General features: G+C 45.4%; 47 protein-coding genes and 1 other annotated feature (2 of these 48 cut by a window edge). Of the genes, 29 read left to right on the forward strand and 18 right to left on the reverse strand.

Going from position 1 to position 57,671, the window contains the following annotated elements:
* Together asnS and LYZ37_RS08685 are read left to right on the forward strand one after the other, a co-directional pair.
* On the forward strand, positions 1–1,097 hold the 3' portion of the coding sequence (gene asnS / locus LYZ37_RS08680; protein ID WP_272785192.1) for an asparagine--tRNA ligase. The gene continues 304 nt to the left of window position 1, outside the view; 1,097 of the gene's 1,401 nt are visible here — the last part of the coding sequence; the start codon falls outside the window, past its left edge; it ends in the stop codon at positions 1,095–1,097.
* A 129-nt stretch (positions 1,098–1,226) separates the two neighbouring features.
* Entirely contained in the window at positions 1,227–1,418 is a 192-nt protein-coding gene (locus tag LYZ37_RS08685; protein WP_272785193.1) for a hypothetical protein, read from the forward strand.
* A gap of 46 nt (positions 1,419–1,464) precedes the next feature.
* On the opposite strand, the gene LYZ37_RS08690 is transcribed toward LYZ37_RS08685, so the two are convergent.
* Both LYZ37_RS08690 and LYZ37_RS08695 read right to left on the reverse strand, forming a co-directional pair.
* Positions 1,465–1,674 carry a hypothetical protein gene (locus LYZ37_RS08690; RefSeq protein WP_272785194.1) on the reverse strand — a complete coding sequence of 70 codons (210 nt, stop codon included), beginning with the start codon at positions 1,672–1,674 and terminating at the stop codon, positions 1,465–1,467.
* An 82-nt stretch (positions 1,675–1,756) separates the two neighbouring features.
* Positions 1,757–3,145: an aminotransferase-like domain-containing protein gene (locus LYZ37_RS08695; RefSeq protein ID WP_272785195.1), complete on the reverse strand. Its 1,389-nt coding sequence runs from the start codon at positions 3,143–3,145 to the stop codon at positions 1,757–1,759.
* A gap of 187 nt (positions 3,146–3,332) precedes the next feature.
* Between LYZ37_RS08695 and LYZ37_RS08700 the strand changes: the two genes are divergently transcribed.
* The 3 genes from LYZ37_RS08700 to LYZ37_RS08710 all read left to right on the forward strand — a co-directional run bounded on the left by LYZ37_RS08700 (position 3,333) and on the right by LYZ37_RS08710 (position 6,739).
* Entirely contained in the window at positions 3,333–3,632 is a 300-nt protein-coding gene (locus LYZ37_RS08700; protein ID WP_272785196.1) for a hypothetical protein, read from the forward strand.
* A 208-nt stretch (positions 3,633–3,840) separates the two neighbouring features.
* A complete protein-coding gene (locus tag LYZ37_RS08705; protein WP_272785197.1) occupies positions 3,841–5,331 on the forward strand; it encodes an HD-GYP domain-containing protein in 1,491 nt (496 codons plus the stop codon).
* A gap of 217 nt (positions 5,332–5,548) precedes the next feature.
* Positions 5,549–6,739 (forward strand): amino acid aminotransferase, encoded by a 1,191-nt coding sequence (locus LYZ37_RS08710; RefSeq protein WP_239855686.1) that lies wholly within the window; start codon positions 5,549–5,551, stop codon positions 6,737–6,739.
* A gap of 59 nt (positions 6,740–6,798) precedes the next feature.
* On the opposite strand, the gene LYZ37_RS08715 is transcribed toward LYZ37_RS08710, so the two are convergent.
* The 3 genes from LYZ37_RS08715 to LYZ37_RS08725 all read right to left on the reverse strand — a co-directional run bounded on the left by LYZ37_RS08715 (position 6,799) and on the right by LYZ37_RS08725 (position 10,684).
* Complete coding sequence (locus LYZ37_RS08715; RefSeq protein WP_272785198.1) at positions 6,799–7,452, reverse strand: outer membrane beta-barrel protein; 654 nt, start codon at positions 7,450–7,452, stop codon at positions 6,799–6,801.
* 290 nt (positions 7,453–7,742) lie between these two features.
* Positions 7,743–8,123 carry a transporter gene (locus LYZ37_RS08720; RefSeq protein WP_272785199.1) on the reverse strand — a complete coding sequence of 127 codons (381 nt, stop codon included), beginning with the start codon at positions 8,121–8,123 and terminating at the stop codon, positions 7,743–7,745.
* Between the two features lie 215 nt (positions 8,124–8,338).
* On the reverse strand, positions 8,339–10,684 hold the full coding sequence (locus LYZ37_RS08725) for a helicase-related protein (RefSeq protein WP_272785200.1): 2,346 nt from the start codon (positions 10,682–10,684) through the stop codon (positions 8,339–8,341).
* Between the two features lie 156 nt (positions 10,685–10,840).
* Here LYZ37_RS08725 and LYZ37_RS08730 point away from each other — a divergent pair, with 156 nt between their 5' ends.
* The 3 genes from LYZ37_RS08730 (at position 10,841) to LYZ37_RS08740 (ending at position 13,743) form a co-directional block, all read left to right on the forward strand.
* Complete coding sequence (locus LYZ37_RS08730; protein WP_171321390.1) at positions 10,841–12,529, forward strand: NAD-dependent malic enzyme; 1,689 nt, start codon at positions 10,841–10,843, stop codon at positions 12,527–12,529.
* Positions 12,530–12,667: 138 nt separating this feature from the next.
* Entirely contained in the window at positions 12,668–12,988 is a 321-nt protein-coding gene (locus LYZ37_RS08735; protein ID WP_272787155.1) for a DUF3392 domain-containing protein, read from the forward strand.
* Complete coding sequence (locus tag LYZ37_RS08740) at positions 12,961–13,743, forward strand: SanA/YdcF family protein (protein ID WP_272785201.1); 783 nt, start codon at positions 12,961–12,963, stop codon at positions 13,741–13,743. The genes LYZ37_RS08735 and LYZ37_RS08740 overlap by 28 nt, the downstream gene beginning before the upstream one ends.
* On the opposite strand, the gene LYZ37_RS08745 is transcribed toward LYZ37_RS08740, so the two are convergent.
* Positions 13,724–15,004, reverse strand: a complete 1,281-nt coding sequence (locus tag LYZ37_RS08745) for a GGDEF domain-containing protein (protein WP_272787156.1) — start codon at positions 15,002–15,004, stop codon at positions 13,724–13,726. The genes LYZ37_RS08740 and LYZ37_RS08745 overlap by 20 nt on opposite strands.
* A gap of 307 nt (positions 15,005–15,311) precedes the next feature.
* Between LYZ37_RS08745 and LYZ37_RS08750 the strand changes: the two genes are divergently transcribed.
* Positions 15,312–16,136, forward strand: a complete 825-nt coding sequence (locus LYZ37_RS08750) for a DUF2797 domain-containing protein (RefSeq protein ID WP_272785202.1) — start codon at positions 15,312–15,314, stop codon at positions 16,134–16,136.
* Between the two features lie 44 nt (positions 16,137–16,180).
* Here LYZ37_RS08750 and LYZ37_RS08755 read toward each other — a convergent pair whose 3' ends face one another.
* Complete coding sequence (locus tag LYZ37_RS08755) at positions 16,181–17,416, reverse strand: cysteine desulfurase-like protein (RefSeq protein WP_272785203.1); 1,236 nt, start codon at positions 17,414–17,416, stop codon at positions 16,181–16,183.
* Positions 17,400–18,056 carry a 2OG-Fe dioxygenase family protein gene (locus LYZ37_RS08760; RefSeq protein WP_174329880.1) on the reverse strand — a complete coding sequence of 219 codons (657 nt, stop codon included), beginning with the start codon at positions 18,054–18,056 and terminating at the stop codon, positions 17,400–17,402. The genes LYZ37_RS08755 and LYZ37_RS08760 overlap by 17 nt, the downstream gene beginning before the upstream one ends.
* Before the next feature lie 402 nt (positions 18,057–18,458).
* On the opposite strand from LYZ37_RS08760, the gene trxB reads away from it, so the two are divergent.
* From trxB to LYZ37_RS08780, 4 genes are all read left to right on the forward strand, one after another.
* A complete protein-coding gene (gene trxB, locus LYZ37_RS08765) occupies positions 18,459–19,421 on the forward strand; it encodes a thioredoxin-disulfide reductase (protein ID WP_004749027.1) in 963 nt (320 codons plus the stop codon).
* A gap of 112 nt (positions 19,422–19,533) precedes the next feature.
* On the forward strand, positions 19,534–21,321 hold the full coding sequence (cydD, locus tag LYZ37_RS08770) for a heme ABC transporter permease/ATP-binding protein CydD (RefSeq protein ID WP_272785204.1): 1,788 nt from the start codon (positions 19,534–19,536) through the stop codon (positions 21,319–21,321).
* Positions 21,314–23,035, forward strand: a complete 1,722-nt coding sequence (cydC, locus tag LYZ37_RS08775; RefSeq protein ID WP_272785205.1) for a heme ABC transporter ATP-binding protein/permease CydC — start codon at positions 21,314–21,316, stop codon at positions 23,033–23,035. The genes cydD and cydC overlap by 8 nt, the downstream gene beginning before the upstream one ends.
* A gap of 90 nt (positions 23,036–23,125) precedes the next feature.
* Positions 23,126–23,326: a DUF1289 domain-containing protein gene (locus LYZ37_RS08780; protein ID WP_272785206.1), complete on the forward strand. Its 201-nt coding sequence runs from the start codon at positions 23,126–23,128 to the stop codon at positions 23,324–23,326.
* A gap of 60 nt (positions 23,327–23,386) precedes the next feature.
* Here LYZ37_RS08780 and rluB read toward each other — a convergent pair whose 3' ends face one another.
* From rluB to rnm, 3 genes are all read right to left on the reverse strand, one after another.
* The gene (rluB, locus tag LYZ37_RS08785; RefSeq protein ID WP_004749286.1) at positions 23,387–24,325 is read right to left on the reverse strand and encodes a 23S rRNA pseudouridine(2605) synthase RluB; all 939 of its coding nucleotides are present in this window, start codon (positions 24,323–24,325) and stop codon (positions 23,387–23,389) included.
* Positions 24,326–24,431: 106 nt separating this feature from the next.
* A complete protein-coding gene (locus LYZ37_RS08790; protein ID WP_004743552.1) occupies positions 24,432–25,052 on the reverse strand; it encodes an L-threonylcarbamoyladenylate synthase in 621 nt (206 codons plus the stop codon).
* Between the two features lie 36 nt (positions 25,053–25,088).
* Positions 25,089–25,955, reverse strand: coding sequence for an RNase RNM (gene rnm, locus LYZ37_RS08795; RefSeq protein ID WP_272785207.1), 867 nt, complete (start codon positions 25,953–25,955; stop codon positions 25,089–25,091).
* An 82-nt stretch (positions 25,956–26,037) separates the two neighbouring features.
* On the opposite strand from rnm, the gene LYZ37_RS08800 reads away from it, so the two are divergent.
* From LYZ37_RS08800 to LYZ37_RS08835, 8 genes are all read left to right on the forward strand, one after another.
* A complete protein-coding gene (locus LYZ37_RS08800; protein ID WP_004743554.1) occupies positions 26,038–26,163 on the forward strand; it encodes a hypothetical protein in 126 nt (41 codons plus the stop codon).
* Positions 26,110–26,213, forward strand: a sequence feature (Trp leader region). Its footprint overlaps the gene before it by 54 nt.
* Positions 26,214–26,341: 128 nt before the next feature.
* The gene (locus LYZ37_RS08805; protein WP_272785208.1) at positions 26,342–27,904 is read left to right on the forward strand and encodes an anthranilate synthase component 1; all 1,563 of its coding nucleotides are present in this window, start codon (positions 26,342–26,344) and stop codon (positions 27,902–27,904) included.
* Positions 27,905–27,911: 7 nt separating this feature from the next.
* Positions 27,912–28,502: an aminodeoxychorismate/anthranilate synthase component II gene (locus LYZ37_RS08810; RefSeq protein WP_272785209.1), complete on the forward strand. Its 591-nt coding sequence runs from the start codon at positions 27,912–27,914 to the stop codon at positions 28,500–28,502.
* 11 nt (positions 28,503–28,513) lie between these two features.
* Entirely contained in the window at positions 28,514–29,512 is a 999-nt protein-coding gene (trpD, locus tag LYZ37_RS08815; RefSeq protein ID WP_272785210.1) for an anthranilate phosphoribosyltransferase, read from the forward strand.
* A 25-nt stretch (positions 29,513–29,537) separates the two neighbouring features.
* Complete coding sequence (trpCF, locus tag LYZ37_RS08820) at positions 29,538–30,965, forward strand: bifunctional indole-3-glycerol-phosphate synthase TrpC/phosphoribosylanthranilate isomerase TrpF (protein WP_272785211.1); 1,428 nt, start codon at positions 29,538–29,540, stop codon at positions 30,963–30,965.
* 50 nt (positions 30,966–31,015) lie between these two features.
* On the forward strand, positions 31,016–32,206 hold the full coding sequence (gene trpB, locus LYZ37_RS08825) for a tryptophan synthase subunit beta (protein WP_272785212.1): 1,191 nt from the start codon (positions 31,016–31,018) through the stop codon (positions 32,204–32,206).
* Positions 32,206–33,012, forward strand: a complete 807-nt coding sequence (gene trpA / locus LYZ37_RS08830) for a tryptophan synthase subunit alpha (protein WP_272785213.1) — start codon at positions 32,206–32,208, stop codon at positions 33,010–33,012. Before trpB ends, trpA begins: the two co-directional genes overlap by 1 nt.
* Positions 33,013–33,305: 293 nt before the next feature.
* Entirely contained in the window at positions 33,306–34,607 is a 1,302-nt protein-coding gene (locus LYZ37_RS08835; protein WP_420794615.1) for a dicarboxylate/amino acid:cation symporter, read from the forward strand.
* Positions 34,608–34,671: 64 nt separating this feature from the next.
* Here LYZ37_RS08835 and LYZ37_RS08840 read toward each other — a convergent pair whose 3' ends face one another.
* The 5 genes from LYZ37_RS08840 to LYZ37_RS08860 all read right to left on the reverse strand — a co-directional run bounded on the left by LYZ37_RS08840 (position 34,672) and on the right by LYZ37_RS08860 (position 44,459).
* Positions 34,672–36,315, reverse strand: coding sequence for a methyl-accepting chemotaxis protein (locus LYZ37_RS08840; RefSeq protein WP_272785215.1), 1,644 nt, complete (start codon positions 36,313–36,315; stop codon positions 34,672–34,674).
* A 162-nt stretch (positions 36,316–36,477) separates the two neighbouring features.
* Complete coding sequence (locus tag LYZ37_RS08845) at positions 36,478–38,280, reverse strand: ABC transporter ATP-binding protein/permease (RefSeq protein WP_272785216.1); 1,803 nt, start codon at positions 38,278–38,280, stop codon at positions 36,478–36,480.
* 157 nt (positions 38,281–38,437) lie between these two features.
* Positions 38,438–38,929: a porin family protein gene (locus LYZ37_RS08850; RefSeq protein WP_272785217.1), complete on the reverse strand. Its 492-nt coding sequence runs from the start codon at positions 38,927–38,929 to the stop codon at positions 38,438–38,440.
* A gap of 102 nt (positions 38,930–39,031) precedes the next feature.
* Positions 39,032–42,868: an ATP-dependent RNA helicase HrpA gene (hrpA, locus tag LYZ37_RS08855; RefSeq protein ID WP_272787157.1), complete on the reverse strand. Its 3,837-nt coding sequence runs from the start codon at positions 42,866–42,868 to the stop codon at positions 39,032–39,034.
* 265 nt (positions 42,869–43,133) lie between these two features.
* Entirely contained in the window at positions 43,134–44,459 is a 1,326-nt protein-coding gene (locus LYZ37_RS08860) for a MipA/OmpV family protein (RefSeq protein WP_420794616.1), read from the reverse strand.
* Between the two features lie 118 nt (positions 44,460–44,577).
* On the opposite strand from LYZ37_RS08860, the gene LYZ37_RS08865 reads away from it, so the two are divergent.
* The 4 genes from LYZ37_RS08865 to LYZ37_RS08880 all read left to right on the forward strand — a co-directional run bounded on the left by LYZ37_RS08865 (position 44,578) and on the right by LYZ37_RS08880 (position 48,976).
* A complete protein-coding gene (locus LYZ37_RS08865; RefSeq protein WP_272785218.1) occupies positions 44,578–44,943 on the forward strand; it encodes a hypothetical protein in 366 nt (121 codons plus the stop codon).
* Positions 44,944–44,946: 3 nt separating this feature from the next.
* Entirely contained in the window at positions 44,947–46,848 is a 1,902-nt protein-coding gene (locus tag LYZ37_RS08870) for an alkaline phosphatase family protein (protein WP_272785219.1), read from the forward strand.
* 77 nt (positions 46,849–46,925) lie between these two features.
* Positions 46,926–47,393: a tellurite resistance TerB family protein gene (locus LYZ37_RS08875; protein ID WP_272785220.1), complete on the forward strand. Its 468-nt coding sequence runs from the start codon at positions 46,926–46,928 to the stop codon at positions 47,391–47,393.
* Between the two features lie 134 nt (positions 47,394–47,527).
* Positions 47,528–48,976, forward strand: coding sequence for an AGE family epimerase/isomerase (locus tag LYZ37_RS08880; protein WP_272785221.1), 1,449 nt, complete (start codon positions 47,528–47,530; stop codon positions 48,974–48,976).
* A gap of 50 nt (positions 48,977–49,026) precedes the next feature.
* On the opposite strand, the gene LYZ37_RS08885 is transcribed toward LYZ37_RS08880, so the two are convergent.
* Entirely contained in the window at positions 49,027–49,557 is a 531-nt protein-coding gene (locus tag LYZ37_RS08885) for a 3'-5' exonuclease (RefSeq protein WP_272785222.1), read from the reverse strand.
* An 88-nt stretch (positions 49,558–49,645) separates the two neighbouring features.
* Entirely contained in the window at positions 49,646–51,175 is a 1,530-nt protein-coding gene (locus LYZ37_RS08890; protein ID WP_272785223.1) for a sensor domain-containing diguanylate cyclase, read from the reverse strand.
* A 322-nt stretch (positions 51,176–51,497) separates the two neighbouring features.
* Between LYZ37_RS08890 and LYZ37_RS08895 the strand changes: the two genes are divergently transcribed.
* The 4 genes from LYZ37_RS08895 to trhO all read left to right on the forward strand — a co-directional run.
* A complete protein-coding gene (locus LYZ37_RS08895) occupies positions 51,498–52,130 on the forward strand; it encodes a DUF2760 domain-containing protein (protein WP_171321343.1) in 633 nt (210 codons plus the stop codon).
* Complete coding sequence (locus tag LYZ37_RS08900) at positions 52,130–54,061, forward strand: Hsp70 family protein (protein WP_272785224.1); 1,932 nt, start codon at positions 52,130–52,132, stop codon at positions 54,059–54,061. The genes LYZ37_RS08895 and LYZ37_RS08900 overlap by 1 nt, the downstream gene beginning before the upstream one ends.
* Before the next feature lie 57 nt (positions 54,062–54,118).
* Positions 54,119–56,926 (forward strand): Hsp70 family protein, encoded by a 2,808-nt coding sequence (locus LYZ37_RS08905; protein ID WP_272785225.1) that lies wholly within the window; start codon positions 54,119–54,121, stop codon positions 56,924–56,926.
* 188 nt (positions 56,927–57,114) lie between these two features.
* Positions 57,115–57,671, forward strand: partial view of an oxygen-dependent tRNA uridine(34) hydroxylase TrhO gene (gene trhO / locus LYZ37_RS08910; protein WP_272785226.1) — the 5' portion only. It continues 421 nt past the right edge of the window; the window shows 557 of its 978 coding nt (coding positions 1–557); its start codon is at positions 57,115–57,117; the stop codon falls past the right edge of the window.

The following is a 57,671-nucleotide window of genomic DNA, read 5'->3' on the forward strand; positions in this document are numbered from 1 at the left end:
GGGTTGAAGACGCAGAAACTTACCCAATGGCAAAAACACGTCACTCTATCGAATACTTACGTGAAGTAGCACACCTACGTCCACGTACGAACGTAATCGGTGCTGTTGCACGTGTTCGTAACTGCTTGTCTCAAGCGATTCACCGCTTCTACCACGAGCAAGGCTACTTCTGGGTATCTGCGCCGCTAATCACTGCTTCTGATGCGGAAGGTGCTGGTGAAATGTTCCGCGTATCTACGCTCGACATGGAAAACCTGCCTCGCACTGAAAAAGGCGACGTAGATTTCAATGAAGATTTCTTCGGTAAAGAGACTTTCCTAACGGTATCTGGTCAGCTAAACGCGGAAGCATACGCTTGTGCCCTAAGCAAAGTGTACACGTTCGGCCCTACTTTCCGTGCTGAAAACTCAAACACGAGCCGCCACCTAGCGGAATTCTGGATGGTTGAGCCTGAAGTTGCGTTCGCAGAACTAGACGACGTGGCTAAACTGGCTGAAGACATGCTGAAGTTCGTGTTCAAAGCAGTGCTTGCAGAGTGTCGTGATGACCTTGAGTTCTTTGCTCAACGCATCGACAAAGAAGCGATCACTCGTCTAGAGCAGTTCGTTTCTTCTGACTTCGCGCAAGTTGACTACACTGACGCAATCCAGATCCTTCTTGATTCAGGTCGTGAGTTCGAATTCCCAGTTGAATGGGGTATCGATATGTCTTCTGAGCACGAGCGTTTCCTTGCTGAAGAACACTTCAAAGCGCCTGTAATCGTTAAGAACTACCCGAAAGACATCAAAGCATTCTACATGCGTGCTAACGATGACGGTAAAACAGTTGCTGCAATGGATGTACTAGCACCAGGCATCGGTGAAATCATCGGTGGTTCTCAACGTGAAGAGCGTCTAGACATCCTAGATGCACGTATGCGTGAAGTGGGTATCGACCCTGAGCACATGAGCTGGTACCGCGACCTACGTCGTTACGGCACAGTGCCACACGCAGGCTTCGGTCTAGGCTTTGAGCGTCTAGTCTCTTACGTAACTGGTATGGGCAACGTTCGTGACGTGATCCCATTCCCACGTACTCCTCGCTCTGCGAACTTCTAAATCGAAGTTAACAACAGCAAAAGCCTCCGAAATCGGAGGCTTTTTTGTATCTATCAAATACGCAAATCCTCCCTGCTTGGATCATAATTAATACTGTGACGCAGTATGATCACGGTGAGGAAGATTGTTATGAGAGTATTCAGACTCGATGACTTGTCTTATAACGGAAGACACGAACATTCAATGGATTGGGATCATCCCTCTGGAAGCCAACCTTATTATTGGCACCCTGACTGGCTACAGAATGCCGAGGACCTAATGGGAATCTATCCTAGCGACTCAGATCCTTCTGTTAGCCATCCGGACAATGTCAGCAGCTAACTGCCAAAAAGAGGGCTAACCATTTTTGGGTTAGCCCTTTCACAACTCACTCTATGCTATCGGTTTTGGCTGCGTATCGAACTCCATATAAACAGATGGCAAACATAACAAATGGTATGGCTGCTGCCGTATATTCAGTCCACGCTAAAGTGGCAAAAGACTTCGCCAAAATTAGGTGACCAAACACCAGTAGACTCGCGCAAATTATCGCGACAAACACCAAACGGTACTCATGTTTATAACGTCGTTTTTCCATAACTAACCCCTCGCAATAGCAATGGGTTTATTTCACCACAGTTTGCTTCATGCCTAACGGTACAGTTGAGCCGAAAAACGCCCTAGCAGTTAACTAACTGCCCTATTTTTATGAGCGCGTTCTTAACCTGATCAGTCAGTTCGAAGGAGATGTTGATACGCATACAATTCTGAAATTGATTGTTGGCGGCAAACAGATTGCCATAGGCGATTGAGATGTCGGATTCCTTCAGCTCTTGGTAGATAAGATAAGTATCAATCATCGACTCAAACTCAAGCCAGAGAAAATACCCCCCTTCGGGCTTCTGCACGTAAACAACACCCGGTAAACACCTATCTATCAAGCTAAGATATTCTTTTTGCCTAGCATGCAATTGCTTACGAAGTTTTCGTAAGTGATTGTCATAACTTTCGAATTGAAGGTAATGAGCAACGCCTTGTTGAATAGGTGAACTTGCCGATAACGTCGAGGTGAGTTGTTGCTTCTGTAACCTGTCACTTAGAGTTCTATTAACCACCCAGCCTATTCGGTAGCCGGGACAAAGTGACTTAGACAGAGAACCGCACAACAACACTTGGTCTTGGTCATCCCAATATTTGAGCGGGTACGGTTTACGCTCCTCGAAATGCAACTCTGCATAGACATCGTCTTCAATCAGGTAGACACCGTATTGGTTTGCCAACTCAACCACTGTTTGTTTGGACGCATCGCTTAATGAGGCACCCGTCGGGTTTTGATAATTCGCCATTAACCAACAGGCTTTCACATCGTTTTGGCTAAATGCCTGTTCAAGCTGAGGTAGGTCTATCCCAGTTGAAGGATTGACGGGCACTTGAATTACATTGAGCTTCAACCGCTCTACAGCTTGCAAAGCGCCATAGAAGGTCGGCGTTTCAATCACAACCGTATCGCCCGGCTCACAGACAACCTGCAAGCTAAGATTCAGCGCCTCCATGGCTCCGGAAGTCAGCACGATATCTTCATGGGACACCGCAACACCATGAGTTATGTAGCGCTGAGCAATCATTCTCCTTAACGCTTCATTACCCGGTGGTAAATTTTGTATCACACTTTCTGCTGGGACTTTTCTACCCGCACTGGCTAAATGGCGGTTGAGAGATTGAAGAGGAAACAAATCCGGTGTGGGAAAGGCGGAGCCAAATGCGACCGCGGCTTGATTATTACTTTTTAGAAACTCGTAGAGCTCGTCATTGTATTCACTCCGAACAGTGGGCTGGGATCTTTCTCGTTGACCATTTTCTATGGCTGACGTAACAAAATAGCCAGACTGCGGTTTCGCCTTGATCCACCCTTCTGATTCAAGCAGTTGATACGCTTGTAACACTGTTGCCGAACTGACCGCAAAGCTTTTGCTTGCTGCACGAAGCGACGGGATCTTTTCCCCGGAACGCCACGTGTTATCGATTATCTGTTGCTTTAATTTTTCTGCTAATTGCTGGTAGCGATTCATAGTTCCCTCATCATTGCCCAGCAAAGATACCATAGTCAGAAGAATCATGGGCTTACAAGCTTCTCACTCTAAGGCTTTGTTTTTAGCGAACCCTGTTTGTAGAGTTTAATCACATTAAATATTAAAAACTCTGTTACATTTATCAGGTAATAGTGATCCAAACAACCTTACATAAGGGATGATAATAATGAAAAAATACGATTCGTCACATATCGAGTACAAAGGCGAAAGCAACGGTGTACATAGTTGGACAACACCTTCTGGCCAACCGTATTACTGGCACCCTGATTGGCTACACATTGCGGAAGATGCTACTGGCTCACACCCAAAGCAAGACATTGAAGTAACAGACGGTGAACAACCGACTGAGAAGCACGCTGCGAAAGCGATTCTCTCCTACCTGAACAAGTGGGCAGCAGAAAAACTCGGCAAAAATCCGGACATCGAAACAAACGCCATCGAATCTCAGATGAACCTTAAAAAGTAAAATTCAGCGCGCACCTTCTCGGGTGCGTGCTTGCTTCTTACCTGCTCTCATCCTAAACCTAGTACTAAAGTTGCAAAAATGTATCAATAGACGAAACAAATCGATAGAATGCTCGGTCATTTATTTGGTAGGCAAATCTATCACTCCGTTTTCATATTTGCCTACAGGCTAGTTTTCGTCATATTGATAATGATATAAAGGCTTTGACATGGTTAACTCACATTACAATGCGTCTTTGACCCTAAAGCTGTATGCACTTGCAGCTGTGGTTTTCGGTCTTTATGGTGGTCGCGTCTGTCCGATGTTGGAAACTCTAACATCTACCGAGCTCTTCACGCATGTGGCAGTTACATTTGGTGCTGTTTATCTGTTACGCCATTTTGTCCTTCAGCAACACACGCTTGTTCAAGAACAAAAGCACGCACAGTTAGATACCACGCTCATGTTTTTTGGCAGCTTGATACTTGCCACCTTCTATAACGTCTATTACGACTTTCCTCTCGACAGCAATCTTAAAGTTCTGTTTGGTATGAGCTTGTTCGGTTTCTTTACCGGCTTATTGCTGCAACTAGATTCTAAAATCAAATGTTTCGACAGCTTAAACAGCGCGGAGCGTTACCAATTTGAACTCAGTGGTGAACGACAATCTATGGTTAAACAGATGATTTTTCTCATTAGCTTGTTGTTATTCACATTGACTTCAATGCTCGCCATGGTTGCCGTAAAAGACATCTTTTGGCTTGAGCATAATCCCGAGCGAATATTAGATGGCACTGGCAAGATCAGCGTCATAAAAGAGTTTATTTATATTGCCATTGTGCTTGGTGCTTATGTCATTGCTATCATGGTTCAATGGAGCAAGTTAATGCGAAAAGTGTTGAGTGCTCAAGAATGCTCACTCATCGAAGTCGCTAGCGGCAACATATCTAAACGAGTTCCTATTTTCGAACACGATGAGTTAGGCTCAATGGCTTCACTGACCAACCAAATGCTTGATAGCTTAGAGTCGTCGCAAGATGAAGTAAAAACTACGCGCGACGTCGCCATTGTCAGCCTATCAGCACTCGCTGAATCACGCGACAATGAAACGGGTGCCCATATTCTTCGTACACAAGAGTATGTCCGAGCGCTGGCAAAACATCTGTCTCAGTTCGAGGAACATAAACCTTTACTGAATGAAAATTATATCGAGCTACTCTACAAATCCGCTCCACTGCATGATGTAGGTAAAGTCGGTATCCCTGACAATATCCTTCTCAAGCCGGGTAAACTCACTGATGAAGAGTTTGAAATAATGAAGCGTCATCCCGAAATCGGAGCCAAAGCCCTCTCAATGGCGGAAGGACAGCTTGGTAGCAACTCATTCCTACAGCTCGCTAAAGAGATCTCCTTAACTCACCATGAGAAATGGAACGGTAGTGGTTACCCTAACGGGCTTAAAGGGGAAGAAATACCGCTTTCAGGGCGATTGATGGCACTAGCGGATGTTTATGATGCACTCATTTCTGAACGTGTATACAAAAAAGCGTTTAGCCATGAGAAAGCAAAGTCTATTATTCTCGAAGGCAACGAAGTCCACTTTGACCCGCAAATTGTTGAAGCATTCCTCGCTATTGAAGACGAGTTTGTCGCCATTGCTCATAAATATCGAGAGCTAGAAGCTAAGGAAAACGAGCTAGAGCAATTGATGCACGCATAGTCAGTACTAGACCTCTTCATTTTTCTGCATTTAAAGTCCCTTTACTTCGAAAATAGAGGGACTTTTCATATTAAAAACTTGGCTTAAACGAAATCCTCACCAAATTACGACGCTTTTTTAAATTTTCTTCACTTTCGCTGTTGTTTCACTCTACGTAGAAAGGTATAAATAACCGAGTTACTTATACCTATCCCTTCGATAAACATGGATGACCATTATGTTTGAAAAAGTAGTCGCTGCTCCCGCAGACCCTATTCTTGGCCTAACTGAAGAATTTAAGAAAGATGCTCGTGCTGAAAAGATTAACCTTGGCGTGGGTATCTACAAAAATGAACAAGGTGAAACCCCTGTTCTAGCAACCGTTAAAAAAGCGGAAGCGGCACTTATTGAAACAGAAAAGACCAAGTCTTACCTAACTATCGAAGGTACTGCTGAGTACGCTTTAGCAGTTCAAAAACTTCTTTTTGGCAATGACGCTGAAATCGTTGCTAACAAGCGTGGTAAAACGGCGCAAGCTCCTGGTGGTACTGGTGCACTTCGCGTCGCTGGTGAGTTTATTAAACGCCAACTGGGTGAAGTAAAGATTTGGATCAGTAACCCAACTTGGGCTAACCACAACGGTGTGTTTGCCGCAGCAGGTATCGAGACTGCGCAGTACAGCTACTACAATGCTGAAACTAAAGACAAAGATTTCGCTTCTATGGTTGCCGATCTAGAGCAAGCATCTGAAGGCGATGTCGTTCTTCTTCACGGCTGCTGCCATAACCCAACAGGTATCGACCCAACAGCAGAAGAGTGGGAAACACTGGCTAAACTTGTTGCAGACAAAAAACTTCTTCCACTTTTCGACTTTGCTTACCAAGGTTTTGCTAAAGGCGTTGAAGAAGATGCAGCGGGTCTTCGTATCTTTGCTCAGTACAACAAAGAGATTCTAGTCGCGAGCTCTTTCTCAAAGAACTTCGGCCTATACAACGAGCGCGTAGGTGCATTCACACTTGTCGCAGAGTCAGAAGAAGTGGCAACGACAGCCTTCTCGCAAGTTAAAGCAATCATTCGCTCAATCTACTCTAACCCACCAGCACACGGCAGCGCAGTCGTAACTCACATCCTGAACAATGCCGATCTACGTGCAGAGTGGGAAGCTGAAGTGAAAGAGATGCGTGATCGTATTCAGGAAATGCGTGAACTGTTCGTGGCAACACTTAAAGAACAAGGCGTTGATGCTGACTTTAGCTTTATCGAACGTCAAAATGGCATGTTCTCATTCTCTGGCCTGACTAAAGAGCAAGTTACTCGTCTTAAAGAGGAATTCGCAATTTACATCGTAGGTTCTGGTCGCATCAGCGTAGCGGGTATGACGAAAGCTAACATGCTTCCACTTTGTAAAGGTATTGCAGCGGTTCTATAACAGCTTACTTTCAAATACGAAAAAGCCAGCTATATAGCTGGCTTTTTACTTCTATTGATTTAGAAAAGGTATCTGAGAGATATGCCTCCCTCATTGGTGGTTGCACTACCTTTGATTCTTGCGGTTTCAAAGTCGCCGTCACGATGGGTATAAAAAGCACCTACCGTAAATCGCTCTGCGAATTTATAGTCAGCTCTTACGTTAAACAGCGTTTCTTCTAGCAAGTCTGTGTAGTTAAACTCACCTCGTCCTGCCAACTCCCATTTCTCAGTCAGCGCATACTTAAGCTCTAAACTCGCACCAATCGAAGGTTTGCTATCGCTAAACAACTTTTCTTCGGTACTATCAAGAGTTTGTTTTGCCCACAAATAGCCTACTTTCGCTGTCGCGATAACATCTAGCTTTTCCATAACAGGGTAACGATAAGCAACGCCTGGTAACAAAGTATAGAGCTCTGTTGTAACATCTTTCGGATGTATAAACCTTGCAGAGTAGTCGAGCGTAAATAGAATGTTATCGCTCCATACATAGTTACCACCCACCGCTAGAGCAGTCGCATTGTTATCACTGCCCAAACTTTCATTTAGCGACCCGGAGCTTAAATCTGCGTAGAGGAAATCATAGTTTAGTTCGTTTATTTTATTGGGTTCTGCGGCATGCACCGAGCTAGCAAAGAGTAAAGGGGCTAATATCCAACGGTACTTCAATTCCATTATGACCTCTTAAGTCCATATACTACACAAGTTAACGGCGGCAAACTTTCCTATATCAAGGTAAGATTAGCAGCCAATTTTCCCTACCAGAATCCGCGTCAGATACTGGGTATGTGATTTATATTGATAAGAAAATATAGAACAAGTAACCGTCAAGTTACTGAATAAATTGTGAGAATTATGATCTTGTACGAGTTCATTTGCTCATATAGCGAAAAAGATCTCATGTGAGATCTTTTTCAAATACTATCAGGCATCAGTATGAGTGGTGGTTTGGTAAAAAGATGACCCTATTGCAGTTTGATAAATAGCTCGTCTTGAGACAAGGGTTTTATGTCCGCTTTCGATTTAGCTTTCAGTCGTTCTAGTAGTTCTACATCCAATTCATAAGGCATAACGAGCTTGAGTTCTTCCACCCCTTCACTCTTTGCCAACTGAAGCAGCGTAGCAATATTTGATTCATCACTACGATTCGCCGATAGCGACTTCATAGCTTGATCCCACAATCGATCTTCAACCGATAGCGTATCTTTTATCGTATTCTTCCAAGCAAGGCTGAATATCGGAGCAAATGTGCTCATCGCTTCCAAGAAAGTCCATTTCTTACTACAGGAAGCGCCGAGAAAAGAAGTATAGTCGAATACAACACTTGTCTTGCCTAGATGTTCCATATCATCCCCCGTAATATCGGCAACACAGTGTACTCAATATCCTAGATCAAACTGGTTATAGCAATAGGATATAAAACAATAGTCTTTTATACCCTAATTCTGTTTTAAAAAGCTATATAAAAACCAATGCGGTAACAAAATGTGTACAATAAAATGATATAAGGAACCGGTTGCTTAATATTTTGGATACCAAATAATATCTTGTTCCCTAAACACTATTTTATATCAACAATCTTGCTCGCTTTTTTGTACTGAATTCTCCAGCCCTTCCAGTTCGGTAACTCCCAACGTTTTGGATACCCTTTACGCAGTCCATCGCGGTGTATGACATAAACCAGCTTTTTCCTAGCGTGGTATTCAACATCGAGATTAAGATCACCCAATGCGAGTTCAAAAGGATACGCACTGGCGAAGTCCTCGTACTCCCAATAAGGTATTCCTTCAAAGACAAAATCATCGGCGCTAAACAGCTCAAGCTCACTGACATCATCCAATTCAAGTAAGGTAAGCTGCTCTGTAAACCAACTTTCAAAGTTTAGCTCATCAAGGTTAGCATCCGATGTCCCAAGCCCTAGCGCGAGATACAGTTTCCAGTGCTCAATTTGTTTGTGACGAATTTCTGCAAACCCAGGTAGAAATTGGTTGGCAATGACGGCTTCCAGCATAGGCTGGATGGCAAGTTCTCCTTGAGCCATTTCATGTCGAGTAGCAATAACTCTTCCCGCATAGTTCAATCTCATCTCGACCATTGGCTGTTCATCGACCGTTATCACCTCTCCCTGTTGCCACTCACCTAAACCAATCTCACTAAGCGCGTTAAGTGCAATAGGCATAGTAAAGGTGGCTAAATTGAGGGTTTGCTTCACGCCTCTCCCCGGCAAGCTATGAGTATCGAGGACAAGCGCAGCTTCATTCTTAGATGGAAAACGACTCTCTCGACCCAAAATAACTTCCATCTCACCGTTGGCCATGGCTTCTTTTCGCTTCAATCTGCGTACAAAAACGAGTTCAGGATGTAAGCGAGCAATTGCCTCAACCAGTTCTTGATTTGAATAACGCGAAGCTACACTGAGTTGAGGTAATTCAAACACTTCTCGCATTTGAGCTGAAAGTGCTCTTGCTTCTTTTACAACATCAGCGTCTAACTTGATCCCAGAGAACTGCTCTCCCCTAAGGATTCCGATAGCAAGTTGACCATCACAGCCCCATGGCTCTTCTTTCTCTAACTTTTCTCTTTCTTCTTCGTTGCTAGACAAGCGATACAAGTTGGCTGGCGTCGCCAATACAGAAGTTAGATCAACCATCGCCTCTTGCAGAGCTTTAGAAGGCATTCGAGTGACTAAGTCGGCGTATAAAGCGTCAATAGGTAAAGGGTAAATCCGCTGACCATGTTCCGTAGCCGTACCAACATCATTGACTGCCCCCATCGCAGTGAGTATTTCATTCGCTTGGTTGAGGGAGCGCTCAGGCAATAACTCCAAGAAATTTAGCTGCGCTAACGCCTTACCACAACTTGCAGACGCGAGCATGGCTTCGGTTAGTGACTCTCGGTGCATCTCCGGCGGCGTCACTTCTGTCAATGCAGCATGTTCACCATATAAACGAATACAGATACCATCCATAACTCGCCCTGCACGCCCACTACGCTGCTTAGCACTTGCTTTGGAAATGTGCTTTAAACTTAGAGCGGTTCGCCCATTACGCTGTTCTGTTCTTCGTTCTAGTCCTGAATCAATAACCGCTACTATGTTGGGAATAGTCAGTGACGTCTCCGCGACATTGGTCGCTAACACCACTTTTTTATAGGCTTGAGTATTAAGTGCGACTTCTCGCTGCTCATCGGTAACCGAGGCATGAAGCGGAACAGTAACTAAGCCTTCAATTCCCGCCAGCTTACTCTGACATTGACTGATCTCTTTTCTACCCGGAAGAAACACCAAAATATCCCCGTCAACATCGCTGAGCGCCAACACTTCTTGCTTTACTTTTTCATCAAGGCTTCTCGCATCAGGAAGCTGCCTTGAGTCGCCTGCTCGATACCCTATTGAGACATCGAAGTTACGCCCCTCGGCATACATACGCTTCGCGCCGATGTAATTGGCCAGCTTTTCACCCTCAATGGTGGCGGATGTGACGACTAATCTGTGCGTCTGGCTATCTTTAAGCAAAGCGACCAACAAATCGGTATCCCAGCGGCGCTCATGAAACTCATCGACGATTACCGTATCAAAGCCCTCAAGCTTATTCTCCGAAAACCAACGTAACGCGACTCCGGGCGTCACAAAGACGACTTGCGTGTTTTCATCAAAGCGGCTTTCCAACTTAATCGCGTACCCAACTGACTGTCCCAATGGTTGGTTACTTTGCTCAGAGAGAAACTGAGCCAATGAGGTACAAGCGATGCGTCGTGGCTCGATCACCAGAACCCTGCCTTGCTGCGCCGCCCAAATGGGTAAACGCGTCGACTTACCCGATCCTGTCTCTGCTTCTACGATGAGATGATGAGCGGAAAGCTGGGATAAAAATTCGGTTTTCAGGGTATCTATCGGTAGGCTAGTCATGATTTACGCGTGGGTAGTGCTAAAGCATGAAATTATATACGCAATCTTTGCCAGAATGCAGGAATATTCAGTTTACAATACGACAACGAATCCCTATCATTTTTATGTTCCTGTTCCCAAAGGTCTGTTGACCCTAACACCCTACTAAGGCATGTGATGAATAACGATAAACGCCCTCTATATATCCAATATGCAGGCCCTGCGCTTCTCAGTACTCCTCTTCTTAACAAAGGCAGTGCTTTCTCAGCTGAGGAAAGAAGCTCATTCAACCTTGAAGGTCTGCTACCAGAAAACACTGAAACTATTCAGGAACAAGTGGAACGCGCTTACCAACAATATCGTAACTTCGAAAGCGATATGGATAAGCACATCTACCTACGCAACATCCAAGACACAAATGAAACACTTTTCTACCGCCTTGTTCAGAACCACATCTCTGAGATGATGCCAATCATCTATACGCCGACCGTTGGTGCAGCATGTGAAAACTTCTCGAACATCTACCGACGTGGCCGTGGCCTTTTTGTTTCTTACGCTAACCGCGATCGCATTGATGACATTTTGAATAATGCTTCAAGTCACAACGTCAAGGTTATCGTAGTGACAGACGGTGAACGTATTCTTGGTTTAGGCGACCAAGGTATCGGTGGCATGGGTATTCCAATCGGTAAACTAGCGCTTTACACCGCTTGTGGTGGTATTAGCCCAGCTTACACGCTACCAATCGTACTTGATGTGGGTACGAATAACCCGCAACGTCTTGCTGACCCAATGTACATGGGCTGGCGCCACCCTCGTATTACTGGCGCAGAGTACGATGCATTCTTAGAAGAATTCATGCAGGCTGTTCAACGCCGTTGGCCTGATGCACTGATTCAGTTTGAGGACTTCGCACAGAAAAACGCAATGCCGCTACTAGAGCGTTACAAAGATCGTTTCTGCTGTTTCAATGATGACATTCAAGGCACAGCTGCTGTCACTGTTGGCTCACTACTTGCGGCTTGTCAGGCTGCAGGAAGTAAGCTTTCTGAACAGCGTGTCACCTTCTTAGGTGCGGGCTCTGCGGGTTGTGGTATTGCAGAAGCCATCATTGCTCAAATGGTTTCAGAAGGCATTAGCGATGCGCAAGCTCGTTCGCAAGTCTTCATGGTTGACCGTTGGGGTCTATTGCAAGAAGGCATGCCTAACCTACTCGACTTCCAACAACGTTTGGTGCAGAAGCATTCAAACACAGCAGATTGGGAAGCAGAAGGTAATGGCTACTCACTTCTTGATGTCATGCGCAATGCTAAACCAACGGTTCTTGTTGGCGTATCTGGTGCACCGGGTCTGTTTAGCGAAGACGTGATTAAAGAGATGCACAAACACTGCGCTCGTCCAATCGTATTCCCGCTATCTAACCCAACAAGCCGTGTGGAAGCGACACCTAACGACATTATTCGTTGGACTAACGGTGAAGCACTGGTTGCGACAGGTAGTCCATTCGATCCTGTGGTACATGACGGTAAGACCTACCCTATCGCGCAATGTAACAACAGTTACATCTTCCCTGGTATCGGTTTAGGTGTATTGGCGGTTCAAGCTAAACGCGTGACTGACGAGATGCTTATGGAATCAAGCCGTGCACTGGCAACCTGTTCTCCACTAGCGATTAATGGTCAAGGTGCACTATTGCCGCCACTAGAAGCGATTCATTCTGTTTCTAAGAAAATTGCTTTTGCGGTTGCCAAAAAAGCCATTGAGCAAGGTGTCGCCCTAGAGATCACAGACGAAGCACTAGAAGAAGCGATTGACGCTTCATTCTGGCAACCTGTTTATCGCCGTTACAAGCGCACCGCTTTCTAAACGCACTGTTTGTTCAAAACCCAGCGCACGCTGGGTTTTTTATTCCTGCCATAAAGATCTCATGACAACATGCTGCTGTGCATAATACATCAACTTCATGATATCGTTACTCAATCAATGACAATCACATTTGTTTTCATGGAATACCTAAACCTTTTGGGTGGATATCTTCGCCCCTATCTGACAGAAATTTCGACAGCTTTAATCGCATGCATATTGGTCATGGCAGGTGGAGAAATCAACGCATTACTGAGGAGATTATTAAGAAACACCAACTTTGCCCTCAGAACTGTTGCATTTATCTTGATAAACGCATTTGGTTACGGCTTAATCATTGTCAAAGCAACACCTTACCTATCTCGGACACTGCGCGGCCTAGAGGCTGGCATTATGTTTTCCATCGTATTGTTTTGCTTTATTTTTATAGGTCTATGGGCGCAGCGGAATCGACAAATTTAGTGCGAAGATTATTTCACCACGAAACCAGACAACAAACTTGGCTTAAGCTGGCGCTAAGAGCGTTAGCGTGGCTACCTGTCGCGTTAGCTGTCCTTGCAGTTTCTTTGTTCGCAATCGATCGATGGGTCTCTTACCAAGCCAAAGACCAGCTCTTTACCAACTCCGAACAGATTGAGTCTTTCGATGTTGCCGTCGTTCTCGGTACCAGTAAATATCTGGGTAAAATCCTAAATGAGTACTACACCAATCGTATCGATGCTGCGATTGAACTGTATCAGCAAGGCAAGGTAGATAACTTCCTTCTAAGTGGTGATAACGCACATCGCTCTTACAATGAACCTTGGACGATGAAGCGTGATTTGCTTAAAGCAGAAATACCCGAAGAGAGTATATTTTTGGATTACGCAGGATTTCGCACGCTAGATTCTGTTGTTAGAGCGAAAGAGATTTTTGATACCAATAACTTTCTGATCATTTCCCAGAAATTCCATTGTGAGAGAGCAATATTTATCGCCAACTCCCACAATATCGATGCGAAATGTTTTGCGGTTGCAGGGCCTTCGAAGCACTCTGGATTTCAAGTCAGAATGAGAGAAGTGTTTGCTCGGGCGAAAGCGGTTCTGGATATCTACATTACCGACGCAAAGCCAAAGTTTCTCGGTCCTAAGGAACCTATCTTGATCGAACAACTTCCTGAGCCTGAGATAGAGCCAGAGTTAGCGGAACAGAGTTTGATTAGTCAGCCTGAGAGCTAACCACGACCTGATTTCTACCTTGACGTTTCGCCATATACAAAGCTTCGTCGGCGCGAGTAATCATCGCGTTGGTTCGCTCTCCAGTTCGAGAGGCAACACCTATACTGGTCGTTAACGGATCACCGTGTACCCAAATATGGGACTCAACTCGATGGCGGATTCGCTCCGCAAGATCTGACGCCTCATCCAAACTTAATCCCGGACAAAACACGACAAACTCTTCACCGCCCCAGCGCACTAGACGCTCACTCGGGCTAAGCATGCTTAATATCACCATGGTGAACTCGCGCAGAATATCGTCCCCCATCGCGTGTCCATATTTGTCGTTGACGTCCTTAAAGTGGTCAATATCTAGGTAAAGCGCCGCTAATGCCTTCTCGCATCCTAGTTTTCCTTCAAAATGCTTCTCTAGCCACTCCCGAATGGAGTGACGATTCATAGCTCCTGTCAGTGCATCGCGATTTGCCAATTCAGCGAAATGGATGTTTTGCTCTTTTAGATCACTATTTAATTTACGTAAATGGTCTTGTCTAAATTGAGACTGCAATATCAATTGGTGGCTACGTTTAATTTCGACAATGCTATAAACTAAAGCGAGAGAAACCCAAAAAACCAATAGTGAGAGCATCAAGGTTTCGCCTTCAATATAGTTACCTACAAACTCGATGCTTTTGATGGTCATCTTAAACTCGCCATTAAAGTGACCCGACCCAGTTGCCAGTTCCAATTTGGTCACATTGGAAAACTCAGGACCAGAGTGTGCAATGGGGATATTATTATCAGCCAGCCACCATGTCAGTACCTGTAAGTTCGCGATAGGTATGTCTACCACACCTTCTCCAACACCTGGGGAGTATGCCAGTCCATTGTATTTTTGCGTGTATTCGTTTTCAGCTGAGGAATAAGCGGGATTAAAATTTCGAAGATAGAAGCGTAGCGTTGGATCAGCATTGCTATCAAACTGCTCAAAATCTATGTTCAATCTGACTGTATGGTAGTTTTCGAGGTTGATACCCTGCTGCATGGTTTCGCCAAGTTGTATAGAGACACCACAATATGGCCAAGGGTAAGCATCCGATTTGTCTAACTGACAATTTAGCACCACTTCAGACTCAGATGACTCCAAACTGGCAGTACTGACTCCCCCTAACGCTTGGTCATCAGTAGGTAAAAAAACAAACTGGCTCGGGAAGATTTTAAAGACATGACCACCTCCATGCATCCAATATAACTGCACAACCAATATGGTCACAACGACCATGAAAAAGGTGACCTTATGAACAATTTTCAATACTAGAATCCAACCATTGATGCGCTGCTAAACAGCAAACAGAACCCAATCCCAATTAATAGTACGATGTTGGTTCCATTTTATCGCGCTTTAGTTATGTTCTAGCAGATAAATATTAGATCTGACTCATAAACTTGATGCTTATTGACTTAAATATAACCAAACTATTCTCTTACACTTTCATTATCGCCGACTGCTCAAGACTTGCTTGTTATTAGTGCTACAATAACGATCTAAAAACAAGAGGATTAACCCTCACTAAAATAAGAGCACTGTCATGTCTTTATTAGCTAAAGGTACGCTAAGTAAAATGCGCGCCTCTCTCGAAAATACCGTTCATTATCGACTTCCAGTCGGTGATGAGTTAGTTGACCTCTCACCTTTCATTGGTAAGAGCATTACACTCACTCATACTGGTAATATCTTCTGTAGTTCTTGTGGCAAAAAAACCAAGAAAAGCTATTCACAGGGACACTGCTTTGTCTGTATGAAAAAGCTCGCCAGTTGCGATATGTGCATCATGAAACCTGAAACGTGTCACTACGATCAGGGCACGTGTCGCGAGCCGCAATGGGGTGAGGAAAACTGTATGGTTGACCACTTCGTCTATTTATCAAACACTTCAAGTTTGAAAGTGGGCATCACTCGCCACACTCAGATCCCAACTCGTTGGATCGATCAAGGCGCAACTCAAGGCTTGCCAATTTTCAAGGTCAAGACTCGTCATATTTCAGGTCTTATCGAGGTGGAACTGGCAAAACACATCGCGGATAAAACTAACTGGCGTACCCTGCTAAAAGGTGATGGAGAGCCAATGGCTCTAGAAGAAAGGTTTGCTGAACTCTTGCCTTTGGTTGAAGACAAAATTGCTGAAATTAAACAGCAGTACGGTGAGGATGCGATTGAGATCCTAAGTGAGAATATCACTACAATCAGTTATCCAGTGGAGCAACATCCGACCAAAATTACTTCTCATAACTTTGACAAAAACCCGGAAGTAACGGGGATTCTGCAAGGAATTAAAGGTCAGTATATGATCTTTGATACCGGAGTAATCAATATTCGTAAGTTCACTTCTTATGAAGTGGAAGTCAGCGCCTAATGGTGAACAAGAAAGACCTCCGCTCGGGAGGTCTTTCTATGAGGTTATTGTTCGAGAATAATCTTCAGCTCATCGAACAGAATATCCACTTCTTCTAATGTGTTGTAATGCATAAAGCCAATTCGCACTACACCACCACTCGCTTCTAAATCAAGCTGGCGAACCAAGCCAAGCGCGTAGAAATGTCCATTCCAAACACAGATATTTCTTTCTCCGAGCTTCCTAGCAATAAACTCAGGTGAATGATTATCAAACGTTAAGGCGAAGGTTGGCGTTCTTAGCTCGCTATCAGCTTCCAACTTACCAAACAATTTCACCCCTTCGAGTTCAGACAATCGGCTAAGAAAACGCTCGCTTATCGCTGATTCATGTTGGTTAAACCGCTTAAATGAGTCGACTAATCTTTCCCTTAGCGAAGCGTTGCTTTTCCCCCACTGCGACAGGTATTTCACTGCAGCGATTACGCCTGCTAAACCTTCAAAGCTTTGTGTACCCGTTTCAAAGCGGCCCGGACCTTCATTTGTCGCAGGTTCAACTTTGTAAGGCTTCAACGTTTGTAACCATTTCGGCGCTATATAAGCAATACCGACGTGTGGGCCAAAGAATTTATACGCAGAGCAAGCTAAGAAATCACAGCCAAGCTTTTGCACGTCAACTAAGTGATGCGGCGCATAGTGAACAGCGTCTACATAAACCTTTGCACCCACTTTATGAGCGGCTTCAACAACGCGTTGAACATCAACAATTGAACCTGTTGTGTTCGACGCATAGGTCAAAGCAACAAGCGCAGTCTTCTCATTGATCAGCGAAAGTAAATGGTCGATATCAAGACCACAGTCGCTTTCGTCAACACGAGCTTGGTGAACAACCGCACCTTTGTCTTCTGCGGCTTGTTGCCAGCTTGAGACATTCGAATAATGGTCAAGAGCCGTAACAATCACTTCATCGCCAGCTTGCCAATCTCGGCTGATTGCACGGCTTAACTGAAAGGTTAGCGACGTCATATTTGCGCCAAACACTATGTTGCTGCTTGATTCAGCATTGACCAAGGCTTGAGCATGCTCACGTGCTTGCTTCATTAAATCGGTCGTTTGCTGACTCGAAAAGTAATGACCACCTAAGTTAGAGTTGAAGAACCCCAAATAAGCCTGCATCGCTTCAAGTACAGACTTTGGTACTTGAGAGCCGCCCGGGCCATCTAAAAAGATAACTGGCAGATCATTATGTGTTTGACCAAGAGCGCTGAACTGCGCTCTTGCTAAATTAGGAGTGAAGCTCATTCACACTGTCCTTTGCGGTTAACACAAATACATCCATATGCCCCGCTTCACCCTCAATAACCGAGCGAATTGGTGTCGCATTATGCCAAAGTTTGTCGTCAGCTAGCATGGCGACTTCGCCACTATGCAAGGCTTTACGGAAGAATGGAGCTTCGTTGAAGCTGCTGTAAACCATGATGTCGCCGCCCTCAATATTGTGACGCCCCATGCCTACTACTGCGAGATGTTCAAATCCATCTTGGTGAACACCTTCTGGCGCAACCTGAGTCTCGTCATAAACAGCCGAGATACGAATTTGGTGAATCTCGATCTCATGACCATCAGTAAGATGATTAGATTGCGCAAATAGCTGACACATTTCACGCATACCGTCACTATTCATGATCGGCTTTTCGATCGGTTCAAACTGGCGAACCACATTACCCTGAAAGCGATTGATATCGTCACTTTGAACGAATTCACTCTTATTCAAATCGACCACGTTGCCATCTTGCAAAGTCACTACGGAGTAGCGTCTTAACCGATACTGGCCATCAGCATGCTCGGTATGAGGCAGTTGAGTAAACGAAGGGGCTAGTTGTGAAATCGCAGCATCACTTAACTTGGTCAGTTGTAGGGTAGTTTCGCGCTGATGTAACATCATCATCTCCTTAATGAATGTACATACCTATAATATGATTAACATCTTATTCACATTTATTATTTGCGCATTTGTATTGTCAGATCAACTTTTTTTAGCATTTCAATCCATCATTATATATATTTTAGAATATTAACCCGCAAATGACAAAAATAGCAGTAATTAAGTCCAGATTTCAAAAGCCACAAGTTCAAAAACTAGATGACTTCACTAGAGCCAAATAATTTTCTCATCAACATCAATGAGTTATAAATGCAGACCGCACATCAGCAGATAACGTTTGCGTTCTAATCTATAACCAATAATTACATTCTTCTCCCTTGCTAACCCTTTAAATGGCCCCATATATTCCATACAATCGAACCAAATAAATGAAGAAGCGTCACCGCTAATGGAGCACAAATGAGCGACGTAAAACATAGCAATCTTTTAATCCTTGGATCTGGTCCTGCTGGCTACACTGCCGCAGTTTATGCTGCCCGCGCAAACTTAAACCCTGTTCTGGTGACAGGTATGCAACAAGGTGGTCAGTTAACGACAACCACTGAAGTGGAAAACTGGCCTGGCGATCCTGAAGGTTTGACCGGTCCTGGTCTAATGGATCGAATGAAAGAGCATGCTGAACGCTTTGAAACAGAAATTCTTTTTGATCACATCAATGAAGTTGATTTCAGCCAGCGTCCTTTCCGTCTCAAAGGTGATAGCGGAGAATACACCTGTGATGCGCTTATTATTTCAACCGGTGCTTCTGCTAAGTACTTAGGTCTAGAGTCTGAAGAAGCATTTAAAGGTCGCGGTGTTTCAGCTTGTGCAACTTGTGATGGTTTCTTCTACCGCAACCAAAAAGTTGCCGTTGTTGGTGGTGGTAATACCGCAGTTGAAGAAGCACTTTACCTTTCGAACATTGCTTCTGAAGTTCACTTAATTCACCGCCGTGACAGCTTCCGCGCTGAAAAAATCTTAGTAAAACGCCTGATGGATAAAGTGGAGAATGGCAACATTGTTCTTCATACCGATCGTACTTTGGAAGAAGTCGTCGGTGACGACATGGGTGTGACGGGCGTACGAATCAAAGATACTCAGTCAGACAATATCGAACAAATTGATGTAATGGGCGCCTTTATTGCGATTGGTCACCAGCCAAACACCTCAATCTTTGAAGGTCAGCTAGAGATGAAAGATGGTTACATCATCGTTCAATCTGGCTTAGAAGGTAATGCAACGCAAACAAGCGTACCGGGTGTTTTTGCAGCGGGTGATGTGATGGACCATAACTACCGTCAAGCGATTACTTCTGCAGGTAGTGGTTGTATGGCAGCTCTTGACGCTGAACGTTACCTCGACGCTCTTGCTGATAGTAAATAATATTTTTCATTTTTAGCTCAAAACCTTAAAGCCCTGCGGTATTCCCGCGGGGCTTTCTTTTGTATAATGCCCAGTTCTAAAACTTTATAATAATTCTCATTAAGCCTTCACGATGGATAAAAAGAAACAACGCAGCTTGAATCAATGGCTCAAGCAGCAAAGTAAGCTCGCCAAGCGCTGGCTTATGATTGCTGTCGGTCTAGGTGTTCTTTCAAGCATATTCCTTTTAGTTCAGGCCGCTCTGCTTGCAACGATCTTGCACCAACTCATTATCGAACATGTCGATAAATATGAATTAGTCCCTTACTTCTTTGGTTTAGTTGCCGTTATTGGTGCTCGTGCTCTTTGTTCATGGGGTCGCGAAATCGCTGGTTATCGTTGTGGTGAACAGATTCGAGTTTATATTCGCCAACTTATTCTCGATAAACTGCGTGAACTTGGTCCTGCATACATCAAGGGAAAACCCGCAGGTGCTTGGGCAACCTTGTTGCTAGAACAAGTAGAAGATATGCATGACTTCTTTGCTCGTTACTTACCGCAAATGTCGCTTTCTGTCTTAGTACCTTTTGTCATCTTGATCGTTGTTTTCCCGGTCAACTGGGCAGCCGGTTTGATCTTCTTGATTACCGCGCCATTAGTTCCAATGTTTATGGCATTAGTGGGAATGAAAGCCGCTGACGCTAACCGTAAGAACTTTAAAGCGTTACAGCGTTTATCCGGTCACTTCTATGACCGCCTACAGTCAATGGCAACCATCAGATTGTTTGATAGAACCGCGGCAGAGACTGAAGTGATGCGCGGTGCATCGGAAGTGTTTAGAGTGCGCACTATGGATGTACTCAAAATAGCGTTTCTCTCCTCTGCGGTACTTGAGTTCTTTACTTCTATCTCGATTGCATTAACAGCGGTTTACTTTGGCTTCGCTTTCATCGGAGAGCTCAACTTTGGTGATTACGGTGCGGGTGTCACGCTGTTTGCAGGACTATTTATTCTGGTCTTAGCCCCTGAGTTTTATCAGCCGCTGCGCGACTTAGGCACTTTCTACCACGCGAAACAGCAAGCGGTAGGCGCTGCTGAAAGCATTGTTGAGTTTATTGAAACAGACGTCGAAACCGTTCGCTCAGGTTCAACCAAGCTGGGTGACACAGACTCCATATCCATCACAGCAAAAGATCTCGAAGTTTACTCTCCAGAAGGGCAGAAACTATTGGGGCCTGTAAGCTTTGAGCTTTCTTCTGCGCAAACCACGGCCTTAGTTGGGCCAAGCGGCGCAGGTAAAACGACCCTGATAAACGCAATCTTGGGTTTCTTACCTTATAAAGGGTCGCTGACGATTAACAACATTGAACGTACTGAGCTCGATCTTGAAAGTTGGCGTGAGAAAATCAGTTGGGTTGGTCAAAACCCACTGCTACTGCACGGCTCAATACGTGACAACATTACGCTGGGTAAAACCAACGTCAGTGACCAAGTCATCAATCAAGCTTTAGAAGAGTCGTTCTCAGCAGAGTTCGTTAATCAACATGGTCTTGATTACGCTGTTTCCGACCGCTCTGGTGGTTTATCAGTAGGTCAAGCTCAGCGTCTTGCTTTAGCACGAGCTATGGTGCAAAACGGCCACTTCTGGTTGCTTGATGAACCAACGGCAAGCTTGGATGCACGAAGTGAGCGTCTTGTGATGCAAGGTTTAGAAAACCAAATCACAGGTAAAACCGCCTTGATGGTTACCCACCAGCTAACGCCACTTAAAAATGTCGAGCAAATCCTCGTTATGAAAGATGGTCAAATTGTTCAGTCAGGGCAGTTTGATCACCTCGCTAACTGTGAAGGACTGTTCCAAGAAATGCTCTCTGCCAACCAAGCACTTAACCAAACCAATAAGGGGAACTTAGATGCGTGAATTACTTCCCTACCTAAAACTGTATAAGAAGCACTGGTTTGGTCTTTCACTCGGTATGCTATTGGCGTTTCTAACCTTAGCTGCTTCTATTGGTCTTTTGACCTTATCAGGTTGGTTCTTATCAGCAGCAGCGGTTGCAGGTCTCACCATCGCAAGAGAAACCTTTAACTACATGCTGCCAGGCGCGTTTGTGCGTGGATTTGCTATGGGCCGAACTGCCGGACGTTGGGGTGAGCGTGTGGTTAGCCATAACGCCACTTTCAAGCTGCTTACTGATCTACGAATCTTTTTCTTTTCTAAGCTAGCACCGCTGATTCCCGGTCGCGTATCTAACCTTCGTGACGCCGATTTACTCAACCGCCTCGTAGCTGATATCGATGCCATGGACCATGTCTACCTAAGGCTGGTCAGCCCAATGGTTGTCGGTACGTTAGGTATCTTGGGCCTTACTGCTCTTATTAGCTGGTTTGATGCAGAGCTAGGCTTAACATTGGGCGCTATTCTGTTCGCAATACTGCTGACATGGCCTGTATTGTTTTACAAACTGGGTAAGCGCAACGGTGGCGAGCTCACTCAAAACAAAGCCGATTTACGTATCGCTACTCTAGATTGGTTACAGGGCTACAGTGAACTCACACTATTTGGTGCAGAAGAACGCTACCGCAATGCAATCCTAGATACACAGCAAAAGCTACTAAAGAATCAGTTCTTTAATGCTCACTTTTCTGGATTGGCACAAGCCTTACTGCTATTGGCTAACGGCTGGACGATTGTGCTCATGCTATGGCTGGCAGCGGACGGAGTCGGTGGTAACACGCCAGATCCTATGATCGCTCTGGTTGCGTTTGCTACAATGGCGAGTGTTGAGCTGTTAATGCCAATTGCTGGTGCATTCCAACACCTAGGCCAGACACTGACTTCAGCGCGCAGGCTTAACGATATTACTCAATCTGAGCCAGATGTCTGTTTCCCAGAGAAAGAGACAGAACATGAGCAGCAGTTCTCAATCGAGTATAAAGGGGTCTCTTTCCACTACCCTGATGCAAACAACGATGTCATTAAAAACATCGAGTTAGCGATTCCAGCTCAACATAGAATTGCAATTGTCGGTCAAACTGGCTCTGGCAAATCGACCCTTCTACAGTTGCTCAACCGCTATTGGGATGTTCAACAAGGCTGCATCGAAATTGCGGGTAAGCCAATCCAAGAATGGAGTGAAAGCCAACTGCGTCAAGCCATTAGCGTTGTGAGCCAACGTGTCGATATTCTTAATGGTTCACTGCGTGACAACCTAGTCATGGCGAAACCGCAAACAGAGGACGATGAGCTTGCTCAAGTGCTGTCTAAAGTTGGGCTGGCTAAACTTCTCGATGAAACAGGCTTAGACACATGGCTTGGCGACGGTGGTCGACAGCTGTCTGGTGGTGAAAAGCGCCGTATTGGTATCGCACGCGCCCTACTACACAATGCGCCAATTCTGTTACTTGATGAACCTACTGAAGGTTTAGATAAGCAGACAGAGCAGCAAATCATGCAATTGTTCGAGCAGCATTTTGTCGGTAAGACCGTGGTGTTTATTACCCACCGTTTGGTTGACTTAGACAAGATGGATTCGATTTGTTTAATCGAGCAAGGTGAGATAGTTGAACATGGCACTCACCAACAATTGATAGAGCAGCAAGGTCGTTACTTCACGCTCAATCAAACGCTTTAATAGGTAAAAATCTTACATAGCCCCGGCCTACAAATACCGTAAGCCGGGGCTTTTTGTATACTTATACAAAAGGTGTTTTTGGTATGGCTTATGGCAGCGCAACCTTCAAATCGCTCTATTCCTAACCCCTGCATTCGTCATTGCTGTTTAGATCAGGATGATATTTGCTTGGGTTGCTATCGTTCGTTGGATGAAATATTAAGATGGTCACAATCAACCAATGAGCAAAAACAGAACATTCTTGATGTGTGTGCTCAGCGCAAATCTGAGCGAAAAGGTCGCTGGAGTTAACAGCAGTTCAAAACGAAAAAAGCAGCCAACTGGCTGCTTTTTAAATCACGTTGCTTTTGTTTAACGCTGCTTATTGCGTGCGTTCGGCTGGCCTGCGCCTTTTTTCGGCTTACGGCGTGATGGGTTATTGCTACGACCACCACCACTGTTTACGCGCTCTTCGTGACGTTTAACTGCACGGCGAATCTTCTGGCTGCGTGAACGTTCGCGTTTGCGAGATGAGTTTGCTTTGTTTTCATCAAGCAATGTCTCTTTCTCTGGGCGAAGCTCAACCAACTCACGTAGATAGTTAACCTCTTTAAGATCAAGTTCCATCCATCCACCGCGAGGCAGTTTCTTGTCTAGGTAAATGTCACCGTAACGTACACGTTTTAAGCGGCTAACTGTGGTGTCTTGAGATTCCCACAAACGACGAACCTCACGGTTACGACCTTCGTTAATCGCTACGTAGAAAGTGTGGTTCATACCATCACCACCCGCGTAGACAACGTCTTCGAAACGAGCCATGCCGTCTTCAAGTTCAACGCCACGAACTAGGTTCTTCACCTTCTGTTCAGTCACTTCACCAAATACACGTACTAGGTATTCACGCTCTACTTGGCGACTTGGGTGCATTAAGCGGTTAGCTAATTCACCGTCAGTGGTAAATAGCAGTAGGCCCGAAGTGTTCGCATCCAGACGGCCAACTGAAATCCAACGAGAACCGCGGATTTTTGGCAGACGATCAAAAACAGTACGACGACCTTCTGGATCATGACGAGTACACAGTTCACCTTCAGGCTTGTAGTACGCTAATACGCGACAAATCACTTCTTCCTGCGCTTTAGCAGAAACAGTGTGTCCGTCGATACGTACAACTGCATTTTCGTCTTCTAGTCGTTCGCCAAGTTTAGCAACGATACCGTTCACGCTCACACGACCTGCTTTAATCAAAGCTTCTAGTTCGCGTCGAGAGCCATGACCAGCCCGAGCCAATACTTTCTGTAGTTTTTCGTTCATTTATCTACCTATGTGTCGTCTTCTCAGACGTCGAATAAACAAGTGCGACCCAAAATCGCGGTCGCACATTATCGCAAAAAGTGTGGTGAAAATCACGCACTTTTGACTATTCGAATGGAGCAGGATCACCTGAACCAACACGGGCAATGATTGGTTCATCATTACTGAAATCAACCACAGTTGTTGGTTGCTCGCCTAGATAACCACCATTAAGAATGCAATCCACCGCATGCTCTAGTTTGTCGCGAATGTCCTCTGGATCAGATTCGGTCATATCGTTACCTGGTAAGATAAGCGATGTTGACATCAACGGCTCGCCAAGCGCTTCGAGTAAGTCGAGGGCAATTTGGTTATCTGGCACGCGAATACCAATCGTCTTACGCTTGGCGTTCATTAAGCGACGCGGCACTTCCTTAGTCCCTTTAAAAATAAAGGTGTATGGCCCAGGCGTATTGTTTTTCAGCAGACGAAATGCCGTGTTATCTACACGAGCATAAAGAGAGAGCTCAGATAAATCGCGGCACAACAAAGTAAAGTTGTGCTTATCATCTAAACGACGAATCTGACAGATACGCTCCAGTGCCTGTTTATTTTCAAGCTGACAACCCAATGCGTAGCCCGAATCTGTAGGGTAAATCACTACCCCACCATTACGAATGATTGCTACAGCTTGATTGATCAAGCGAGCCTGAGGGTTTTCTGGGTGTACGTAAAAAAACTGGCTCATTGTAATTCCTCATTATCGAGTCTCACGACTCTATAGTTAATTGGTATTGATTGGTTCTGACTTTGAAGGCTCAATACCCCAATCTTTCCATACAGGTTCTACGCCCGACGGAAGCCATAAATTTCGTCCTAACTCCATCCAAGGTGAAGGATAATGAAAGTCGCTGCCTTGAGAGGCTAATAGATTGTATTGTATAGCATAATCCGCCAAGTTGCGCCTTTCTTGTTGCCCTTGTTGAGGTTGAGCAACTTCCATCGCATCTCCTCCAGCTTCAACAAAAGCACTGATAAGCCGTTTTATCCATTTGGCGGTTAGATCATAGCGCCCTGGGTGAGCCAGTACAGCCTGCCCACCAGCGGCATGAATTGCTTCAATCGCTTCTTTCATTGTGCACCAGTTTGGCGGCACATAACCCGGATTATTTCGCGTTAGGTATTTCTTAAACACTTGCTGCATCGTTTTGGCATAGCCGTTATCGACCAACCATTTAGCGAAATGCGCTCGCGTAATTGGCGCGTCACCAGCAATTGCTTTGACATCTTCGAGCACGCCTTCTTGCGTTGCTTTCTCAAGGCGATGAGCGATCAATTCAGCACGTGCCACGCGATGATTTTTCTGTTTTACGATCAGTCCGTTGAGAGCTTGAGACTCTGGGTCGATATTCAAACCTACAATGTGAATATCTTTATTCTGCCAAACGGTAGAAATTTCAATTCCGTTGATGATCTTCAAAGGCAGATTATTGTCTTGGACATATTGATGCGCGGTCGCTAGTGCATCGACGGTATCGTGATCGGTTATCGCTAACACATCAAGCTGAAAGCCAAGGGCTCTATCTATTAATTCATGTGGAGGCAGTCTTCCATCTGAGGCGGTCGTATGACTGTGTAAATCAATTCTCATAATTTTGTTTTTTTAGTTGACTTTTTACCTCTGCACTAGTTAACTAGTACACAAATACGAAGTACCTGATTTAAGGCTCACTATGTTACAAGACATTAACCAAAACCATAAAGCAAAAGTTGCTGCTGGCACTATGAATAATAGTTCAGCTGATCTTGCTTGGTGGCGCACTTGGACAAGTTCTTGGTGGGCTAACGTGTACTTCTAATTCATAGAATTCAAGTTTCAAAAGCCCGCTACCAAAGCGGGCTTTTTTGTTTTGTAATCTGTCTCACATCTAAGTGCTTAAACAATCGTCAAATTTAACCAAATCCTGATTGGGTGACCGTTTGCTTTATGCGACTATGTACGGCAGGAAGTAAAAATTTTAGAGAAAAGGAGGTCTTGTGAACAAGGCCATTGAAATCAAGAAGCTAGGTAACATCGAGTTAATTCGAAGTACGGCCCCATATGCCCAAGATCCTACGCAGCTGTTCCACACGCTATGTGAGAACAAAACCGACAGCCTGCTATTGGAATCTGCTGAAATCGACTCAAAGCAGGACCTACAAAGCCTTCTTATTGTTGACTCAGCGGTGCGCATCGTTTGTTACGGACATACAGTGATAATGACCGCGTTAACCGACAATGGTAAAAACCTGCTTTCTCATCTTACGCACAACATCAATCCAAGTATTGAACATACGTTCAACGGCAGCGAACTGGTACTGGAATACAGTGAACCGTGCAACACTTTAGATGAAGACTCTCGCCTACGTGAAGCCTCTTCCTTTGATGCGCTGCGCTTGATTCAGCACAGCTTCAATATTGCAGAACTGCACAAGCACGCGATCTTTATCGGTGGCTTGTTTGCCTATGACTTAGTGGCTAACTTTGAGCCTTTGGGTGATGCAGCGCAATCAAACCAATGTCCTGACTACGTTTTCTATGTTGCGGAAACCTTATTGGTTGTCGACCATCAAAAGCAGTCCTGTGAGCTTCAAGCTGCCCTGTTCGCAACCGACGCTTGCAAACCTGAATTAACTGCTCGTATCGAAGAGATCAGTGCTGCTTGCGCCAATTTAAAAACGCTACCAAAAGCAATACCAGTTGCTGATACCCACGCGCAGCCAAGCATTTCTGATACTGACTTCTGTCAGATTGTGCGCGACCTAAAAGAGTTTGTGGTTAAAGGCGATGTTTTCCAAGTCGTGCCATCACGTCGCTTTACCTTGCCTTGCCCTTCTCCACTAGCGGCTTATAAAGAGCTAAAAAAGAGCAACCCAAGCCCTTACATGTTCTACATGCAAGATGAGCTTTTCACTCTGTTCGGCGCTTCACCGGAAAGTGCCCTTAAGTACGAAACTCAATCAAACCAAGTTGAAATCTACCCAATTGCCGGTACGCGCCGCCGTGGTAAAAGACCAAATGGCGAGATCGACTTTGACCTAGATAGCCGTATTGAACTAGAGCTGCGCACTGATAAAAAAGAGAATGCTGAGCACATGATGCTGGTCGATTTAGCACGCAATGATGTGGCTCGTATCTCTCAAGCAGGCACTCGCCACGTTGCTGACTTGCTTAAAGTCGACCGTTACAGCCATGTGATGCACCTAGTCTCACGTGTTGTAGGTCAATTGCGTGATGACTTAGATGCCCTACACGCTTATCAAGCTTGTATGAACATGGGCACGCTAACTGGTGCGCCGAAAATCCGCGCAATGCAATTGATTCGAGATGTCGAGGGAGCCCGCCGCGGCAGCTATGGCGGCGCAGTGGGCTATCTTACTGGAGAAGGAACATTAGATACGTGTATCGTGATTCGCTCTGCTTACGTAGAAAATGGCATCGCGCAAGTTCAAGCCGGCGCTGGGGTTGTTTTTGATTCAGATCCACAAGCTGAAGCTGACGAAACCCGCGGTAAAGCTCAAGCAGTAATCTCTGCTATTCAATCAGCACATAAGGAGTAGCATCGAGATGGCAAATATCGTTTTTATCGACAACTTTGATTCGTTCACCTACAACCTGGTGGATCAATTCCGCTCATTAGGTCACGACGTGACTATCTACCGTAACAACATCGCGGCAGAGGTCATTGAATCGACAGTCGCTAACTTAGATAACCCAGTGGTGCTCCTTTCTCCAGGTCCAGGGGCTCCGTCAGAAGCGGGCTCAATGCCAGAGATTATCCAGCGTCTTAAAGGCAAAGTACCTATGATTGGTATTTGTTTAGGTCACCAAGCAATCGTCGAAGCCTATGGCGGCACCGTGGCTGGCGCGGGTGAAATCATTCACGGTAAAGTATCGATGATGGAACACCAAAACCACGACACTTATGCTGGGCTACCTTCTCCTCTAGCGATTGCTCGCTATCATTCGTTAGTCGCCACCGAAGTACCATCGACTTTAACCATCACGGCTGAGGTTGATGATTTGGTGATGTCTGTAGTACAAGAGCAAGACAAGGTGTGCGGTTTCCAATTCCACCCAGAATCAATTATGACTACCTACGGTGCAACGCTGCTAGCTAATGCCATTGAGTGGGCTCTAAAGAAGAACGACAAATAAGGAATAAGGTCATGGAACAGATTATCAACAAACTTTACGAGCAAGAGTCACTGAGCGAGCAAGAAAGCCAACAGCTTTTCGACGTTATTATCCGCGGTGAGTTAGACCAAATTCTAATGGCGTCAGCCCTAACTGCGCTAAAAATCAAAGGCGAGACCCCAGACGAGATTGCTGGAGCAGCAAAAGCGTTGTTAGCCAATGCGAACTCATTCCCACGACCAGATTATGACTTTGCTGATATTGTAGGAACAGGCGGAGACGGTCATGATACCATCAATATTTCGACCACATCTGCATTTGTCGCAGCGGCATGTGGTTTAAAAGTTGCGAAACATGGTAACCGAAGCGTTTCAAGTAAGTCTGGTTCTTCAGACCTGCTCGATAAATTTGGTATTAACCTAGCGATGAGTGCTGAAGACACGCGCAATGCGGTCGACAAAATCGGTGTTGCATTCTTGTTTGCGCCGCAATATCACAGCGGTGTACGTCATGCTATGCCTGTGCGTCAAACGATGAAAACACGTACCATCTTCAATATCCTTGGCCCGTTGATTAACCCTGCTCGTCCAAACATCGAGCTTATGGGTGTATACAGTAAAGAGTTGGTTCGCCCTATCGCAGAAACCATGCTTAAGATGGGCATGAAACGCGCAGCGGTTGTCCACGGTAGTGGCTTAGATGAAGTCGCAATTCACGGCGAAACCACGGTTGCTGAAATCAGAGATAACCAAATTCATGAATACACAGTTTCGCCTGCGGACTTTGGCCTAAACCAACACCCACTCGAAGCAATTAAGGGCGGCACGCCGGAAGAGAACAAGGCTATCACGACAAATATCTTGACTGGCAAAGGCACAGAAGCTCAAGCGGGTGCGGTAGCCGTCAATGTGGCACTACTCATGCGTCTATTTGGTCACGAAGACCTTAAAGCAAACGCAGCGCAAGCTCTGGAAGCGATGAACTCTGGCAAGGCTTATGAGCTAGTGCAGAAATTAGCGGCTCACGCTTAATACCTCGAACAATAAGGTTACGAAAATGACTCAGGTAAAAGAAAAATTATCCGAACATGTTTCTGTTAAAGAAGCCGAGATGGCAGAAGTCTTAGCTAAGATTGTTCGCGACAAGTACCAGTGGGTTGCTGAGCGTAAAGAGTCACAGCCACTTGAGACATTCAAGAGTGATCTAACGCCATCAGACCGCAGCTTCTATACAGCGCTAAAACAAGACAACACTGTTTTCATCACCGAATGTAAAAAGGCCTCCCCTTCCAAAGGTCTAATTCGCGATGACTTTGATCTTGATTACATAGCATCAGTTTACAACAACCATGCAAACGCCATTTCGGTGTTAACCGACGAGAAGTACTTTCAAGGCAGCTTCGACTTCCTATCTCAGGTAAGAAAGCAAGCGAAACAGCCAATTCTATGTAAAGACTTTATGGTTGATTCCTATCAGGTTTATTTGGCACGCCACTATAGCGCCGATGCGATTCTACTAATGCTTTCCGTGTTGAATGACGAAGAATATCGAGAACTGGCTGACGTGGCTCATTCACTCAATATGGGCGTACTGACTGAAGTTAGTAATGAGCAAGAGCTTCACCGCGCTGTAGAGCTAGGCGCGAAAGTCATTGGTATCAACAACCGTAACTTACGTGACCTTTCAACCGACCTAAATCGAACCAAAGAATTGGCGCCGACCATTCGTCAGCTTGCACCTGATGCAACCGTCATCTCTGAGTCTGGAATCTACACTCACCAACAAGTGAGAGATCTTGCCGATTTCGCTGACGGCTTCCTCATCGGAAGCTCTTTAATGGCAGAAGAAAACCTTGAACTCGCCGTTCGTAAAGTTACATTGGGTGAAAACAAAGTATGTGGTTTGACTCACCCAGATGATGCCGCGAAAGCTTACCAATCAGGCGCTATTTTTGGTGGTTTAATTTTTGTTGAGCAGTCTAAACGCTTTGTGTCGTTAGAATCCGCACGACTAACAATGAGTGGTGCGCCGCTTAAGTATGTGGGTGTATTCCAAAACCACCAGCATGAGCTAATCATCGCAACTGTCAACGAACTGGGCCTATCTGCCGTTCAACTGCATGGCAAGGAAGATCAAGCGTTTGTCGACACATTAAAGGCATCTTTGCCTTCTGGTGTTGAAATCTGGAAAGCATATGGCGTAAGCGAGAGTGTCCCTGAACTTATCGAGAATAACGTTGACCGTCACTTGCTTGATACTAAAGTCGGCTCTCAAGTCGGTGGTACAGGCTTAGTATTTGATTGGTCATTAATCGGCGACCCTTCGAAGGTGATGTTGGCCGGCGGCATTACACCGTTCAACGCGCAAAAGGCCGCGGCTCAAGGCTGTTTGGGATTAGACCTCAACTCGGGTGTCGAGCACTCCCCTGGTAAGAAAGATAGCGAAAAGCTAGAACAAGCTTTTGCAGCAATCAGAAATTATTAAGAATTTGTATAGCGCGTTGTATACGCGCTCAAAGTGAAAGGAATTTTAACATGGCAAAGCTAGATGCCTACTTCGGCGAATACGGTGGTCAGTACGTACCACAGATTTTGGTCCCTGCCCTTGAGCAGTTGGAACAAGCGTTTATTGATGCTCAAGAAGACCCAGAGTTTCGTAGCGAATTTATGTCACTGCTACAAGAGTATGCAGGTCGCCCAACAGCGCTTACACTGACTCGCAACCTAACTAAAGGCACAAAGACCAAACTTTACCTTAAACGTGAAGACCTGCTTCACGGTGGTGCGCACAAAACCAACCAAGTATTGGGTCAAGCGTTACTGGCTAAACGCATGGGTAAGAATGAAATCATCGCTGAAACCGGTGCAGGCCAACACGGTGTGGCAACAGCGCTCGCTTGTGCTTTGCTCGGTCTTAAGTGTCGAGTCTACATGGGTGCTAAAGACGTTGAACGTCAAAGCCCGAACGTATTCCGTATGAAACTGATGGGCGCTGAAGTCATTCCTGTTCATTCAGGTTCTGCGACGCTCAAAGATGCATGTAACGAAGCACTGCGTGATTGGTCTGCAACATATGAGGATGCGCACTACCTATTAGGTACAGCAGCTGGCCCTCACCCATTCCCGACTATTGTTCGTGACTTCCAACGCATGATCGGTGAAGAGACGAAGAACCAGATCCTTGCTCGCGAAGGTCGTCTTCCTGATGCGGTTATCGCCTGTGTTGGCGGCGGTTCAAATGCCATTGGTATGTTTGCAGATTTTATCGAAGAAGAAAGCGTTCGCTTAATTGGTGTTGAGCCAGCAGGTAAAGGTATTGATACCGACCAACATGGTGCTCCTCTTAAGCATGGTAAAACAGGGATCTTCTTCGGTATGAAAGCACCATTGATGCAAGATCCAAATGGTCAGGTTGAAGAATCTTACTCAGTTTCTGCTGGACTAGACTTCCCTTCTGTTGGTCCGCAGCACGCACACCTTAATGCCATTGGACGTGCAGAGTATGACAATGTCACCGACGACGAAGCTTTAGACGCTTTCCAAGAGCTTGCGCGTAGCGAAGGTGTTATTCCTGCGCTTGAGTCTTCTCATGCACTAGCGCACGCACTGCGCATGGCTCGCGAGAATCCAGAGAAAGAACAGTTATTGGTTGTTAACCTATCCGGTCGTGGTGACAAAGACATCTTCACCGTACACGCCATCCTAGAAGAAAAAGGAGTGATCTAATGAGTCGCTATGCGAAGATGTTTGAGCGCCTAAACGAGAAAAACCAAGGCGCATTTGTACCCTTTGTAACGGTTTGCGATCCAAACGCAGAGCAGTCTTACAAGATCATGGAAACACTCGTTGAATCAGGTGCAGATGCGCTTGAATTAGGTATTCCGTTTTCTGATCCTTTAGCAGACGGCCCAACTATTCAAGGTGCTAATATTCGCGCGCTAGATTCTGGCGCGACACCTGATATCTGTTTCGAGCAAATCGGTAAAATTCGTGCCAAGTACCCAGAGCTGCCAATCGGCTTACTGATGTATGCTAACTTGGTTTACTCTCGCGGTATCGAAAACTTCTACCAGCGCTGCGCTCAAGCCGGGATTGACTCCGTTTTGATCGCAGACGTTCCAACCAACGAAAGCGCTGAGTTCGTCGCGGCGGCAGAAAAACACGGTATTCACCCAATCTTCATCGCACCGCCAACAGCAAGTGACGAAACACTTCAGCAAGTTTCTCAGCTTGGTGGTGGTTATACTTACCTACTGTCTCGTGCAGGTGTAACTGGTGCTGAAACCAAAGCAAATATGCCTGTCGGCGATATGCTAAGCAAACTGAATCAGTTTGATGCACCTCCGGCACTGCTAGGTTTTGGTATTTCTGAGCCAGAACAAGTGAAGCAGGCGCTCGAAGCAGGTGCTGCAGGAGCAATTTCTGGCTCAGCCGTAGTCAAAATCATTGAAAACAATACTGAAAACCCAGCAGAGATGTTAAATCAGCTCGCAAACTTTGTTTCTTCAATGAAGGCTGCAACACAGAGGTAACGTGTTAGCCATCTAAACATCTATGAGATCAGCTTCTTATTAACGTAAGAATCTGATCTTTTTTTTAACATTTCTCCGCTTATTCAAGCCCCTTCGACTTTTCTTCTCTCGGCAAATGACTCTTCAAAATCGATAATCTTGATTTATAGCAAACGTTTTCTTTTGTACAAAAACTTAGCACCAATCAATAAATCGTTTACTAATCATCCGAACCAGCTATAACGCATATTGCTAATTGTAAAATTAAAGTGTACAAAGCAAGACGATATTATTATCCATTGTTAATAAATAAAATGGTGGGTAATTCTTGGATTTTAAAATTTATTAGCACAGAGGTTATGGAAGTGTTAAAAGAAAAGAGTTTGCTAAACAACATTGGTGTTCAAGTTGTCATAGCTATGATCCTAGGTACTGCCGTTGGTGCCTTGATGGGGAACAGCGCAACTATGTTCGCTCCACTGGGCGCGATCTTCATCAATCTAATTAAGATGCTAGTTATCCCGCTAGTTGCCGTTGCACTAATTTCAGGTGCTGCTGGTCTGGGTAACAGCCAATCCGCTGGTAAAGTTGGCTTGGTCACATTGGGCTACTTTGGTTTGACTTCAGCTCTCGCTGTAGCGCTAGCCCTATTTATGGGTGAAGTATTTAAACCTGGTCTTGGCATTGATGTGTCTGGTGTCGAAGGCATGTTCTCGGCTGAGTACGCTTCTAAAGGTGAACTTCCTACTTTCTGGGCAACCATCACTGGTATGATCCCAACCAACGTTTTCCAATCACTGAACGAAGCAAACATCCTACAGATCCTAGTTTTCTGTATGTTCTTTGGCATTGCTATTTCTAAGCAAGCAAAAGAGCGCCGTGAGCCAATCATGAACGGTGTAAACTGTATCGTTGATGCTATGGTTTGGATGATTAACAAGGTAATGATCATCGCACCAATCGGTGTATTCGGTCTTATGGCAGAAGCGGTTGGCACTTTTGGTTTTGCCGCACTTATGGTCGTATTCAAGCTATTCGTTGTATACGTCGCTGCTATCCTTATCTTTGGTTTCGTCGCTTACCCACTGATGGTACATATCTTCACTAAGACTTCAGCGAAGAAGTTCCTGACAGCAATGAAGAAGCCTCAAGCCGTTGCTCTGTCTACAGCCTCTTCAATGGCAACTCTGCCAGTGACTATGGACACGGTTGAGCACGAATTAGGCGTTAAGAACTCGACAGCATCATTCGTTCTGCCATTAGGCGCAACGATTAACATGTCGGGTAATGCGATTTACTATGGCCTAGTGGCAATCTTCTTTGCTCAGCTGTTCAACATCGACCTAGGCATGGGCGCATACATCGCAATCATCGTAACATCAACACTAGGCGCTGTTGGTCAAGCTGGTGTTCCAGGCCCATCTTTCCTTGTTGTTGCCGTACTTCTAGCAGCAGGTATTCCAATTGAAGGTCTACCGCTACTGTTCGCTCTTGACCGTATTTTCGATATGATTCGTACAGCACTGAACATCACTGGCGACGCTGCATGTGCAGTCATTGTTGATGCGCTAATTGAAGAAGAGCAAGAAGCTGAGCTGCAAAAGCAGCAAGCTTAATCGCTGATAGTATTGAAATTGAAGCCACTCGATTGAGTGGCTTTTTTATAACTGATAGATAGTGTTACTCTACATTCCGAGCGGAAAGTGAAAAATCATCGAGTGTCGATGATATCCCCTTCGCCATATCACTCATGTCTACCGCTATTTGGGAACTGTTCATAATCTTCTTATTAGTAGAAGCAAGTAAATTGGTTAAAAACTCTTGTGCTGTTTTAAGTTCATGAATACTTCTAGATTGTGAATCGATCAACGCCGCAATCTCATTTTGCTGCTCTACAGTCAATGTGATAGAAGAAGAGATAGTCTTAATGTTTTCCTCTGTATCACGACTACACTGTTTGCTGTTTTCGACCTCAGTCTGAAGGTGAGCGACAGATTCTACCGATGCTTTGACTCTTTCAGTCAACTCATTAAGCAGGTTGCTAATCTCCCCTGTCGACTCATTTGTTTTACTTGCTAGCATTCGTACTTCATCCGCTACCACAGCGAACCCACGCCCTTGCTCACCTGCCCTTGCAGCCTCAATTGCAGCATTGAGCGCAAGTAAGTTAGTTTGCTCTGCGATGGTCTGGATAACATCTATAATGCTGTAGACACTGTCCGCCACGCTACTCAACTGCTGGATATTTTCAGACACTTTTTGTGACTCAGACGAAGCAAGCTCAACAGCTTTAATATTGGCATTGACCGATTCTAATCCTTGCTCTGCGCTCGATTGACTCTGATTTGCGGACTCAAGGGTTAGATTGACAACCTCTGATACTTTATCGAAAGAAGCAACAAGCTCATCAGAAATTGCTGAAATCTCTTCATATTTTTGCTTCTCTTCGCTGTAGCTGCTGTTGACTTCCTGCGATAACGACTCAACACGGGATGAAAGATTGGTAATGTTTGCAGCGCTCATCTTTAAGCCTTTCACTACAGAAGATAAAGCGTGACGCATTGCTTGGATATTTTTTGCCAAGATCCCTAGCTCACTTGCGTTTATCAATGTATTGATATGTTCTCTATCTTCCAAATCACCTTTACTGGTAGCTCGACTCACACTCACCAATTGCTGAATAGGGTTTGTCACACTTCTACCAATCAATATGGAAAGGAAAATCGAAACCAAAATACCCACACTTGAAATGATCAAGACATCACTTTTAAGTTTTTGGACATTGCCGTCAGCATATCGGTTGTAGCTCAAAACGGCCTGATGCATCGCTCCCAATGTTTTCTGGTTTTCGAGCATAAAAGCGTCAACTTCAGCTTCGGTAGGAGCCGAAGCTGAATTTATTAATGCAAAAGCCATAGATTTTTGTTTATTCCAAAGTTGCTCAACCCCAGCTAGTTTGGTGTGAAAATCAGTTGCTGAACTTTCGATCAATGTGATGGCATTTTGCATTGGTAGGTCAGAGAATGTCTTCCCGCCAGACTTTAGAGCATTCAACGACATTTCATACAGTTTTACTGTGTTGTCATAGTCTAGTGCAGCATGGACCGATTTATGGCCTTCATATATAGATAACATCACCTCACTAGCAAACTTTTTAGTTAACATTCGTTGTCTGCCTGCAACATTAATCACCGTGCCGTCTTGTTTGTTTTTCTCCAAAGTAATGAGAATATCGGCGGCAATAAGGGCAATTGTTACTACCATTACAACTAAAATTGCAACTAAACGTTTAGTTACAGAGAGCTGAGATAATATCCGATTCATCTTTAAGCCTTCTAAATTTCAAACTGACTTTTAAAAGTTAGATGAAGAAATTAAAAATGGCTAAAAAATAAGAACATAATTGCTTATTTTGTCAGCCCATATTTGCCTTTGATCACATAGACTTGTACACCTGCTCGGTGATCAAGACGCAGATAATCAATTTCACTCTGTATGATTAAACTGTAGTTCGACAAGACGCTGATAGAGTTCGCAGCTCTTCAACAGCGATTGGTGGTTCCCCACATCCACAAGCCGCCCATGATCCAAAACGGCAATTTTATCAGCATGTTTAATGGTAGAGAGCCTGTGCGCAATGATGATCGTCGTTCTATCGCGCATCAGCTCTTCAAGCGCTTGCTGTACATGATGTTCGCTTTCACTGTCGAGGGCACTGGTCGCTTCATCAAGCAAGAGGATATTCGGGTCTTTCAAAATCGCTCTAGCAATTGCGATGCGTTGTTTTTGCCCACCCGATAAACGGACTCCACGCTCGCCAAGAAAACTGTTGTATCCTTCCGGTAAGTTCATAATGAAGTCATGAGCGTGCGCTTTCTTAGCCGCTTCGATCACTTGTTCGTCTGTCGCCTCTGGGTTGCCGTAGCGAATGTTGTGGAAAACATCATGACTAAATAAGGCCGGTTGCTGAGGCACTAAGGCCATCTGGTTTCTAAGATCTTGCGGGGCAAACTCCCTCACATCCCTATTACCTAACAAAACACTGCCCTGCTGCGGATCATAGAAACGCTGCAAGAGTTCAAATAAGGTTGTTTTCCCTGCCCCTGAAGGCCCAACAAGTGCAAGGATTCTCCCTTCTTCAGCGACGAGGTTAAGCTCTTGAGTCGCAGGTTGGTCAGGTCGTGAAGGATAATGAAAGGAAACGTCATTGAATGAGACTTCCGCCTTCAGTTTATCAGTGCTTCGGTTTATTGATTCTGGCGCGGTAATGTGGCTTTTTACTTGCAGAATTTCGATTAAGCGTTCAGTGGCACCAGCCGCTCGTTGCAACTCGCCGAGCACTTCGGAAATTGTCGCTAGTGAAGAGGCAACCATGATCGCGTAGAAAACAAAGGCCGCTAAATCACCCGCAGACATAACACCATTGATTACGTCACTACCTCCGACCCATAGCATTCCTGAGATGGCGCTAAATACAATCACAATTACCCCTGAGATGAGGATCGCTCGTTGTAAAACGCGCTTGCGCCCTATCTCAAACGCTCGTTCTACCTCGTTGGAGAAAAAGCGTTTTTCTTGCGCTTCACGGCTGTAGCTTTGCACTGTTTTAATATGCTCTATAGCCTCGCCGGCATAACTCCCCACATCTGCCATCGAATCTTGGCTTTGACGAGACAAAGCGCGTACTCGTCGCCCGTAAAACAGAATAGGAACTAGGATAAATGGCACCGAAGCCAAAACGATTAGCGTGAGTTTAATATTGGTGGCAAACAACATGATTACCGCGCCAATACACATCAACGCACTGCGCATCGCCATAGAAAAGGATGAGCCAATGATACTCTGGAGCAATGTAGTGTCAGTCGTGATTCTCGACATGATGTCGCCACTACCATTGGTCTCGAAATAGCTCGGATGAAGAGTAATGATATGGTTGAATACCGCGAGCCGAATATCAGCACTTACTCGCTCCCCTACCGAAGAAACGAGATAGAAACGGAAAAACGTACCAATGGAGATCAGCAAGGTAACGACAAGGATAAATCCAATCGCACTACCGAGTTCTTGAACCGATTGCTGAGCAAAACCTTGGTCAATCAAGATTCTCACCCCTTGACCGACCGACAGTGTTAATGAGGCAGTGACAATTAACGCAATCAAAGCAGCAGCAACCTTCAACTTATAAGGTTTTATAAAGTTGACTAGTTCTAACAATATCCCCAAATTTTTCTTTGGTAACTCTTGAGCCGGGTTAGGCTGCTCAAGATTTGGAGCACTCGTTGATTGCATAGTTGTACCTTATTTCCTAATTGGCGACTTGTAACAAAGGCGCCTACCTATCATAAGGTATTGGGGTTTAATGAATAAATAGCAACCCGAGAGGCCACCAGATACAAAAAAGCCTGACCGAAGTCAGGCTTAGAAATTGAAATGTCTCTTCTCTCGCTTAGAAGAAGTGGAAAGTCGCGTTTAGAGAGAAGTTCTTAACGTCTTTCTCTTTCATATTGAAAACACTGTAGCTTGCGCCCATAGAGATAGGACCCATCACAAAGTATTCAGCACCAACGCCATACATCATATCGATTTCGTCTTCTTTAAAATTCGTACCTGTTAGCTCGTAAGAGTGCAGGCCTGCTTTCGCATAGACATGAAGAGGACCGAAATCGATACTTGGCTTTGCCGCGAAGTAGACACCTGAACCTTCAAGCTTACCTGTAAAGGTTCCGTAAGTGATATTGTCGAATTCACCAAAGTTCTGGTAGCCCGCTTCAAGACCAATTAGCGGCAGAATACCTGTACCTACGTGAACATTGTAAGAAGTCGATGAATCATTCGCTAGATCAGCTTGACCTACACTTGCACCACCGTAGATCCAAGAGTCAGCAGAAGCTGTAGCAGATGCGCCAATCAGAGCTAGCGCTAGTAGTGTCTTTTTCATAGTAAACCTTCTCTAGTTTCAAGGTGCAGGGACCAGTGTGGCAAGTCCCTGCCGTATTCGTCAAAATTATGAACTGTATAGTTATTTATGCAATTTACATACCTAACAAGCATCAATCGCCATTTTTACACGTTTGTCCGATACTGGGTATGGTGTACCAAGCTGTTGAGCAAAGTAGCTCACTCTTAACTCTTCTATCATCCAACGCACATCTTTGACGTTATCAGGCACGACCATACCTTTCGGAATTTTGTTCAGTAACTCTTTGTAATCATTAGTCACTGACTCAATTTTCAGCATGTGTAAGCGATCTTTATTCGGGTCGATAGGTAATTTTTCCATACGACGCTCGATTGCCTTCATGTAACGCAAAATATCAGGCAGTCGCTTCCATCCACATTCAGTCGCAAAACCTTTGAAAATCAAACTTTCGATTTGCGCTTTGATATCAGACAGAGCAAACGCCATCGTAAAGTCGATTTTACCTTTTAACTTCTTGTTAATGTTAAATGCTGTTGTCAGAATTGTCTCAACTTGTTGGGCAATTTCTACCACAGTATCACCTAATTCAGCGCGAACATGCTCTTTGAGCTGTTCAAACTGTTCAGGCTGCCACACTAATCCACCCTTCTCTTCAATCAGCTTATCAACACCACAAGCGATACAATCATCGATAAGGTCTAAAACTTTGCCGTACGGGTTAAAGTACAAACCGAGTTTTGATTTGTTCGGCAAGTTCGAATGCAGATACTTAATTGGCGAAGGTACGTTAAGCAAGATCAGCCTACGTTGCCCAGCTTGCATTGCTGAAACCTGTTCATGCTCGGTTTCATACAGTTTAATTTCAACGCTATCTTTGGTATCAACAATCGCTGGGTAAGCTTTCACATCGTAACCACCACGTTTTTGCTGATATACTTTTGGCAACTCGCCGAAGCTCCACGTATGTAGCCCTTGCTGCTCAATATCATCGTCTGCCACTTTCGATAAGGTTTCTTGCACCTTATCTTTTAAGCTCTCTTTTAACTCATGCAGATCACGGTTTTCTTTCAGTTTGCGGTTGCGATGATCAACGGCACGGAAAGTCACCTTGAGGTGATCTGGCACTTGCTCTAAGTTCCAGTCTTCACGCAGTACTTCAACACCCGTCATTCTGCGTAGCTCTTTTTCTAGCGAATCAAGCAGCGGCGCTTCCATTGGTGTCGCACGCGCTAAAAACGCATCCGCGTAATTCGGTGCCGGAACAAAGTTCTTACGAATGGTTTTCGGCAAGGACTTGATTAAGCTCACCACTAACTCATGGCGTAAACCTGGGATCTGCCAGTCAAATCCTGCTTGTTCAACCTGATTCAAAATAGGTAACGGGAGATGCACTGTCACACCATCGTTATCTTCTCCTGGCTCAAATTGGTAGCTCAGCTTGAGCTTAAGTCCGCTCTGATGCCAGAAGTTCGGGTAATCAAGGTCTGTGATATGGCTCGCATCACCCTTGAACAGCATCTCTTTTTCAAAGTTAAGCAGTTCCGCATTCTCGCGAGATGCCTTTTTCCACCATGTATCAAAATGCTTGCCAGATACTACTTCTGTACCGACACGCTGATCGTAGAAGTCAAATAGCTCGTCGTCATCAACCAGAATGTCACGACGGCGAGATTTGTGCTCAAGCTCTTCAACTTCTTGCAATAGCTTGCGATTTTGCTTGAAGAACGCGTGCTTGGTCTCCCATTCGCCTTCAACCAGTGCGCTACGGATAAAGATTTCGCGGCTTACGGTCTGATTTATGCTGCCATAATTCACCAGACGCTTAGGCACAATTGGTACTCCGTATAGCATCACTTTCTCGTGTGCCATAACTGCAGAGCGCTTCTTCGACCAATGTGGTTCACTGTAGCTGCGCTTAATCAGGTGTTTGGCTAAAGGTTCAATCCACTCCGGTTGAATCTTAGCAATGACTCTACCCCACAGCTTTGAGGTTTCCACCAGCTCTGCGGACATAATCCACTTCGGCTGCTTCTTGAAAAGGCCCGAAGCAGGGAAGATATGAAAACGAGCGTTACGAGCGCCTTGATATTCATTCTTCTCGGCATCTTTCATACCAATGTGGGACAGCAGACCAACAAGAATCGCACTGTGTACCCCTTGATAGCTTGCTGGCTCATCATTCAATTTGAAGTCCATTTCACGCATCGCTTGATGGACTTGGAAATAAACGTCCTGCCACTCTCGTACACGTAAGTAGTTGAGGTAATCTTGTTTACACTGCTTACGGAACTGGTTGCCAGACAGCTTTTTCTGCTGTTTCTGAATGTAATCCCACAAGTTAACAAACGTAAGGAAGTCAGACTCTTCATGGAAGAAACGGCGATGCTTATCATCCGACGATTGCTGTTTGTCGCTTGGGCGCTCGCGCGGGTCTTGAATAGACAAGGCAGAAGCGATGATCATCAGCTCTTTCAATGCACCGTATTTAGGCGCTTCAAGCACCATACGAGCTAAGCGCGGGTCAATGGGCAGCTTGGCTAACTGACGACCGACTGACGTCAAGCGTTTTTTCGGGTCTTTGGCTTTTTCGTTGATCGCGCCTAGCTCTTCTAACAGTCTTACACCGTCTTGAATGTTGCGCTTATCTGGCGCTTCCACGAATGGGAAAGCTTCAATGTCACCTAAACCGAGTGCAGTCATCTGCAAGATAACCGACGCTAGGTTGGTACGCAGAATCTCTGGATCGGTGAACTCAGGGCGAGAATTGTAATCGTCTTCCGAGTAAAGGCGGATACAGATACCTTCTTCAACACGGCCACAACGACCTTTACGTTGGTTTGCGCTCGCTTGAGAAACCGGTTCAATCGGCAGGCGCTGTACCTTAGTTCGGTAACTGTAACGACTGATACGAGCTGTACCTGGGTCAATGACATACTTGATACCCGGTACCGTTAACGAGGTTTCTGCCACGTTGGTTGCCAATACAATTCGGCGACCCGCATGGGGTTGGAATATCTTGTTTTGCTCACCTGCAGACAATCGCGCGTACAGGGGCACAATTTCCGTGCTCTTTAGGTTGCGTTTAGCCAGTGCATCTGCAGTATCACGAATTTCACGCTCACCGTTCATAAAGATCAGGATATCACCCAGACCTTCATCGCATAGCTCATCAACCGCTTCGAAAATACCGTCTAATTGGTCGCGATCAACATCGTCCTCACCACGCAGTGGGCGATAGCGCGTTTCCACTGGGTAAGTACGCCCCGACACTTCAATAATCGGTGCATTGCTAAAATGCTTCGAAAAACGCTCTGGGTCGATGGTTGCCGACGTGATGATCACTTTTAGATCAGGACGACGCGGTAAAAGTTCTTTCAAATACCCCAAGATAAAATCGATGTTTAAGCTACGTTCGTGCGCTTCATCGATAATGATGGTGTCATATTGATTGAGATAGCGATCGTGTTGGATCTCTGCCAGCAAAATACCATCAGTCATCAGCTTAATTTGAGTGTTCTCTGAGATTTGGTCGTTAAAACGAACCTTGTAGCCGACATACTCGCCAAGCTTGGTTTCCATCTCTTCAGCAATTCGATTCGCCACCGAACGCGCCGCTAAACGACGAGGCTGTGTATGACCAATCAAGCCAAACTTTCCACGACCGAGCTCCGCACAGATCTTAGGTAGCTGAGTCGTTTTACCTGATCCGGTTTCACCCGCGACGATAACCACTTGGTTTTGCTCGATCGCTTGCGCAATGTCATCCTTCTTCTGGCTAACAGGCAGAATTTCAGGGTATTCAATCTTAGGGATGTAATTGGTGCGCTGCTCTGCTTCCATCATAGATTTGGCAATATCGAGCGCGATCTCGTCAAACACCGCATTACGTGAGGCTTCTTTTTTAATTTTATTTGCCCCGGAGATACGTTTGCTTAGACGAAATCTATCTTTCAGCATGCACTGGTTCAGCGCTTTGCGAAGAGAAGCAGCAGTGTTAGCCTGAACTTGGCTATCTGCCGATTTTGAGTTTTCTGGCTGTGACGAAGTCAAAGCGTTTCCTATTGTTATCTTGATCTAAAACGCGCGAATTGTATCACAGAAATTCGCGATAGGTTGAGTCGGCAAGCGCTTTATTTATAGCCAACAAAGGCTTATACAGACGGCTTTCAAGCACTATTGGATTCAATAAAAGAGCGGCTCACTGCCGCTCGAATTTGTAGACTTAGAAATCAATTTGAAGGTAGAGGGTGTTGTAGTTACTGCCACCTTTGATACGCCCATATTGGGAAGCACTTTCAAATATCGCACTACGGTGATGGATAGAATAGCCAAACCACATGTTATCGAAGTCTCGGTTGTTGATGAGATCGCCTAAATTCACGTCAAACGAGAAATCCAAGTAATTAAGCAAATGGCTCGGTGTGTAGCCTTTGGATTTCATTTCTTCGTTTTCAACATAAGTCATGCTGTCGATGTATGACATCCCTTCTGCAACACCAAAACGCCACTTGGTTGGCCAATCAAACGTGTAATACGCCTTAATCGCTGCAATATATTCGGTTGCGCTAGACTGAACCTCAGATGACCAGTGATGAACGATGCCCGGTGTAAAGTATATATCTAAAGGAATACCAAACAGCTCATCGGTCAATGGATGACCATAAAACACCGAACTCATCTGATTGTTGTACGGATCTTTTTCAGTGTTAAATGTGATGATGTCACCGATATTGGATGGCGTTGCCCAACCATGTGCGAAGCGAACATATCGTTTATTGGCTAGTTCAGACTTTGGCGCTTTAGTTTTGTCATTAAAGAACCCAAAGCCAACATAAAACTCACCTTGATACCTATCTTTGACCGCATCGGAATGGTAAGCACTATGATCTAGTCGTGTCACACTCGTCGCGCCAAGCAAGTAAAGATTGGAGTGTACGTGGTAACGTGCTTTTAAGCCCACTTTCGCATCAATCCCGGCACCAATGGTTTGCTTGGTCGTCTCGGAAAAGGCGTAATACTCGCTGTTAAAATCTGCATCTTTGTAACGTAGCGTTGCATGCGGCTCAAGTTCCCAGTCGCCATATTCATACTTTGCTGACGCGCGTAAGTTGGCATGAAAGCGTAAATCTTTATCGCTCATCAGCTCAGTGTCTAGCCACCACTTATCATCAAGTTTGTACCTAAGCTGGCCGCCAAAGTCGACTGAGTCACCCTGATTGGCATTTTGCACCGCAGCCGGAATATCGACAAAGCGCAGCCTCATTAGGGCGTTAAGCTGAAACTGCTCGTCTTCACTTTGATGAAGGTAAGCGCCGCCTTCGAGACCATTTACAAAAACGTAGTCATTATTGAAGTACATCATGGGAACAAATGTACTCACGGTATGGTCACCATCATGGGTATCGAAAGGTATGGTTGCCGTTCGATATACCGCCGCGATTCCCCAATCTTGCTCGCTCATCGATCGCGTTTCTTCAGCGCTCGATGATACCGACATTAAGCCACTGACAGCAAAAGCTAACGCTGACAGACGTTTACTAGTTATCATTTTTTGCCCAAACGTGACTAAAGCACTCAAAAACTAACCAATTAAAACAGTTAATACTTATGTTTCTCGGTCATTCGTCGTTAAAATATAAATATATGATCCCTTAAATCAAAAAATTGTGAAAGCCTCAGAACTAAAAAGATTAATCGAGTCCTTGCCAGATAACACAGATCCAGACATTGTCACTGGAGAATGTTGGCTGCCTGAACGTCTGCTCGATGCTAGTCTCGACGGTGACCTGATGTTTCTCTCTTTCGACACGGCCCCTGAAGAAGCACAAGGCGAAGAAGAAGGCAGAGGATTTGTCGAACATGAAATTGAGATGATTCGTCATCGATTCGAACAGATCATAGAAGAGCAATCTGACACAAAAACCAAAGCTGATGCCATGCTGGCTTTATTTTTGATGGGGCATGAACTTTCTAGTTCAGAAATCATCGAAGTCCTTGAAGACCCTGAACTCCCTGAGTCACCAACTGAGTAGTCAATGAATAGCAGTTTACCTTTCCTAATTGCCGGACCTATCTTACGTAAAACCACTTCTAAAGAGCTTGTTTTTTGGCTCGTCACTAGCGAACCGCTAAATGGTCATTTTGAACTCAAATTAGAGCCGCAGTTAGGGACGCTTTTTTCACAAGACCTTAGCGAATGCCAGCAACTTGCCATTGGTAAACACTGTTATTTAACGCTTGCCCAGTTCAAAGGCGAGTTCCCGACCAATGTCGCGCTCAGCTATGATTTTATTACTCAACACGGCGCGCTGACTTCACTCTATCCTGAGTTACTTTACAGCGATGAACAGAGCCTGACGTTTAAAATATCGACTAAATCAGACTATATTCTTCACGGGTCGTGTCGTAACCCGCATCATCCCAGCAAAGATGCACTGATTCAGATTAACGCGAAGGTGGCGAGTCAGGCTTTAGAAGAGCGCCCAGATCTGCTCATGATGAGTGGTGATCAGATCTATGCGGATCATGTGGCAGGGCCAACCCTAGATGCCATTTTACAGACCATCAAATTGCTTGGTCTACCAGATGAGCAGTTTGAGCAAGCGCCCATCAGTTCAAGCCAAGAATTGTACGCTCACCCTGACTGTTATTATGGTCGTGACAACATTCTGCCTCATTATGTTGACGATGGCAGTTGGCTTACGAAACTGTTCCCACATCGCAATACCCCTATTTTTAGTTCTCGCGAAGCAGAAAACCACTTGGTGACTTTTTCCGAGTTCTTCGCCATGTATTTGTTGGTCTGGTCTCCTACGCTGTGGCCTTACCTCAATACCAACAACTTACTTGATAAGAAATTTATTCACGCGAAAAAGCCCATTCCCCCCCTATTTCAACAACAGTGGCGTGAAGAAAAAGCGATTATCGATGAATTCGTAGCGGGTTTACCTCAAGTCCAACGACTATTCGCTCACATCCCGACTTATATGATTTTTGATGATCATGATGTGACTGACGATTGGAACCTAACCATAGGTTGGGAGAAAGCGGCTTACGGCAACCCGTTCTCTAACCGCATCATAGGTAATGGACTGATTGCTTATTGGCTCTGCCAAGGCTGGGGAAACGAGCCAGATAACTTTAATCAAGAGTTTCTCGCTATCGCTGAGCGGTTCTTAAGCCAACCCGGCGGCCAACAGCAAGACGACTTTATCCAATACCTCTATACCTTCGAGCGTTGGCACTACACGGTTCATAGTTCCCCTAAAGTGGTTGTACTCGATACCCGTACTCGCCGTTGGCGCTCTGAGTCGCGTATGAACAAACCTTCGGGTTTAATGGACTGGGAAGCATTGGTTGAGTTTCAGCAAGAACTCATGCATCAAGATAAAGTGGTTATTGTTTCTGCTGCCCCTATGTTTGGGGTTAAGTTTATCGAAGCCTTGCAAAAAGGCGCGACAATGCTTGGTCAGCCATTACTCATTGATGCTGAAAACTGGATGGCTCATCCCGGCAGTGCCAATACGCTGTTGAGTATTTTCACCCATACCAAAACACCGACCAACTTTGTGATCCTCTCAGGCGATGTGCATTACTCGTTCGCCTATGACATAAAACTTAGGTTCCGACGCAATAGTCCTAACATTTTCCAAATTACTTGTAGTGGGTTTAAAAATCAGTTCCCCGAACCACTGCTTGGCTTTTGTGACCATGCGGATAGGCTGCTCTATTCTCCGCGCTCACCACTTAACTTTTTGACCAAACGGAAGCGCCTTAAGATCAAAAAGCGCGATCCCAATACCGAAGGCGTACGTCGCTTAGTCAACACCAGTGCTGTGGGTGAGCTGAAATTGGATGACCATGGCAAGCCAGAACGGATCTCCATTCTCACGGGAGATGGAGTGGAATGGGACTTCCCGCCAATAAAAGAAAAGTAAGGTTTTTGTAAAGACCCTTGAGATGTTCTCAGATAAGCACTATTTATAAAAATAGTGTTATCGCAAAGGTTTTTAATATGCTCAATTCAATCACCTCGCTTTTCAAACAGTTACTTGAAGGTCACGATTTAGGCCACAACACCCAGCCTGATGTTAATCTTGCTATCGCATGCCTGCTTTGTGAAGTCGCCGGTGCCGACCATCAAATAGAACAAGTTGAAATTGAAGCAAAACGCCATCTGTTAACGCGTTTACTCGATTTAGATGAAACAGCAGCTAAGACTCTATTGAGCCGTGCTGAAATGCGCAGCAAAGACTCGGCTTCTCTCTACGACTTCACCTCCCAGCTTCGAGAGTTGAGCCAAGAGACCCGATTCGCCCTCATCAAAGCTATGTGGGAAGTCGCGAATGCCGATGGCGAGATTGACCCACTAGAGGACTCGGTCATACGGAAAACAGCAGAATTGCTCTATGTCGACCACAGTGAATTTATACGAGCCAAACTATCCGTCATTGACGACACAGATAACAATAAAGAAACTTAACTCTCTGAAACAAAGTGTTTTTGTGCGGATTAGTCCGGCAATTTAAATCGACAAGGAACTCTGTGATTGTGTTGGCACAATGCGTAATCGCGTTTGTTTATATTGGAGTAAATTCGATATGATACTGATTAAACATGAAGCCACACAAATCAGCGCTTTTACTTACCGCGCTTGCCTTTAATTCTTACGCTGACACCCATTTACCTTCTGGACAAGATTGGATCAATCACGCCACGTTTGGCTTAGCGCCATATTGGATGATGCAAACTGCGCAAGGAGAGCCAGTAGGTAACTTTCCAACATTTCGCTGCGATGACGGCGCTCTTCTTAACGTCAATAATGTTTGCCCTGAACTAGACAGAGGTTGGATTCGCCCAAACTTCGATCGTGACTACACGCGGATGAAATCTCGGCAAACTTATGCTTATGGCGTTTTGTTTCACATAAGTGGAGACCCAAAAGCGTTAGAGCTCGCCAAGCAAGGGGCTTACTACTTAATTAACCATCTGCAAGATAAAGAAAATGGCGGATTCATAAGCTTCACCAAACAAGGTGTCCCGGGATTAAACTGGAAACAGCGCACATCCCAAGACCAAGCCTATGCTTTGGTCGGCCTAGCGATGTATTACTACCTAACTCAAGACAAAACTGTTGAGCATGCGCTGATTGAACAGCAAGCCTTTATCTTTGATAAATATCGACTAGCGGATGATCAAGGTCTGGCTTGGGTACTAGAGGATGGTGACGGAGAGAGTGCACGTCAACGAGAACTAGTCGCTCAGCTTGACCAAATCAACGGCTATTTATTGTTAGTCGCTCCCCTACTTCCTGAACCCGCAAAGTCAAAATGGTTGGCAGATCTATCTTGGCTCACTCAGGTATTAGTGCGCCATTATCATTCTGATCAAGAGCAACGCTTCTATGGTGCTATTCATCATAAAGCTGTCATGATGGCCGACGCCAAGCACAATGACTTCGGACACACTATCAAAGCGTATTGGATGACTTACCTAACAGGGCAAACTCTTGGCAACACCCAATGGAAAGAGTTTGGTTTCAATGGTATGAAGCAGACTTTACAACAAGCAAAAAACACACGTAATTTCAGCTCTGTTGCTTACCTTTTCGACGAACCGCTCACAACTCATTGGCAGGGAGAAGATATCATCGCATGGCGAAGCCGACCGTATACCGATGCTTGTTCATCATGGGAATGGGCAGAGCTTGACCAAGCTGCAATGACAGTCTCTATGGTTGATAGCTCAATGAACGACGTCCTTGAGTTTACCTTACCTACATACCATGACGCTTGGGTTGATCATAAATATGGTGGTGTTGGGCTCGACCCTAAAAGTACCAAAGCGTTTCACTGGGGTAATGGCTACCATCAATTTGAACATGCTCTGATCGGCTATTTGTTCGCCCAGCAGAGTAGTCGCCAAGCGGCGCAGCTCTATTACGCAAGGCCTAAAAATAGCACATTAGCCTTCGCACCTTATTACTATCGAGGTGAAGTTAAAAAAGTGACTAGCCTATCTGGCGAGAAAATACAGCAAGTGAGTTTTGAAGATATTCGACCTTAATCGCAAGGCCCAGTGTTTATTCATCGGGCCTTGGATAAGCAAATAGAGCACTAGAGCATGGTCAGGGCAAGTTTGGCAAGGTTATAGGCATCAACATAACCAGAGTGCTGACGTCCTTCCCACTCGATACCTTTGCTCTCTTGCGCTGCTTTATGCCCGATTCGTTTGTCTTTAAGACGGTTTTGAATTCGGAATAAGGTCGCTAAGTTGATAAATTCATTGAATGGGGTATCAATGCCTTTATCTAGACACTCTTGCTTTAGCACTAGATCATCTCGACCCCAAGCCGCGTATATTTTGTTTGTGCCACCAAAGTTTTTCACCATAGATTTCAGGACTTCCTCTAGTGGGCGTCCCTGCTTTTCAATCTTACGTGGCGTGATTCCTGTCAACTGAGAACAAAACAGCGAGACTTCATCTGTCTCTGGTTTTACGTAGTATTGTGCCCGCTTAACGATCTCACCTTTTACAAGGTCAATCTCTGCAAGCCCTACTTCAATGATTTCGCCAGTGGTACCGACACCGTCTTCATTCCAACAGCACATTTCTAGATCGAAACAAACAACACGGTTATGGTTCATGGTTCGCCTTTGTTCAAAATAATCTGAAAGCGCAAAATTCTACAATAGAATACGTGAAAACTCGAATATCAGTACACTGACTGGCGAGTTATTCTGCAATTGAAACGCAGTTTCGACCTGCCTGCTTACTCTTATAGAGCTGAGCGTCGGACGCTTGCATAATATCTTCTTCGTTCTCTAGGCGACGAATCGCAGCGCCAATACTGAGTGAACATTGAATCATTCTTCCATCGAACTCATACTTTGAACTTGCTACTGCGCGGCCAATTCTGTCTAGGTAGTTAAACAGCTCATAGCGATCGGTGATATGAGAGATGATACAAAACTCATCGCCCCCCATACGAACAAAGACATCACCGGGTTCTAGGTGGCTCTGAACAACCCTCGCGACATGACAGAGCATTTCATCTCCCGCTACGTGTCCGTGATGGTCATTAATCAGCTTAAACTTATCGACGTCAAATCCCACTAGAGCAAAAGACTCTTGCCTGCTGACTTTATCGGTCAAATATCGACTGAACGCACGGCGGTTATATATCCCAGTTAGCGTATCGTGATCAACTAAGAACTGTAGCTCTTCGGTTCGTTCATCAAGCAACACTTCAAGATGCTCTTTGTCACGGATTAACAACAGTACGATGTAACTCGATAGGCAGGCGATAACAATCCCGGCCATAAAGATTCCAATCAACACAAAACGGTCATTGTCCGTCACCTTCCTGTCGAGCTTGAAATCAACGATCCACTCACGATTAGGTAAAACAACACGTTTAGTAATCTCAATCCCGTTGGTCACATCCCAGTTATTACTTTCATATAAGATCGGATCGTCTTCGGCATCGAAGCCCATATCGGTTACTTTGACTAACAAGTCTTGTTCCGTCGCCGTGCGAACCACTATCGATTCAAAATACTTGGTTGAACGGATAACACCGATCACCACACCAACGAGCTCTTTCGCATTTTCCGCGCTAAACACTGGGTGATAAACCAGTAGTCCTGTTTTTGCTAAACTTCTATCAAAGCCATCTTGCAGTAAACGAATCTTGTCCGAAACACTCGGCTGGCCAGTTTCGCGCATCCCATCAAGCACCAGTTGAAAACGAAGCCGCGACGAGTAATAACCGAGCGCATTGAAGTTTGCCTGATTTCGGGGGTACACATCTGAAGCTGGGTAGATGGGCTCATCATTAGGCATGATGTAACCGAGCGTTTTTGGTCCGTCTTTAGGTACTGTGTAAATCTCATAAAACGGATAGGTTCGCTTAACCTTTTTAATATGGGCAGCGACTTGATTGTGTTCGATGCGCGGCATCCATTGCAGCGCGATTAGCGTTTGGGAGGAAGAAACGATTTGATCGGCAAAAACTGGAAACCGATGCCAATCCTCTGGCTGGGTAGCATGGAAGAAATTAGCCCCAGCACCTATGAACTGTAAGTCACTCTCCACGACTTGCTGAAGGTTCTCTGCTTGTTGTTCTGCAAGTTTATCTACCAAGGAAACCGTGTATTTAAACTGCGATTGATAGACAAAATAGACAGCATATAAGGTCACCAGCAAGGTGAAAATAAACACTAAGAACGAATATAAATACTTCTTTTTAATCAACTGTTGCATAAAGCATATTTAGGAATCGACGCGATAAAATAACCGCGACATTCTAGCGTTATCCATTTAGTTACATAAAGCGTAATTGTCGATTACATATGAAACTATTCACGTTCCGTGCAGTATGCCTCTTTTTGAGTGAATAATTGCGTAAAAACCCATCACTTAAGCTTTATAACACCGGATTAAAACGCTTTTTGTAGCAGAATGGCGACTTGATTATGGTACTATCTGCCCCAATTTATCAGAACAAATAGGCTCAAACCGTCATCTGAGCCAAAGTAGAGATTTACTTCATCTCTTCTTACACTAAAACATTAAGAGAATTGTCATGACGTTCGATTTACAAATGATCCCTCAAACGTTCGATATGCTTCACGCAGGTCTTGCTGCTTCAAGTGTATTACTGCTACTAATTGCGACTTCTCGCAAATCAAAAGTCATTGAGAAAGTGGTTGAAAAACCAGTCGAGAAAATCGTTGAAGTAGAAAAGCCCGTCGAAAAGATCGTTGAAGTAGAAAAAGTGGTCGAAGTAGAAAAAGTCATCGAAAAAGTGGTTGAAGTTGAATCAAAACTGGCAACTGCCTCTACCGATTCAGCAATGCAACTGCTATCAATTATGCAGCAAGAAGCGCGTCTAATCGATTTCTTGCAAGAAGACCTAACCTCATTCTCTGACGAAGAGGTAGGCGCAGCAGCTCGCGTTATACACACAGGTGGTCAAAAGGTACTAAGTGACTACGTAACGCTTGAGCATATTCGTAACGAAGACGAAGAAACTCGCATCACTATTGAAGAAGGCTTCAACCCACAGCAAGTTCGCCTAACGGGTAACGTAACAGGTAATGCACCGTTTAACGGCACCCTAGTTCACAAAGGTTGGAAAGCAAGCTCGATGAATCTACCAAAGCTTGCAGAGAACTATGATGCGTCTGTTATTGCTCCAGCAGAGGTTGAGCTGTAATGGAACACCAGAACAACCAAGTGCAAAACACAGAATCTAACCCACCTAAATTTAGCGTCGGTATCGACTTAGGAACCACACACTGCGTGCTGTCATATGTTGACACGAGCGTTGAAGATGCTCGCGTTGAGGTATTGTCTATTCCTCAATTAACGGCACCAGGTACAGTAGAAAACCACAGCCAGCTCGGTTCATTTTTATACCAACCGCACGAACACGAAATGAACCCAGCGTCACGTGTTTTGCCTTGGTCATCAGAGCCAACGGCTCTTGTTGGCGCTATCGCGCGTAATTTGGGCGCTAAAACACCAATTCGCCTGATTGCCAGTGCAAAGTCTTGGCTTTGTCACAGTGGCGTAAACCGACGCGATGCATTTCTACCGGCTGGTAGTCCTGAAGAAGTTGAGAAGGTGTCACCACTGCGTGCCACTGAGCTTTATCTAGAACACCTAAAACAGGCCTGGGATCATTCAAACCCAAGTAATCCACTTGCCGAGCAAGATGTAACCATCACTGTTCCTGCATCGTTTGACCCTGCAGCACGCGATCTGACTGCAGAAGCTGCGCGTAATGTCGGCTTTGTGCACCTAACGCTACTTGAAGAGCCACAAGCTGCACTCTACAACTGGATTGATAACAGCAACGACAAATGGCGCGATGAAGTCTCTGTTGGCGATATTGTTCTTGTTGTTGATATCGGTGGCGGTACTACCGACCTTTCTCTTGTCGAGGTGACAGAGGAAGAAGGTAACCTAACGCTTAATCGTATTGCAGTCGGTGAACATATCCTATTAGGTGGCGACAACATGGATCTTGCGCTGGCTTATCGTCTCAAGATGAAGCTTGCTCAAGAAGGCAAAGAGCTTCAGCCATGGCAAGTTCAGGCAATGACTCATGCATGTCGTGATGCTAAAGAAGCCCTACTAAACGATAGCGAGCTTCAATCGGTGCCTATCGTGGTACCGAGCCGTGGTTCTAAGCTGCTAGGGGCAACGCTTAAAACAGAGCTTACTCAGCAAGAAGTTCAACAAACTCTTGTTGATGGATTCTTCCCGAAAGTTGCTGTTAGCGAGCATCCTGTTCAGCGTAACCGTGGCGCACTGACTCAAATGGGTCTGCCTTACGCACAAGACGCAGGTATTACTCGCCATATTGCCGCCTTCTTAACCAAACAAGCCAACGCGCTTTCTGGTTCTGAAGCACAGCAAGAGTACAACCCATTTGCCAATATGCCAGGCATGCCGGGTGGAGAAACAACTCAATCTTCTGATTTCATCAAGCCGACGGCGATTTTATTTAACGGTGGTGTACTGAAATCAACCCTGCTTGCTAGTCGTCTTGAAGAAACACTCAACGAATGGTTGATTGACGCAGATAGCGAAATGGCGAAGCGCTTAACAGGCGTTGACCTAGATCTTGCAGTAGCGAGCGGTGCTTCATACTACGGCAGCGTTCGCCGAGGACAAGGCGTTCGAATTCGCGGTGGTATCGCGTCTAGCTACTACGTAGGTATTGAGAGTGCTATGCCCGCTATTCCAGGTATGGCACCACCGATGGAAGCGCTGTGTGTGGCTCCATTTGGCATGGAAGAAGGCTCTAGCGCTGATGTTCCAAGCCAAGAATTTGGACTTATCATTGGTCAGCCGGTTAACTTCCAGTTCTTTGGTTCTACCGTTCGTCGTGACGACATCGCTGGTACTCATCTAGACCATTGGGCTCCTGAAGAGCTAGACGAACTGCCTGAGATTCAAGTTACGCTGCCTGTCTCTGAAGGGCGCCGTGAAGGTGAAGTGGTTCCGGTGACTCTTGCATCACGCGTCACTGAGCTAGGTACTTTGTATCTTGAAGCTATCGCTGCTGACAATGGGCAGAAATGGCATGTTGAGTTTGATGTCCGTGAAGACGCAAACTCGAACTCAGAACAAGCATAACGATTAACGGCACCTCTGGGTGCCGTTGTTTTAAGTTGTCCGCAAATAAGGTTATCTATGGCATCTCCTCGATTCTTAGTCGGTATTGATTTAGGTACAACCAACACGGTTGTCGCATTCTGTGAAATCACCGACGACCTACAAAACTCTGCCGTTTCCCTATTTGAAATAGACCAGTTGATTGGCCCAGGTGAAGTCGTCCGTAAGCCACTACTGCCCTCTTTTCGTTATCACCCTGCGGCAGGTCAAGTCTCTCCATCGGACTTAACACTGCCATGGGACAATCAACCCGTCGCTGGTGACATTAGCCAAGTGATTGTTGGCGAATGGGCGCGAGAGCTCGGTGCTAAAGTGGAAGGTCGCCAAGTTTCTAGTGCCAAAAGCTGGCTCTCACACCAAGCCGTAGATCGAAGCTCTGACATATTGCCTTGGGCTGGCGCAGCCGATGTCGATAAAGTCTCGCCTGTTATCGCCAGCGCAAGCTACCTTAACCACATTCGACTTGCTTGGAACTATCGCAACCCAAGCAATAAGCTTGAAGACCAAGAAGTAGTGGTAACCGTCCCTGCTTCATTCGATGAAACGGCGCGCAAACTTACCCTTGAAGCCGCGCAGCTCGCAGGGTTAAACAAAATTGTGCTTCTCGAAGAGCCTCAAGCGGTTTGCTACGACTGGTATGCGCGCCACCAGCAAAGTGCATCGGAAGAGCTAAAAGACCTGCCGTTAATCCTTGTCTGTGATGTCGGTGGTGGTACAACCGATTTAAGTTTGATTGAAGCGAAATTCGATCAAGGTGAACTCTCTTTGGATCGCATTGGCGTGGGAGATCACCTAATGCTAGGTGGTGATAACCTCGACCTTGCGTTAGCGCATCTGGCAGAGCAACGCTTCAATCAAAGTAAAAAGCTCAACGCAGCCAGTTTGACCAAGCTGATTCAGCAAACGCGCAAAGCAAAAGAAAACTTGCTCTCGGCCGATGCACCTGAAGAAGTGAAGATCACTATGCTCGGCAGCGGTTCTAAATTGCTAGGCGGGACGAAGAGTATCGGTCTTTCAAAGCAAGAAGTTCATCAAATTGCCCTAGATGGATTCTTCCCACTGTCTGATTTTGCAGACACGCCAGATAAAAGACGTAGCGCCGTCGTTGAGTTCGGTCTGCCGTACGTCGCCGACCCTGCGGTCAGTAAACACGTCGCAGAGTTTTTGAGCCAGCATCAGCAAGTTTCAATGGCAGCGCTCAATCAAGACGATACCAACAAGCCTGCTATCCCTGTTGGTATACTGCTCAACGGCGGTGTGTTCAATAGTGACCTCGTCACTCAGCGTGTTACTCAATTGCTTGGCAACTGGCGCGGTGATGATGTCACGGTGCTCGATAACCCACATCCAGATTGGTCAGTCGCACTTGGTGCCGTTGCCTTTAGTAAAGCTCGCCGCGGTGCACAACTTAAAATCGGTGGTGGCGCAGCACGTTCTTATTTCTTACACCTTCAAGAAAAGAACAAAATGGGCAAAGCACTCTGCCTGCTATCAAAAGGTACCGAGGAAGGACACGAAATTAGACTAAGCGGTCGCCGCTTCTCGTTAACTTTGGGCGAACCTGTTCGCTTTAACCTTCTAACGACGACACTCGACACGCTTTCTAACAATACCGCGATTCAAAACGGCGTCATGGTTGATATTGACCCAGACCTATTCGCGCCGCTACCGCCTTACATCTCAACATTGGAAGGTGAAGGTATCGAGCTGCAAGCTAACCAGAAAGAGCGAGTTGAAGTTCAGCTCGCCTGTCAGCTAACCGAAGTCGGCACGCTGAAAATGGAGTGTGTCCATGTCGAAGATGACACCAAACGTTGGGAACTAGAATTTGAAGTTCGTAACCAACAAGCAGAAGATCAAGTTGAAGAGAGCCTTCACCCTCGCCTGCCCGAATGTAAAGAGCTGATATCTCGTATCTACAGTGGCAACAAGAAAAGCGCGGATTCTAAAGAAATCAAAACTCTAGCTAAAGAGCTAGAGCGAAAACTTGGCAAACGTGATGAGTGGGACTTCACGACTTTACGTCAGCTGTTCGATGCTTTTGCTCTCGGACGAAAGCGCCGTCGCCGCTCTGAGCCGCATGAAAAAAACTGGCTACGTTTGGCCGGATTCTCGCTGCGTCCGGGGTTTGGAGATGCTACTGATTCTTGGCGTATCGAGCAAGTTTGGGGGCTCTATCAGCAGGGAATTCAGTTTAAAAACCATCAAGGCTGGACTGATTGGTGGGTATTCTGGCGTCGAATTGCCGGAGGTCTAAGTCAAGAACAGCAAGAGACTATCCTCGCCGATATTGCTAAATATTTGCACCCAGGGGCGATGAAGAACCCTCAGTCAGCCAAAGCGGCACAAGATATGGGTTATGAGTCTATGGTGAGACTTGCTGCTTCACTAGAGCATCTTGAAGTTGAAGATAAAGTGCTGCTCGCTTCTTGGTGCCTAAGTAAAGCCATCAACCATAACCAGTTCGAACAAGCACATTGGTGGGCATTAGGCAGACTCGCTTCACGTACTCCACTGTATGGAAGTCAGCACAGCGTGATCCCTCGTGAACAAGCAGAGCAATGGCTACCTAAGTTGCTGGAACAAAACTGGCAAAAAGAACCCATGATTGCTTTTGCCGCGGTCATGATCTGTCGAAAAACAGGCGATCGCCTGTTTGATATTTCTGATGACTTTAGAAGCCAAGTTCTAGCTAAGCTAAAACAAAGCAAGGTGCCGGAATCTTGGGTGAGTTTGGTAGAAGAGGTGAAAGAGCTATCAGAAAGCGAATCTAAGCGCGTATTTGGCGACGCCCTGCCAAGTGGTTTGACTTTAGTAAACCAGTAGAACACTTTGCACACCGCCCTCCGACATTGGAGGGCTTTTTCTATATTAAGCCATATATAAAACAGCCCTTTACTCACCACCGATTTCCAGCTCAAAGCTTAACCCTATCTTCTGTCGGTATTTGTAACAGTCACTCTTCGCTATACTCAGCGCCAACTCAGATTGAGAAAGTTAAACTAAGGCAAGATATGACTGACTACGTAGTGTGCGCACTCTATAAATTTGTGCAGCTTGAAAACTATACCGACCTTCAAAAACCTTTGATCGCTCTTATGGATAAACACCGTATCCGCGGTACTTTATTGCTTGCGAGCGAGGGCATCAACGGGACAGTCGCATCGAGCAGAGAAGGAATTGATGAGCTTCTCGCATGGTTTAAACAAGACGAACGCTTAGCTGACATTGTCTATAAAGAGTCTTTCGATACTAAACAGCCATTTAATCGCAGCAAAGTTAAGCTCAAGAAAGAGATCGTAACCTTAGGCGTAGAAGGTATCGACCCGCGCCATGTTGTTGGCACTTACGTGAAGCCTCAAGATTGGAATGAACTGATTTCTGATCCTGAAGTGTTTGTCGTCGATACACGTAACGACTACGAAATTGAAATTGGCACTTTCCAAAACGCGGTCAACCCTCAGACAGACACATTTCGAGAGTTTCCTGAGTACGTTGCTAAGAACATGGACCCAAGCAAGCATAAAAAGGTCGCAATGTTCTGTACTGGCGGTATTCGCTGCGAAAAATC

Origin of the sequence: Vibrio tubiashii (genome assembly GCF_028551255.1) — a bacterium.
GTDB classification, from domain to species: Bacteria; Pseudomonadota; Gammaproteobacteria; order Enterobacterales; family Vibrionaceae; genus Vibrio; species Vibrio tubiashii_B.

Bases quoted from the DNA above. Each gene is read 5' to 3' on its own strand.
- LYZ37_RS08685 (WP_272785193.1), top strand. From the start codon at position 1,227: ATGAGAGTATTCAGACTCGATGACTTGTCTTATAACGGAAGACACGAA.
- LYZ37_RS08690 (WP_272785194.1), bottom strand. From the start codon at position 1,674: ATGGAAAAACGACGTTATAAACATGAGTACCGTTTGGTGTTTGTCGCG.
- LYZ37_RS08695 (WP_272785195.1), bottom strand. From the start codon at position 3,145: ATGAATCGCTACCAGCAATTAGCAGAAAAATTAAAGCAACAGATAATC.
- LYZ37_RS08700 (WP_272785196.1), top strand. From the start codon at position 3,333: ATGAAAAAATACGATTCGTCACATATCGAGTACAAAGGCGAAAGCAAC.
- LYZ37_RS08705 (WP_272785197.1), top strand. From the start codon at position 3,841: ATGGTTAACTCACATTACAATGCGTCTTTGACCCTAAAGCTGTATGCA.
- LYZ37_RS08710 (WP_239855686.1), top strand. From the start codon at position 5,549: ATGTTTGAAAAAGTAGTCGCTGCTCCCGCAGACCCTATTCTTGGCCTA.
- LYZ37_RS08715 (WP_272785198.1), bottom strand. From the start codon at position 7,452: ATGGAATTGAAGTACCGTTGGATATTAGCCCCTTTACTCTTTGCTAGC.
- LYZ37_RS08720 (WP_272785199.1), bottom strand. From the start codon at position 8,123: ATGGAACATCTAGGCAAGACAAGTGTTGTATTCGACTATACTTCTTTT.
- LYZ37_RS08725 (WP_272785200.1), bottom strand. From the start codon at position 10,684: ATGACTAGCCTACCGATAGATACCCTGAAAACCGAATTTTTATCCCAG.
- LYZ37_RS08730 (WP_171321390.1), top strand. From the start codon at position 10,841: ATGAATAACGATAAACGCCCTCTATATATCCAATATGCAGGCCCTGCG.
- LYZ37_RS08735 (WP_272787155.1), top strand. From the start codon at position 12,668: ATGGAATACCTAAACCTTTTGGGTGGATATCTTCGCCCCTATCTGACA.
- LYZ37_RS08740 (WP_272785201.1), top strand. From the start codon at position 12,961: ATGGGCGCAGCGGAATCGACAAATTTAGTGCGAAGATTATTTCACCAC.
- LYZ37_RS08745 (WP_272787156.1), bottom strand. From the start codon at position 15,004: ATGGTCGTTGTGACCATATTGGTTGTGCAGTTATATTGGATGCATGGA.
- LYZ37_RS08750 (WP_272785202.1), top strand. From the start codon at position 15,312: ATGTCTTTATTAGCTAAAGGTACGCTAAGTAAAATGCGCGCCTCTCTC.
- LYZ37_RS08755 (WP_272785203.1), bottom strand. From the start codon at position 17,416: ATGAGCTTCACTCCTAATTTAGCAAGAGCGCAGTTCAGCGCTCTTGGT.
- LYZ37_RS08760 (WP_174329880.1), bottom strand. From the start codon at position 18,056: ATGTTACATCAGCGCGAAACTACCCTACAACTGACCAAGTTAAGTGAT.
- trxB (WP_004749027.1), top strand. From the start codon at position 18,459: ATGAGCGACGTAAAACATAGCAATCTTTTAATCCTTGGATCTGGTCCT.
- cydD (WP_272785204.1), top strand. From the start codon at position 19,534: ATGGATAAAAAGAAACAACGCAGCTTGAATCAATGGCTCAAGCAGCAA.
- cydC (WP_272785205.1), top strand. From the start codon at position 21,314: ATGCGTGAATTACTTCCCTACCTAAAACTGTATAAGAAGCACTGGTTT.
- LYZ37_RS08780 (WP_272785206.1), top strand. From the start codon at position 23,126: ATGGCAGCGCAACCTTCAAATCGCTCTATTCCTAACCCCTGCATTCGT.
- rluB (WP_004749286.1), bottom strand. From the start codon at position 24,325: ATGAACGAAAAACTACAGAAAGTATTGGCTCGGGCTGGTCATGGCTCT.
- LYZ37_RS08790 (WP_004743552.1), bottom strand. From the start codon at position 25,052: ATGAGCCAGTTTTTTTACGTACACCCAGAAAACCCTCAGGCTCGCTTG.
- rnm (WP_272785207.1), bottom strand. From the start codon at position 25,955: ATGAGAATTGATTTACACAGTCATACGACCGCCTCAGATGGAAGACTG.
- LYZ37_RS08800 (WP_004743554.1), top strand. From the start codon at position 26,038: ATGTTACAAGACATTAACCAAAACCATAAAGCAAAAGTTGCTGCTGGC.
- LYZ37_RS08810 (WP_272785209.1), top strand. From the start codon at position 27,912: ATGGCAAATATCGTTTTTATCGACAACTTTGATTCGTTCACCTACAAC.
- trpD (WP_272785210.1), top strand. From the start codon at position 28,514: ATGGAACAGATTATCAACAAACTTTACGAGCAAGAGTCACTGAGCGAG.
- trpCF (WP_272785211.1), top strand. From the start codon at position 29,538: ATGACTCAGGTAAAAGAAAAATTATCCGAACATGTTTCTGTTAAAGAA.
- trpB (WP_272785212.1), top strand. From the start codon at position 31,016: ATGGCAAAGCTAGATGCCTACTTCGGCGAATACGGTGGTCAGTACGTA.
- trpA (WP_272785213.1), top strand. From the start codon at position 32,206: ATGAGTCGCTATGCGAAGATGTTTGAGCGCCTAAACGAGAAAAACCAA.
- LYZ37_RS08835 (WP_420794615.1), top strand. From the start codon at position 33,306: ATGGTGGGTAATTCTTGGATTTTAAAATTTATTAGCACAGAGGTTATG.
- LYZ37_RS08840 (WP_272785215.1), bottom strand. From the start codon at position 36,315: ATGAATCGGATATTATCTCAGCTCTCTGTAACTAAACGTTTAGTTGCA.
- LYZ37_RS08845 (WP_272785216.1), bottom strand. From the start codon at position 38,280: ATGCAATCAACGAGTGCTCCAAATCTTGAGCAGCCTAACCCGGCTCAA.
- LYZ37_RS08850 (WP_272785217.1), bottom strand. From the start codon at position 38,929: ATGAAAAAGACACTACTAGCGCTAGCTCTGATTGGCGCATCTGCTACA.
- hrpA (WP_272787157.1), bottom strand. From the start codon at position 42,868: ATGCTGAAAGATAGATTTCGTCTAAGCAAACGTATCTCCGGGGCAAAT.
- LYZ37_RS08860 (WP_420794616.1), bottom strand. From the start codon at position 44,459: ATGATAACTAGTAAACGTCTGTCAGCGTTAGCTTTTGCTGTCAGTGGC.
- LYZ37_RS08870 (WP_272785219.1), top strand. From the start codon at position 44,947: ATGAATAGCAGTTTACCTTTCCTAATTGCCGGACCTATCTTACGTAAA.
- LYZ37_RS08875 (WP_272785220.1), top strand. From the start codon at position 46,926: ATGCTCAATTCAATCACCTCGCTTTTCAAACAGTTACTTGAAGGTCAC.
- LYZ37_RS08880 (WP_272785221.1), top strand. From the start codon at position 47,528: ATGAAGCCACACAAATCAGCGCTTTTACTTACCGCGCTTGCCTTTAAT.
- LYZ37_RS08885 (WP_272785222.1), bottom strand. From the start codon at position 49,557: ATGAACCATAACCGTGTTGTTTGTTTCGATCTAGAAATGTGCTGTTGG.
- LYZ37_RS08890 (WP_272785223.1), bottom strand. From the start codon at position 51,175: ATGCAACAGTTGATTAAAAAGAAGTATTTATATTCGTTCTTAGTGTTT.
- LYZ37_RS08895 (WP_171321343.1), top strand. From the start codon at position 51,498: ATGACGTTCGATTTACAAATGATCCCTCAAACGTTCGATATGCTTCAC.
- LYZ37_RS08900 (WP_272785224.1), top strand. From the start codon at position 52,130: ATGGAACACCAGAACAACCAAGTGCAAAACACAGAATCTAACCCACCT.
- LYZ37_RS08905 (WP_272785225.1), top strand. From the start codon at position 54,119: ATGGCATCTCCTCGATTCTTAGTCGGTATTGATTTAGGTACAACCAAC.